This window comes from Xanthocytophaga agilis (assembly GCF_030068605.1).
Taxonomy (GTDB): domain Bacteria; phylum Bacteroidota; class Bacteroidia; order Cytophagales; family 172606-1; genus Xanthocytophaga; species Xanthocytophaga agilis.
The window spans coordinates 519,043-576,713 of record NZ_JASJOU010000004.1 but is presented as its reverse complement, the minus strand read 5'-3'; the positions used below and the strand labels follow the sequence as shown (position 1 = coordinate 576,713).

The following is a 57,671-nucleotide window of genomic DNA, read 5'->3' as shown; positions in this document are numbered from 1 at the left end:
CCCGGTAAAGTAGATGCGCTGTAAACAGTATGTCCTGTCTGAGCATACCATTGATTGTTGTAATTCATTTGGAGATGAATGTTGGTATAGGAAAACCCGAAAATGAAAGATACGGACACCTGACTTTAGTACACTGGCTTTCCATATTGCTAAAATCTGTTTGCTTCTTACTAAGGAGCAAATCTTTCGCTTTATTAATACGCAAAAAGTTGAAATACGATACACGCCACCCTGTGAGACTTAAAGTCAACAGGCTAAACATATTTCCTGGTGAAGATCATTCAACTATCACAAAAGGTTGGCAGTAAGAAAAAATTCGGGGAATTTTATCCCTCTAATCTTACACAGAGAGAAACTATCTTTTTTTCAATTGTACTTCAGAAATAGTAACTTTATACAATTTAGTAAATTACACTACTCTTTGTTAATTAAAAAAATATGAGTCATTTTACTACAAAAGATGCCATAGACTATATACAACAAAGTATCATAAACCGTTTCTTCGAAGGAAAATCAGAAAGCTTTACCCATCAGGATTTACGTGCTATCAACACAATCAATGCCGTCAGTAAAGAGTTGCCTGTTATCTTAGTTTTGATAAAAGAGTATGCATTACAGAGCATTACCACTATTAATCCAAAAGTACTAGAGGAGATTTACACCTCCATCCAACAAAGAAGGCAAGCTGAGTCCAAAATTTTAAGTCCTCAGGACAACGTACTGATAAAGAGATACTATATTGAAATTATTAAAGCATATAGCACCCATAGTATTAACTTGCCCGATCTACTATCTGCATTATAAAATACTCATCTTTTGCTGTACTAACCTCTACACACAGATAGTATATCTGGATTTAGTTTACACCATTTTCGAAAATGGTGTGCCCTATTTTATCTACATAAATCCGCTTTGTAGCTAGCAATTCGTAGAACCTTATCTTGTCCCATAGCATTTTCTATTTTGAGTGTTTCAGGGAAAATCTATTTTTTTCCGCTCCTCCCCACTTTTTCCTCCTCCTGAAAAAAACACATTTTCTCTATTCTTTTAGAAGTATTACTCTCCTCCCTGTCCTTCTGAAAGAATATGTTGACAAATAGAGTAATCTCTGTTCTGAGCAAAAAATATATTCAGCATCCATAGGCCGTCTGCCTTGCCACGCCTGTCCCGACAACGGCCTGCCACGCTAAGGCGTGGGCGGGAAGTAGGACAGAGAGTTCCATCTTCCCCTGATTGTATATTATCCCTAAGCTGAACGCTTATCCTGTCCCATATCTTTTATGGAGATGCAGACAAATTTTGGTACAAAGAGAGTTGATATGCCTTCAATCGTGGATGGTGTGTAGGTGTGTTGGGATAAAAATTCTGCGGGCCTAGCGTTGGCTCTGAGCGGCGAAGCTTTGGATTTTTTCGTCCTTTTTTGCGGCTGGCACACATCCTGGCCCAACAAATTCTCATTTGTTGTCCTCTTTTGGACAAGCAAAAAGTAGGAGGTTAGTGGCAGAATAAAGAACAGGAAGCTGAAACAACATAGTTGACAAGCAGCCCCTATTCTTTAACTTCTACAAAAGAGACGGGACACGATAAGGTGGACGCTTGCGCCAGTGACTTCTTATCTACAAACCGCATTTCCGGAAAAGTCCATAACTCTCTCCCTATAATCAGATTAGTTGTTGACAAAAGCATAGGTATAGCTTTTTAGTATTCCTCCTGTGTTGATTCTATTTTATGCAATATGACTCTTTACCAATGAATAATTATTCTCCGCTTTCTATAAATGGCCCTATCCTCATTATAGAGGATGACGCTGATGATCGGTATATTTTCGATCAGGTGTTTAAGGAACTAGAGATTGCATCCAGGGTAAAATATTTCATTAATGCTGTCAATGCTATGACTTTTCTGAAAGAAGATCCCACTCAACCCTTTATTATAATCTGCGACATCAATTTACCAATAATGAATGGACTGGAGTTTAAAAAGGAAATTGACCAGGATGAACATTTGAGGGCAAAGAGTATACCCTTTGTATTTTTCTCTACCTCTATTGAGAAGAAAACTGTGGAGGAGGCTTATAGAAAGCTAACAATTCAGGGATATTTTCAAAAAAGCAGTGATTACGAAGAACTGAAGCGACGACTCTACTCTATCTTGGATTACTGGCAACATTGCCAGCACCCTAATCAATAATAAAGAGCAGTGTGATCACTTATTGAGCTTACTATATACTTTGATTTTTAAAGAGGTAGTATCAAGTTTTTTAGAAGTAGAGGCAAACCGACTGTTACTACGCCTGAATGAGGCAATAGTCTATTATGTATGTACCCTAAAACTCTTTAAGTACCTCTAACCATCTGAGCAATGATACTATGTGTTTGTATGTATTTAATTACCTATGTAAATGAACCTATCTGAAAGCCTGAAAAACGGACCAATTATTATCATTGAAGATGATCAGGACGATCATTTCTTAATGGAAAATGTATTTACAGAATTACAAACGCGAAATCAACGGCTCTACTTTACAAAAGGCATAGATGCGCTTCAGTATCTGCAAACAACAGATCAAATCCCTTTTCTGATTATTTGTGATCTCATGCTACCTCAGCAGAGTGGAATTGACCTTAAAAAGCAAATTGATCAGGACCCTATACTCAGGCAACGCAGCATTCCGTTTGTATTTATGTCTACTTCTTTTAGAAAGGAACTGGTTTCCAAAGCTTATCTCGAATTAACGATTCAGGGTGTTTTCCAGAAACCCAACGATTATGATCAACTAAAGAGAACGCTGGATCTGTTAATCGGGTACTGGTCAGTTTGTGAGCATCCTGAGCCTATGCATAACTAGAGCTATAAACTCAAAAAGATAAGTAGACACTGATTATGAGTTATCCCAAATTTGAAGGAAGGTTGTCATAAGAAGTAATAAAAATTGCCACAAAGAGAGCAAAGATGACTTTACTCGCGAGTGGAAGTGTAGGTGCGCAGGAAGTCTTTTCCCACAAGTTGGCTCTTGGCCATGTGGGGGAAGGATTGGAAAAAGTACCAAGCCGTAAATAGAGTGATGAAAGAGACAATGAATAAACTCAGAAAAGAGATTTCTCAAAAAGTAACCCAGGCCCATACTGTCAAAAATACAGGCTTGGGTTTTACTCACATCCAATATTCGGGATAACTCCATACAATGATTTTAGAGTTACTTTCTTTTAGTATAACTTTCAGTAAAAGTAAACGACTAAAGGCTTTCTTGTGACTGTGTTACAGGTAAAGAAATGATAAATGTTGCCCCCTGATCTTTTTGGGATATAGCAAAAATGCTTCCCTGATGCCGTTCTACAATTTTCTTACAAAGTGCCAGGCCTAATCCCGTTCCCTCATACTCATCCTTGGAGTTGAGCCGGGTGAAGGTATTGAATATCTTTTCTGCATTGTCATCCGTGAAGCCGATTCCGTTATCCGCAACCTGAATCCTGACAAAATCGCCATTCGTTGTTTCAAAAGAAGAAGTAATGCTGATTACAGGCTTTTGATCTTTTTTGGAAAACTTAAGTGAGTTGTTGATCAGATTATAAAACAGCTGGTAAATTAATACCGGTGCACCCTGAATAACAGGAAGTAAATCCCAGGTAATAACTGCGTCCTTTTGTTGAATTAACAGTTCAAGATCTGTTACAATATTTATCAGTGTTTGATTGAGGTCAATAGCTTCAATAGGCTGTTCGTTTGCATTAAGCTTGGAATAAGCCAATACCCCGTCTACCATCGAAACCATCCGGTTTGTTGCTGTCTGTATTTTTTCCAGAAATGCTTTTCCCTGTTCAGGTATAGTATGGCTGTATTCGTCTTGTAGCCGGCCAGTGAAAGTCTTGATCTTTCGGACAGGTTCTTTTAAATCATGGCTGGCCACATGAGCAAATTGTTGCAGATCCTCATTTGATTTATGAAGAGACAAGTTGAGCTGCTGTAGTTCCAGCGTACGTTTTTTCACTTCTGCCTCCAGAATAGATGCCTGTTCACGCGCGATGTGAATATCTGTGGTAGTACCAAACCACTTGATAACTTCCCCTTCCTGATTCCTTTGGGGTATACCTCTGCTTAAATGCCACCGATAGGTTCCGTCTTTGAGCTGAATCCGATGTTCACACTGAAAGTTCTCACCTGTCCGGCTTGCTGCATTCCATAATGATTCAGTTCGGCTCAGATCCTCTGTATGCACCATTCCTTTCCAGGTCCAGTTGCCATCAGGTAGTTTTTCAGCACCTTTAAATTCAGACAGACGGTTATTAAAATAAAGTACCTCCAGATTGGGACCGGCTACCCATGCCAGTTGGGGTATGGCATTAGCCATTTCATTAAGTGCTTGTTCACTCTCCTTAATTTTCCGATGAGCTCTGACCTGCTCTGTTACCTCAGTAGCCACCACCATAATGCCAATGGTGTTGTCATCAATGTCCTTTAACGGTGAATAGATAAAGTTGACATACATTGTTTCCTGCTTTCCATGACGTAAAAGCAATAACTCCTGTTCATACCCTGTATAAGTCATTCCTGTATCCATTACCTGTTGTAAAAGCTGATCAAAACCCTGTTCTTTTACTTCCGGTAACGCATCCCACAAAGGCTTCCCAACAAAGGATTCTCTTTCTTTTCCAATCAGCTGCAAATAATTGTTATTCACGATATCGACAATCCGGTCTGGCCCCAGCAGGACTGCAATGCTAACTGGTGCCTGCATAATCAGGCTGCGAAAACGATTTTCGCTTATTTCTATTTTCTTTCGGCTCTGAACCGTTTCCGTCACATCAAGTGCAAAGTTTAAAATCCCCTGGATCTGCCCTTTGATATCATACCAGGGTTGATAAATAATATTCAGGTATTTCTCGACTAGCTTTCCGTTTTCATCCAGAAAGTCTACATGGCGCTCGTTGAGTATAATTGACTTTCCATTTTGGTAAACCTCATCAAGCATCTCGAAAATTCCCTGTCCTTGTAATTCCGGCAATGCCTGCCGGATGGTCATACCTGTAAAATCCTTATTACCAAAGATTTCCTTGTTTTTGGGATGGAAAAATTCATACCGGTGCTCAGGACCTTTCAATACATTAATCAAGGCGGGAGCCTGCAAGAAAAGCTGATAAAACTGCTGCTCTGTTTCACGACGAACCTGATTAATACGTATCTGATTGCTAACCCGGCCAATGAGTTCTTTAGCAGAAAAAGGCTTTACCAGATAATCATCCACCCCTGCATCCAAACCTTCTACTTTCGCTTCTTCACCGGCTCGGGCAGAAAGAAAAATAACCGGTATATTTTTAATCTCCGGATGATTCCGTATTTGCCTCAACAGCTCAAAACCATCCATTTTTGGCATCATAATATCAGATAACACCAGTTCAGGTTTAAAACGCAGAATCTTTTGAAGAGCGTCCTCGCCATTGATAGCAGTAAGGACTGTAAACCTATCTGATAACAGACGTTCCACATATTCCCGCATGTCAGCATTGTCATCAGCCAGCAGGATTTGGCTTTTATAGCTCTGAGAAGAAGAAACAGCAGAACCAGTGATGGCAGCAAGATATTTCGGATCATCCGCTTTCTGATTTTCCGTACTTTGTTCTTCAGATGGTAAAGTCTCTTCAGTGGGTAACCATTTCCATGCCTCCTGCACAAAAGCTTCTGAATGTATGGTACCCGTATGCCATGCGCTATCCGGAATAATTCCCCCTTCCAGCAATGGATCTATTGCTACTATCTTGTCTGCAGGAAGATGATCTTTTCCAACGGGAATGGTAATCGTAAAGACAGAGCCAGAGCCTACTTTACTTTGTACTGTGATCGAACCATGATGTAGTTTAACCAGTTCTTTCACCATTGCCAGACCGATACCTGTCCCTTCCTGGCTTCTTCCTTCGTGATTTTCGATTCGGTGAAAGCGGTTGAAAATTTTATCCAGTTGATCGGGTGCTATACCTATCCCTGTATCTGCTACACTAACCTGAATCTGATTACCTATCTGTCCGATATGCAGGCTAATGGTTCCTTCCTGGCTGTACTTAAATGCGTTGGATAACAGGTTAAGGATAATTTTTTCCCACATATCTATATCTACATACACATCACTGACAATCGGATCCTGGATGACGGTAAGCTGCATGCCTGCCTTTTCGATAGCAGAACGAAACACACTGGCCAGATCTTCTGTTAGAGTACCAATGTTTACCCTGCTAAATCTACCCTCCACTCTTCCGGCTTCAATTCTGGAAAACTCGAGCAACGTATTGACCAGTTTCTGCATCCGCAATATGTTCCGGTAGGCAACCTCCATGCGTGCTTTATTTTGGGGTAAGGTAGCCGGATCATTCAATGTGTCTTCAATAGGCCCTAGCAGCAATGTGAGTGGCGTTCTGAACTCATGGCTGATATTGGAGAAAAAGGTTGTTTTAGCCCGGTCAATTTCTGCCAGTGCTTCTGCCTTTTGTCTTTCTTCTTCCAATGAAAAGATCGTATGCAGCACCGCAGTAAATGTACTGACAATAGCTTCTACAAAGGACTGATAGTCATCATCAAAACGATGGCGAGCACTTAATCCGCACACTAAAAAGCCATTAATGATTCCACTGTTAGCTCGCAAAGGAACAATGTAGCCTTCTGTTGTTTTTTCTGGCCAGTAGCCTTTGGGTACTTCTGAAAAATAGGCATCTATCGTATCAATGTAAAGAGGTTGGCCTGATTGCACAATTTGCTCAAAAGGCCAGGGCTTTTGTTGAAAAGTCAGTTCTTTATCCATCAGTGTGGTAAATTGGAGCACGGCATTCCCTGCAGAAAAGTCATTGCCTGCGGATGACATGCTGTCTGCAGAAAGTGTATACACAGAAGCAAAAGGAATATCTATAGAGGCTTCTTTTAGAAAGGCCATTCCTTTTTTAAAAACGTCTTCGGATGTTTTACAGGCTGCAATGTGTAGGGAGAGCCTCTTCAGAAATGTATTCCGTCTTTCACTGATAAGTCGGTAAGTAGTTTCACTGACAGCATTAAAAACACCCTCTATCTTTCCTGTCTCTCCATAGATGGGTGTAAAGGTAAAATCAAAATAGCACTCTTCTGTATACCCATGGCGCTGCATAGGAAGCAGTGCATCCTTGGAGCCTCCCGGCTCACCCTGAAAAGCTTTTTTAAATTGTGGCTCTATGTCTTGCCAGATTTCAGGCCACACTTCGATAGCCGGCCTGCCCAATGCCCAGGGATGTTTGATACCAGGAATAGGACTCCAGGCATCGTTGTAAAGCAAAGTAAGTTCTTTCCCCCAATAAATGGCAATCGGGAAGTTGGAGTTTAAACAGATACTTAAGGCAGATCGCAAACTTTGCGGCCATGTCTGTACCAAACCCAACGGGGTTTTTGACCAGTCGTATTCCCGAATAAGCTGTCCGCTTTGTCCACCACCAGACAAAAACCCAGGGACGCCAGAGGGGGCTATGTGAATTAGTGGCTCCATCCATATATGAAAAAAGAAGATGCTACAATAAGACTTAGTCGATACGAATTACAACCTGTATGCTGGAAATAGCATATTAGTAAAAGTATGCCTAAATTCAGATATCTGATACCCATCCCAATACTGTATCTGTTCAAAGTCTCAGGCAGCACATCCTTGTATTGTATAAATACCTAGTGCGGTAGAAATGAATGATATGAAACAGATCAACAGTTTAAAAGTATCTGCGGTAATACCAACCTCAGTATAAATGCATTATAGGGTTATTACAGGAATCAGAAAGAAAAAGAACATCAGAGCTTGCCTTCACTCCGCTAGTACAGATGTGGTTAATACTTATTTTTAAAAAAGCGTATTTATACCTGCGCCTGATGGAAATTGCTTCTGATGACAACTGCCATTAGGTAGCCTCGGAAAATCGGATCATAGTCTCTCTTAGCGTTCCCTACGTGTGCATCTCTCCGTACTGAATATACCTCTTCCAGCATATCATCCTAGCAATGAATTGGATGTATTTGTAGATGCTTAATTATCACTATCAGGTTCAGTATGTATATGATGTGGCTTATCTGGGCAGAAGATATATTTTACACCTCCTCTGTCCAGATAAGCCAGGGTTATATTATATACACTCTATGTGTGTGATGCTATCTATGTGTGTGATGCTATTTCTTTTACCTGTGGGGTAATATCTTCTCCATCCAATAGTTTTCTGGCTTTCTCACAGATATTATCTACTGTAAAGCCAAAAACTTTCATCAGGTCAGAGGCAGGGGCAGATTCCCCAAAACGATTGATCCCGATAATACCTCCTTCATCGGTAACGTATTTGTGCCATCCTAACGGAGAACCTGCTTCAATAGCTATACGCTTACGCACTTCAGGTAATAGCACACTGTTGCGATAAGTAGCCTCTTGTTTATCAAACAACTCCCAAGAAGGCATGCTTACTACCCGAACCCGGATGCCTTCACTGGTTAGCTTCTGTTGGGCTTCCAGAGCCAGTGATACTTCTGAGCCTGTTGCAATCAGAATCAGTTCAGGTGTTCCCTCTGCATCACTGAGTACATAGGCTCCCTTTTCCAGATTTTTTGCCGGAGCATATTTATTTTGATCCAATACAGGCAATTTCTGGCGTGAGAGAATCAAAAGTACCGGGTCCTGAGTATGTTCAATAGCTACTCTCCAGGCTTGTGCTGTTTCATTAGCATCTGCCGGACGCAGAACGATAATACCAGGAATTGAACGCAGTGAAATGAGCTGTTCTACGGGTTGGTGGGTTGTGCCATCCTCCCCTAAACCGATGCTGTCATGGGTAAAAATGAATATTGGGCGAAAACGCATAATAGAAGCCATCCGAATGGGTGGTCGCATATATTCTGAAAAAATCAGAAACGTAGCTCCAAAGGGAATAATACCACCTGTATGAGCTATGCCATTGATGATGGCTCCCATGCTATGTTCCCGTACGCCAAAATGCAAATTACGCCCATGATAGCTACCAGCCTGAAAACTATCTGATCCTTTGATAAACGTATCAGTAGAAGGAGACAAATCAGCTGCTCCACCCATGAGAGTTGGAAATATAGAACTCAAAGCATTGATAACTTTTCCTGAAGCAGAACGGGTTGCCATGGAAGATTCTTTGGCAGGGTCAAAAACAGGTATTGACTCTTGCCATCCCTGTGGATAGTGAAACTGACGTAGATTCAAATATTCATCAGCCAGTTCAGGAAACTGCTTACGGTACTGATCAAATAGTTCCTTCCATGTCTGGTGATGCTTTCTGCTCTGTGAAGCAGCTTGGTTGTAATACGTATATACCTGTTCAGGTACATAAAATTGTTTGTCAGGATCCCATCCCAGATTTTGTTTGGCCAGACGGATTTCCTCTTCACCCAGTGGGGAGCCATGTGCGCCCGCTGTATCGACTTTGTTAGGGCTACCATACGCAATATGGGTACGAATTTTGATAATAGACGGGCGATTCTTTTCCTGAATGGCTGCATCAATAGCTATCTGCAAGGCTTTCAGGTCATTGCCATCTTCTAGTACCTGTACATGCCAGCCAAACCCTTCAAATCGTTTGACAATATCCTCACTGAAAGCCAGATTGGTATCACCTTCAATGGAAATGTGATTATCGTCATACAGATAAATCAGATTACCCAGTTGCAGATGGCCAGCTAGTGAACCCGCTTCAGAGGAAATACCTTCCATCAGATCTCCATCGGAGCAAATAGCAAAAATGCGGTAATTGAACAGATCAAAACCAGGCTTGTTGTACCGGGAAGCCAGGAATTTCTGGGCGATAGCAAATCCTACGCCATTGGCAAACCCTTGACCTAGCGGACCGGTAGTGATTTCAATTCCTGGTGTAATGTCCACTTCCGGATGACCGGGAGTTTTGCTACCCAATTGACGAAACTGCTTCAGGTCATCCAGTGACAGATCATAGCCGGTTAAATGCAGGATACTGTATTGCAGCATAGAAGCATGTCCTGCAGAGAGAATGAATCGATCCCGGTTAGGCCAGTCAGGGTCCTGCGAATCGTAATGCATTATACGACTCCAGAGTACATGCGCCATAGGCGCTGCCCCCATGGGTGTTCCCGGGTGTCCCGAGTTTGCTTTCTGCACAGCATCCACTGATAAAAAGCGAATGGTGTTGATACACAAGGTATCCATGTCAGAAGTTTGTTCAGCTATCATACTGGTTTAAGGCGTTTGTGTTGTTTAGTAGACTGTAAAAGAGATTGATGTGCGGGTAGAAGTTGAACTTGCCAGTATAAACAAGCTGGCTAGTATGAATGCAAAGGCCTCCCGAAAACAGGAGGCTTTTACTGTTTTATGCTATTTATCAATTCTATCATATGAACTCTTATGATATAGGGTTTTACCAAAAAAGCATGCCTCATCAATAGGCGTCTCAGATATTTTTTATGAATTCCAGTATTATTACTTATTATTTACACTAAAAATGTTTATTGCGTGTTGCCCTAAATAATAGATTCATGTAGCTCTTTATTAGTAGATGTTTTCACTACTAGTAGAAACCACATAGAATTTATCAGGATACTTTTAATAAATTTGAATGATGAGTCTGAAAGTATAGGATTGGTGAAACAAAACTGTATTTTTATTGTCAAAATGGAGAAAAACACCTCTTTTAGATTCCTGACAGTCCTTATTCTTAATTCTATTCAATACCAAAAGTGCATCCAACATCTCTTAAAATCCTATTCTTTTTTCTGCTCTTTCAAGCAGGATCAGCAGTCTTACTGGCACAAAATTATCGTGATTCTCTGGATCTGGAATTGACAAAATTAAGTGCAGAAGCTAAACTGCCAGGCTTGAGCGTGGTGATCGTAAATCAGGATAAAATTGTATACAAAAAATCTCTTGGTTGGGCAAACAGGGAAAACAAGAAACCCTTTACGATAAATACGATTGAGAATATCGGTTCGGTTAGTAAAACCTTCATTGCTGTTGCCCTGATGAAAGCCATTGAAAAAGGATACTTTACCCTGGAGACTGACATCAATACCATACTTCCTTTTAAGGTAGAGAATCCTTCTTTTCCCAATCAGGCTATTCTGATTAAACATTTAGTTACGCATACCTCTGGTATTATAGATAATGATAGCATCTATCATCGTTCCTATCTATTTAGGCATACTGTCACCATTGACCCTACCCTACAGACTTTCATGCAACAGTATGGGTACGTAGGCGGTATACAAGATACAACCTTACAGGGTTTTCTGCAAAATTATCTTACTCCGAAAGGGACATTGTATACACAGAAGAACTTTTATCCTTCCTCACCAGGTACCCGGTCCAGTTACAGTAATATCGGCTCCGCATTACTGGCTTATCTGATTGAAGTCAAAGCCGGAATGTCCTTTGCCGACTTTACTCAGACCAACATTTTAAAACCTTTGCGTATGCATCACTCCAGCTGGTTTCTGGAAAAGCCTATACAGAACCAGCATGCCACCCCTTATTTTACTACTGAAATTGCCATTCCCTTTTACTCATTAATTACCTATCCGGATGGAGGCTTACGTACCTCAGCACAGGACTTGAGTAACTATGTACAGGAAATGATGCGGGGTCTGGCAGGACGCTCTACTTTGCTTGATAAAGACTCATACAATTTGATGTTCACTCCAGCCTTCTCAGCAGATCATTTGCCTGAAAACTTCAGTTTAAAAAACCGTAACAAGGGAGTATTGTGGAATGTGTATAACGATGGATTTATAGGACACGATGGGGACGATCCGGGAGTAAGTACCAATATCCTGTTTACGAAACAAATGGGCATTATTCTGATGAGCAATATCTACCTGGAAGACCGGAGCAAATTTCTAACTGTTTTGAAAAAATATGGTACAAAACTTATACAGAATAAGTAGTGCCATTTTTTCAAAAAGTTTGCACCTACAATGATTGTCTGGATGCTTTAGCTATCGAAGCTGTTTAAACAAATTAGTAAATGCTGCAAAGGCATCTTTTGTGCTGCGCCTTCGCCTATTTTTCGGTCCATAGCCGCTGGCTATGCCACCTCAAAATACGCTCGTCTCGCTTCAAAATCTTGCCTTTTCGCTGCTTTAAAATTTGTTTAAACAGCTTCATCATTTGATTTAAGTAGCTGATCTGAAATCGTGCTAAATCAGGGCATATACTTTTGATTTTTTTGCTGATGTTGTCCAAAGCCTTAGCAAAACATTTATCTGAACTGTTACACATCTTGACTTCTAAAAAAAAGATAGCTTCGGCGTATACGGGTTAAAGAGGCTATTAGCCAGACTGCACGCTTACTTTTACTAAACCACATGATTACCAACCCCTTATCTTTTGCTACTAATAACAGAGATAGGGTTGTACCAGGAAGATTTAGTGGGTACACTCTTAAAAACACTATTTTTTAACACCACAAATCTATGTATAAAATCATTTTATCTGCTTGCCTGGTTTTATCTGCACTTACTCTTGCGAAAAGTCAGAGTAATTCAGTGCAGACTCCTGTGATCTATCTGATTTATCTCAAAAACGGAGGTCCATTTGACAAAGAATGCGGACTATCAATGAACAAGCCTGTCAAACAGGAAGACGCCGATGAAATTCTCAGAAGGCTGAACGAGTTTCAGAAATTGTGGGATACGGAAGGACCTGTATATCTGAAAACAGCACTCAATGAAATCCGACTTCCTTTCCCTTATAAGGAAATGCAGGCAACACTTACAGCCTGCGATTTTACAGCAATGAGCTCTCCGCTGATTATTCCTATGAAAAACTTTTTGTCTTCTGCTGAGAAACCCAGACCGCTATGGGCTTTTCCTGAAATACTTTTTCATGAGATCATGCATACCTACACCCGATCTGTATATGAGGTATCTGCTATGCGCCAGAAGTATGCATCTGAACCTGCTGTGGTACTCAATCACCTTCATGTAATGGCACTGGAAAAAATGGTCTTACTTAAAATGAATAAAACAGAGATATACTCATGGCTGGACAACCGATATCGGAATGGTATACCTGAATACAAGCGTGCCTGGGAAATTGTAAATGATATAGAAGGATATGAAGTTTTTATCAAGGAATTAAAAACACAACAATCCAGGAAATAATATTCCGATACAGTTGGTAGCTGTATTACAAAAGATTTGTAGTGCTATTTGCTAGTACTAACTGACCAGTGGGTTTGCTACATCTGAGGATATGTCTGCTATTTATCAAATTTAAGAGGAGATTGTATTTTTCTGGAACACCCCATTTTCCGAATCAGTAGAAAGATATTCAGTTGTTAAGACAGACTTAATACTACCCTATCAGAAATGACAGGCTTGGGAGCTTTTCGTTTCAGCTTGTCGCCTAAAGGCATCTGAAAATATCTTTGCGCAAAGGCTTGAGTTTCTCCCCGATTCTCTCAAAATTGTCCACACTATTGTGTAAACAGCAAATCCTAATACAGTGAAGTAGTTTAAACAAAGTCTGCCATTGCAGCTTTATAAATTACACTATAACAAGTTCAGAATTAAAAACTTTATAATGAACCACAACGACATAGAAATCTATTTTGATTTGTCTGCGTCCAATAACCTGACAAAGCTGATCGAAGTACCGATTGGAGAACTAAACCTGCCTACAGGAAGAATCATAGCAGGAGATCCTTTTTTTCTTGCGGAAGGTAAACCTTTTGTTAAAGCCGTTCCCCCTGGCAAATACCCGGTTGTGCTATATATTCGGGAGGTAGAACCTGAGCATTATCGTATTGCATTTGCCAAGATTAAGTTTAACACGGAAACAGCTACTCAATGGCTACTGGCAGTCTCTGAAGATATGGATATCGATGAACTCCAGAAGTTGGAGGAAGATGATTTTTTCGGGTTCGCAGTGGATGCCGGACTAGCTTGTTTTCTGGATGAACAAACCAATGTGTTGTATCAGCAGAAAATAAATGAGCTTCATACAAACACAGAGAAAAGTTACTATGACAATATCCTGGCAGATGAATTCGAATCGTATTCTTCTCAAAACCAGTATTCTTCCCTGGATGGGGACTGGAATAATCACTTTCCAGATCCACAATCTGATTTAAATGTGATGATGTTTGCCTCTGGCTGGGGAGATGGTTTATACCCTGCTTACTGGGGCCTGAACCACCACAAAGAGATTGTAGAACTTACCATTGACTTTATGGTGGAGAGTATAGCACAATAGACCAATACATATCCAGTAGAAACTTGTTACATAAAATCTGATTGGGTTTACTCAAACCCAAAAGTGACTACTTCGGGTAGAGGTACTATTGTCTTCACCTCTACCCTATTTATAGTAGCCCTTTTAGTTAATTGATCTTCTGTGCCTTTTTCTCACCATTCTGAAATAGAATCATTCCTGTAATTACACCTTGTTCATTTAGCGTAAATGTCAGGGTGGCATCCAGATTTTTGGCGAAAAATTTGTCTGGTGCATACGGAAGAATTTCCTGTTTCATCTGACCCCGTCCGGTTGCTTTTCCATATAATGTATTTCCTTCCAGAGTAATAGTAATAACAAATTCAGGTACAAACTGATAGGCACCTGTGTATCTTTTCAATGCCTCAACTGAAAGTAGAATGGCACTATACTTTTGAACATTTTTTTTAGTACGTTTCCAGAAGACAGGGGTACCTATACTCTGTAGAATGAATGAGCAGGAATCTGTAGTGATATCTTTAGCAAACTCCAGCGTAGCCAGTTGATTGGACAAATAAAATCTATCTTTGGCATAAGGTACTAACTCGGCTTTCCCTCCTCCTTTGGAGTACACTACCAGTCGGGTATCTTCATAGGCAATAATCCGTTCTCCCTCTGTCTCCGATTTATAAACGCCTTCATATGATGCCAGATCGATAGATGAAAGGGATATTTTCTCCCATTGATAAGGTTTATCAATAGCTACAGCTGCTATCTTTGAAACAGTATTGTCTAAGTCATATGTACCTTCGCAATTGGAAAAGATGGCCACAAATACTTTCTCTTTCGGAAGGTATAGTGAAGAAGTAGTAAATCCGTTAATAAGTCCATCATGCCGGATGCTTTTACTACCCTGGATATTTCCAATGTGCCATCCATACCCATACCCAGTCAATCTGCCATTGCTTAGTCGATAGGGAGTGTGGGCTTTCTCCAAACTTTTCTGACCAATAACCTTGTAATTCATCACTGCGGTATACCAGGTATAGAGGTCTTGCACATTACTTAAAAGGGAACCTGCAGCATAGGGTTGTGTCATACTTAAATAGTCCGCATTGGTAAAGTTTTCATCTATTTTCTGATAACCAGCTACCCGATCAGGAATCAGTCTGCCAGAGTTGTCTGCAAAAGTATGTTGCATACCCAAAGGCTTGAAAAAGCTGTCATTCAGATATTGTTCATACGTTTTGCCGGAAGCCAGCTCAATGATATAACCCAGTAAAATATAATTGGAATTGCTGTATCGGAATGCCTGCCCCGGAACAAAGTCTATTGGTTCGTTTTTGAAAAAGTTCACCAGTTCGGCAGGAGTTATATTCTTTTTACGAAAGTCAGTATTCCAGGCCGGCATACTGGTTAGATTTTTTATGCCGGAAGTGTGTGTAAGCAAATGTTCGATAGTAATAGTATAACCATGTGTGGGATAATCTTTGATAAACCGGGTGATACTGTCCTGCAAAGATAACCTGCCTTCTTCGGAGAGCTTTAGAATGGCACAGGCAGTGAACTGTTTGGTAATAGAGCCAATCCGAAACAGATAATCAGGTTTCATTTCAGCATTCAGTTCGAGGTTGGCTTTACCAAATGCTTTCTGATACAGAATCCTGCCTTCTTTTGCGACCAATACAGTGCCACCCGGACTCTGAACAGAAAACAAGTTGGTTAGTAAAATATCGAATTCTTTGGAATAGCTATTTTTTCCGGATTGAGAAAAAACATTTGGAACTGAAACGAACAGGATACAAAGATAGAAGGCTGTTAGTTTGAGTGTAGTCATAGTTGTAAGTAGTAAAGAGTAAAAATCAGTTTTTTTTCTGTATAGACTTCAGCACAAAGTAGGAGACTATCAGGCTGATACCCAAGGAAAAGAAAATGACAAAAGGGAAGATAAACCCTCTCATCGCCTCAATTTCCAGAGACCATAAATATCCTCCAAGCGCGATACCCAATGAAATGCCTGTACTTACAATACCAAGCATGAGTATAAAAGGAAAAAAATTGGGAGTATCTTTAAAGTAGTCCGGAGGCAAACCCTTTTCTATAACACTCATCCGTTCTTTGTTACGGGCAGTAATATAATAGTAAGCTATACCAAAAATTGCCAGAATAAGTGGTAAAGCAATTAATACAATGGCTGATGTTACTTGCATATAAATAGATATGTTTTGTTATTTTTCACATAAGACTATACGTATCACCGAATGGTCACATTAGTAGGATGTATTTTATTAAAAAAGAAAATGTGTGACCAATCGGATAGATCAATAGTCTAATACATTGATGACACAATCAGGCGATACTATACAGGAACACCAGATACTGGAAAAAGCAATCCGTGGGGACAGGCAGGCACTGACCTATCTGGTAAAAACGTATACTAATATGGCCTATACCATTGCATTGAAGATTGTTCACAACAAAGAAGATGCAGAAGAAGTGATGCAGGATGCCTTTGTGAAAGCGTTTGCCTCCCTTAACAAGTTTAATAAGACATCAAAGTTTTCTACCTGGCTTTACCGCATTGTGTATAATACTGCATTAACCAAACGAAAGTCTCAGCCTATAAATCACATTGGGATTGAGTCAACTCTATTGCAGAATTCATTAAAAACAGAAGTGCATGTTGAATGGAATGATCTTCAGAACCAGGACCGAAAAAAATATGTTCAACAGGCACTAAGCCACCTGATGCTTGAAGACTATCTGGTTGTGACATTGTATTACATGGGCGACAAAAGTATTGCCGAAATCAGCGAGATCATGGACAAGAAAACGTCGGCAATCAAGATGCAGTTGCTAAGAGCCAGAAAGCAACTGGAACAGGAATTGAAAAGAGTGTTAGATGAGGAAATAAAAGATCTGTTATGAAAGAAACCAGACTTAGAGAAGACCCACTGCGGACAATTCTGAAACAAGAGGGTATGGAAGTTCCATCTGATTCTTTTTCAGATCAGCTCACCTCTCTGATTATTGACACCTATCAACAGGAACAAATTGCAATAGTCAGTACGAAAGAACCTGCAATGACAGGTTGGCCAGGACAAATTATTGCAGCAATGTTAGCTGGAATTGTTCTATGGTCTTTCTCTATGTTAGATACGGTCCAGATAAAGGCTGTTGTGATAAGCTCTCTGCTGGCATTAATACTCGGTATAGGTATTTTGATCCAAATGGCCAAAAAGATACTCCTGTCAAAGATATAGCAGGAGTAATTGTATGATATGTGCTGGTATCAGGTGAAGGAATAGCATGCAATACTGTTCAGAGATAACCTTGACTACTACACTTTATAGCTCTCACATTGATTATAAACCTTTTGAGATATGAGAACAACCTATCCTTTTTATTCTGATATACTGGTGATTCGTATTATATGGTGATACGGATCACTATCTTTTTTAAACCGATCAATCTGATCTTCTGTTATCAATAACAGTTGTTTCTCTGACTCGACTAAAAATGGGACACCATCTCGTATATAATCGTATTCAAATTCTTTCTGGTACACTAAATCACCCTTTTTATTTAACTCAAACAGAGATCCACTTCCTTCACTAGTGGCAAGTGGATGTACTACTCCTGTGAACAAATAATTACCGTTCGAGGATTCTACAATATCACCCGTTCCCAGATATGCATGTCGAAAAAATACTTTTTGCCATTTTATATTCCCAGTTTGGTCAAGAACAACTACCTTAAAAGAATATATATCTTGTCCGTAAGGTGAAACAATCTGTCTGCCATAACAAACCAAATCACCTTTACGAGTCAGCAAAGTTGGTCCTGGATAAAGATCAGTATATGTTTTGGTCCAGAGAGCATCTCCTTGCTGGTTCAGTTTTAACAGCCAAAGTAAATTGTAAGGGTATTTAGATGTAGGATGATATTTCCAGGTTGTTAGAAAGTAGGTTCCATCTGCTGAAGGGATAAGAGAAACAGGATTGCTACATTTTTCTGCCGGAATAAACTTCTCCGTAAGCATCTTACCATCCAGAGTAAAACGCATAATGGTGAGACCATTCATTTTGTATTTCCTATTCAATTGATTACCTATCACAAGCAATTCTTTGTTAGGAGTCAATGTTAGAACTGTGGAAATATCCGCACGTTTGGGTTTATCAATTCTTCGTGACCATATAAGCTTCCAATGTTTGTCATATCTATTTAGAAAATCTCTCGTGTATTTTCCGCCATTTAGCAAAGCCGTAGTAATCACATAGTAGCTATCTTCACTTTCAACATAGTTTCCCAAATGGTATTCAAAAGAAACAGGTATACTGCTGATTGTATCTCCCTGTGGGTTGACTTTCAGAAAGTAATACCTGACATTTCTTTTAGCTTCTTCCTTTGTATTGACTTTCTGAGGATCTACTTTTATATAAAAGAGGAAGTTGTTGTCATTTGTCTTTTTATAACTTATTATGTCATTATCATAGCCAAAAGAAACGGTCCTCTCACGTATTTTTTGATACTTCTGCTTCCCTTTCTGGCTATCCTTGCTTTGTGTTTCTTTTTCCTGTTTGGCACACGCACTCACTAATACGAATATAATTACACTGACCGATAGACTTTTCATAGGTAGCTGAACAAATAACACACTAATTATGAGGCAACGTTACTGAATCTAATGAAATTAAGCATTTGTATGTACCTGTCAGAACTTGAATTCTTTGGTAATTTCACTAATGTTCTCTGAACCAATATAACAACCTTGACAAGTATACACTCTGCCTTTTTTATGAGTCACAAATTGTATTTGTTGTAATTCCTTTTGGGTTAGTGAGATACCCTGCTTTTTGAGTTGATAGAGTCCATCTATGGCATATACCTGTTTTTCAGTATTTGGTGAATGCAGCCATTGTAACAAACTATCTTTGTCCTTATTTTGTACAAATACTTCTATCTGTTTTCGTCCTTCAGGAGGTATTCCGGACCTGTAACAATGCTTCCCATAAGTGAGGTCATGTGTAAAAAGATCATTTTCATCAAGAACTGTTTGAAATAAGGTTTTAAACTCGTTTTTAAAAAGCTTGTATAAGCTATCATCCTTAAATGAATCGATGGTTTCAAAATACGGAACCCAATTATTCTCTACTTTGTGGTTCTTCTCGACACTCAGATTATAAAAACATATTGTTTCCTTAGCAAGAATAAAGGCAACGCGGAAGGTATAGATAGTTTGTGTATTAAGATCATTTTTATTGGACACCCACTCCTCCATATGATATACACCTTCCTGATAACCAGGTGTTACATCCCGTATATACTCCCAGCCAGCCTTTCGGTTTTTAGTATTGTGGTTTATTCTGTCAGTGTATTGTCGCAATACAGTAAGATTCTTCTTCTTAAGAACTGCCATTAATTCATTCTGCACCTGACCAAACAAGTGATGGGTTAGGAGAAGACTAAAAATAACAAAAAATATATGTCTGTTCATAGTAATATAGCCAGTTAATACTTTTCAGGAAGTGCTGTCTCTCTTTAAATCATTCTTTTCTATCAAACCCGTTCCTAAATAGATTGCCCCTGAAACCAATGCACCAATACATAGGATATATGTTCCAGTTCCAATCAGAATGTAACTCAGCACAGTCAAAATGAATCCACCAATCAATAAAACACTACCAATCATAATATTTTGTTCTGCTTTCTGACGTCTTTGTTTTCGTTTCTCTTTTTGTAGAAACAGGTAATCATGATAAAATCTGTCGGCCAGCCTATCCAGTTCTGTTTCTATCGCATTTTTCTCTCTTAACATAGTAATGACTTTCAGCTTTTGTCTTACCTGACGTATATAGTTCGAGGGCTCTGCGCTGGCAATACTTTTCTCTATACATGGAATGTTGTTTTAATGCAGCTAAATTTGCGTCTAGATACTAAATTGCTATCAGATAAAAAAGATTTTATGCACCGCTATTTGTACAAAACCGGAAATACAGAATTTGATCTATGGGACATCGGAGATGAGTCTGAGCAGATTTATGACCTTAAATTTTTAACCAAATTATCTGGTTATATACCTGCTCATACAAGCGAAGACTTTCTGGAATACCAGTTACAAAATAGTTCTAATCCTGTTAGATTCTTGTATCGTCTTATTAGCAATGTTCTACCTGGTGATAACTTTAATGAGACAAATACATGTGTTGGAACAGAGTATATGAAACACGAAAATTGTCAGTATGCATCGGAATGGGCAGAAGATAAAGTCAACACCACAAACATAAAGTTTCATTATGCGTTTGGCTACAAAGAATACAGCATCATTGATAATGGAGCAGAAGACCAATTTGTCTATGACGTGGAGTTTTTAAAGAAGCTCTCTTCTTATCACCCTCCATCCAAATGTATAGATTTTCTGGAATACCAGTTGGGATTTTCAGATAATCCCTATGCATTTCTTAAACGTCTTATAGAGTATGTGCTCACAGATCCTGTGTTTGTAAAGATTGCTTGTGGGGATACCTATATTTCCCGAGAACATAAACAACGTGCCAACCTATGGGCAGTAGAGAAACTGGAGTCAACACCTGTACAATCTTCTGTTATCAATGGATACAGTGTAGGTGATATGGAATATGATATTGAGGAAATAAACGGAAAATACACCAGTTATGATGAATCTTTTTTAGTAAAGCTAGGGTCCCATCACCCTCCTCATGCAGCTGAACCATTTCTTACCTACCAGCTTTCACAAACAGCAAACCATTTTAACTTTCTACGAAATCTTACAGACTACGTCTTGACCTCTGGTGACTTTGCTTCTCTTTCAGAATATGCCCATCTCACTCATGATCACACAGTATTTGCATTGGAATGGGCGAAAAGCAAAAAAGCGTGTTGTGAACCAATGCAATCTGCTTTTGAGAAAGCACTAGCCAATAATATGCATGAATCAAAAGCGAGGAAGATTCTGGAATATGCTCATGAAAAAGGAAATATCTTTGCGATAGAGGTAAAATCAAAAGGCTTGTTCGTAGCTCTTACTAACCTTACGGCTCAATCCGAAATGTTTCAGGATGCTCTAAGTAAGTCTATTTTTCTGGAATCGCTGAAAGGCCTCATTCCCGAGTATGTGAATTCGAAAGTAGAACAAAAAGCAATAGATCAGGTCTTGACAGAGGCTATAGCAACTATTAAGTCTTCAGATGAGCGATTGCACAAAGATAAATTGCACAAAGATAAAGATCTCCCAACTATACAATGGACTGGTAGCCACACTGAATTTATAGAATTGGTCTATGCACTTATTGAAAGTGGAAAAATCAGCTATAAAACAAAGGAAGATGCATTACATACGTTTCAGCAGTTTTTTAGACTATCGGTTCTTAACCGCAGTCAAGCCTTGCAGGCTATCAAAACCGGATATTCCAATGATAACCCAACTTCTTTGTTAGATAAACTTCAAACCACACTTAAAAACTATCTGACTAGAGAAGAAATATGATTTGGGTTCTGATCTGAAAGATATATGTGCACTGAAGAAGTAACCGGAAGTATGGTCACTGGCACAAGTGAACAAAATACCAGTCACAAGAAAACTTGACCGGAACTCCGGTCAAAGGAAAAAATGAACAGAGTTCGAATATTTCTTCAATGTGACTGGAATACCGGTCAAACTAAAAAACGACCGGAACTCCAGTCAAAATCAAAAGTAAACAGAGTTCCAGTCATTTTGTAAACTGATTCGAACTATGGTCAATTGCCTTGCTCAACAGTTGCCTGATCACCTAGGCTTCGATAATGAAAGTGACCATACTTCCAGTCAACCTTGGTAATTGAACGGAAGTCCGGTCCTAATGAAGAGATAATGTACACATAGGTTGATATATAGAAAAGTGACTTTATTCATCAAAACCTCACTCTGGCTTATCAATAAGGAAAGATTGTACTAACTTTAATTTTTGGTATTCTAATACAGAAACCAAAGAAAGATATAGTAGATAACCAGAAGCATGAGCAAAAAGGAAATCAGACAACAGTTTCGAAATTCAGTTTTTAAGCGGGATAACTTTACCTGTCAGGTTTGTCATACCCAACAACCAGAGGAATTGCTGGATGCACATCATATTACTGACAGAAATGAAATGCCCAATGGTGGCTATGTTGCAGAAAATGGTATAACGGTCTGCAAAGGTTCTTGTCATATGAAAGTTGAAAAGTTTCATATCTCAGAGGGTAAGGAATGGGAGCCCAATCTTCACCCGGATGATCTATACAAACGAATCGGTTCAAACAAAGAACTGGCTATCCAAAAAAGCGAAGCATTGTAAGGTTTCTGGATATGAAAACACGAAACTCCTAAAACTTGTCTAAAATAGACGGAAAAACTTCTCTAGTGATTAAATCAGATGAAGGTTATGTCCTAAAACCATAAACAAATGGATCAGAAAATACAATACTTATATAACTACCTATAAACCCTATAATTTATGACCCTTCCTAAAATAGGTAAACTGCATTACATAAACGTTAGTTAGCAATGAATATATAAGAAGATCGTGGCCAGAATGTAAGGACTAGTCATTTTACATATACTGCTACGTACAGTGGTTTTGCTGTCTACTAAAAGAATACGTATACATCCGAACCTGAACTCATATGCAAACTCTATTGACTAAAACAAGCTGATTAAATAGGGTATAGCACAAACAGATAGCAACCAAACCTATGCAGGAACAAAAAGACATTATCAATTATTATGACAAGATAGCGACAAATTATGCAGCTAAATCCCAGGATGAATTCGCGCTTAATCTGTTTGAACGAGTTTTAGTAAGAGAATTTGCATTAGAAATCCTCCACAAAGGCAAAGTGATCGATATAGGGTGTGGCCCCGGACAGATTACTGACTTTTTATCCAAGCATGAACTCACTCATCTGGTGGGTATAGACAGTTCTTCTCAAATGGTACGTATTGCTAAAGAGCAATATCCCCTGCTGCAATTTGAGGTGGCTGACCTCTTACATCTACCCTATCCGGATCATTCTTTTGGGGCTGCCCTTGCTTTTTACTCCATGATCCATTTTGATGAGAAGCAATTGAGAACCGCATTTCAGGAAATTAAAAGAATCTTGTCTGCCAATGGACAATTCCTATTGGCTTTTTATACAGGTGATTCAATCAAACATTTGGACCAGTATCTAGATACCCCGGTCAGCATTGATTTCTATTTTTATGAAATCGGGCATATCATGGAATTACTGATGTCACTTGGATTTGAAATCATAGATGTAATGGAACAACCAAATCCTTCGGCTCTGGAAAAGGGGAGTAAACGAGCCTACATCTGGTCACAATATACCCCTTAACTCCTTTTACTCTGCAACGGTCTGACTCGGATAAAATGCTTCGGAAGAATCCAACAAACCTATACTGGAAGTAATGCTGGATTACAGCTATTCAGATGAAAAATCATTTGGAAAACTATTTATAGGATTCGTTGATCTATTGCCAGTGGATTAGAAGGCTAAACACAACATTGACGATAACCATGTATAAACACACCTCGTTAAAAATAGTATCAGGAAGATGAAACATATGAATATCAAATTGAAAAGGTAACAAAGAGAGCAATTTTAACAGTAAGAGCTGAGGTACATAAAAAAATAAAATACTATTATTACTTATAGTCAATGAAGGTCGTTAATTCTAACAGCGATAATCGTGTCATATCTGAGACAGAGAACATTTCAGAGAACGACTTGTCGTTTCAAGCGTATAGTAAACTAAAACACACCAGCAATGAGAGTTTTTGAAAAATAGTGCCCATGAAATCAGGTATAATGCACTCATCTTGCCAGACACCATGTAAATGTGTTAGAGAACATTTAAAAGATAGATACCGCTACCGGAAAAGTAAAATTACTGAATGGGGCATTTTTTGGAAAGACAACTCCTTTCTCAAAGTCGGGATATAATAAACAAATACTCCCTGATGACCTGCATTCCATTAGTGCTTACATTTCCTACTATTCATCAATGAATAATACATGGACCTATACGCTATTTCTTACTTCAGTGCTAACTACAGATTTTATTTCTGTTGATTACAACGATCTCTCTTACAGGTGGTGTACAATTTATCAGGCATTAATCTGGTAGAGCTTAAAAAGTGCTGATGAGAAAAAAGTAGCATCGATATCTATTCCTCCATTTCATTCCTGGAAAGTTACCTCTGGCGTATATTTTTGGAATCTTGGTATACACACCTGTGTAACAACACAAAACACGCTTTGCATATTTTGTGTTGAAAGAGCATCCGTCAGCGGGTTAGCAGCCACTTGGTGAAGGCAGATGTTTACTTTACCACCTCACTCACCAGAATGACAGGACTGATATTGGTATAATTTGCAAAATCCGCACGAATAGCATCTCTATTCGGCCCAATAGCTGCCTGATAGTCGCTTAGGCTTTTTACATAAAAGGTGCCAATAGCCATGTAAGGCAGTGGCTGATTAGGAATACCACTGGCAATCCCTTTTTCAATAGTGTATTTAATCAGATTTGATCCTAAAAACCCAGCTACCATCGGCATGTGCTTGGTTTCATAATACTCCATATTAAAGGTTTTACCTTCAGCATACGGGTACATGATGGATATTTTAATGAGACCTTTTTCAACAACAGCCATGTTTTGCTTTTTTTGGCTAAAGGCAGTAAAATAAGTAGTTAAAAGGAGAAGCGATACAATTAGTTTTACTTTCATAAGTTGTTTATTTAAGTGGTAAAATGGTAGATATGAGTATTGTTACGTAAATATTAAAATATTGCCTTTATTCACAAAACGTTATTATTCGATGAAAACAATCGAAAAAACCGATTTAGAACTATGGAATTAAGACAGCTCAACTATTTTTTAAAAGCCAAAGAGTTATTAAACTTTACGGAAGCTGCAAAAGCTTTGAATATCAGTCAAAGCACCTTGTCACAGCAAATCAAGCAACTCGAGGATGAACTAAATGTTCCTTTATTTGACCGTATCGGAAAAAGAATTAAACTCACCGAAGCTGGTAATCTGTTTAGTGAATATGCGTTGCAGAGTATAAATAAAGCAAATGAAGGGTTATTGCTTTTACAGGATTTAAAAAATCTGAATACAGGAAAAATCACTATTGGTGTAATTTACTCCATGCGAATTCTATTTGCCAAAACATTAATACAGTTTGCCAGTGAGTATCCAAATATCAAAATCCAGGTGGTATTTGGCACCACAAAAGATCTTCTTGAAAAACTCAACTCACATCATTTTGACTTTGTTCTGACATTCCATGAAAAATCCGACGAAGCTCATTTGAAATATCAGACACTTTTGAAGTCAACTATGGTGCTGGTGACTGCTAAAAAATCATCATTGGCTCACAAAACCACTATATCTCTTAATGAAGTGGCCGAGCTTCCATTGGCTTTGCCTTTCAGTGGTTACAGTACTATACAATTTTTTGAGGAATCGTTCAGTCAAAAAAATCTGGCCCCGAATATTTGCATGGAAATAAATGATATACCTACTCTGTTTGAAATAGTAAAAACAGGTAACTGGCATACCATATTGAGTGATACCAGTGTAAATGATCCTGATGTAGTGGGTATCCCTATTGATGGAAAAAATATGAGACGAACTATCATGATCGTTTCTCTCAGAGATGCCTATGAAAAGAAAGCTGTGAAAAAATTGTATGAGATGCTGACTAAAACTTAACATCTTTATGTCATCGCTCATTGCCTCTGTGGTCGTTTTTACTAGAACTGCGATAGATAGTCCTATCAAATAAGTAGTTATGGTTTTCGAATAAACTATTGATATATGGGTAAGCACGTTTCTGTACAAGATTTAAAACAAATTGATTGGTCTACACTTAGTCATGCTTATGACGACTCTGCCGAAGATGTTGCCTACAATCTGGAAATTCTGCTGACTCTCTCATCTGGGGAAGAAGTGTTCGAGCAGGCTCTTTCGGAGCTTTACAACTCCCTCTCCCATCAGGGCACTATCTACGACTCCACCGCTGCGGCAATTCCTTTTCTGATAGCAGCTCTGGATCACTGTCCTTCGTCTTGCAAACCAACTCTGGTCAGACTGCTGGGAAGTATTTCAGAAGGTATGGTTTATCGGGCTCAGCATGAGGATGTCTACACACGCTTTGATGCACAACTGGCGTGGGTGAATGATGGCATTGAAGCATTGTGGAAAGGATTTGATTCGCTGACATTTCTACTGACAGATCCTATAAAGGAAGTCAGGATTCAGGCTCCGTATCTAGTTACCAATCTGCTGAGCAAGTCGGAAGACTTCAGACCAGTTGCGTACCGGAACAAAAGTCTGGATATGGCATTCGCCCTCAGGATCAGTCAGGAATTGTTGCCGACAGAACCTGATTCTTTTGTCCGGTGTAGTTTTGTGTATTCATTAGGCCACACAGCCTTCAATTACCCGGATAGTCTGGAAATTTTACGACAGCTATTGCAACAGACCGGCGATGCAAGGGTCCGAATTTGCACAGCGCTCAATCTGGCCATGCATCAACAGTATGAAGATGCATTGGAGCCACTCACTACTACCTTGCAAAATTGTGCTATAACAGATAGACTTTTCTTCAACGAACTTCCCTGGTTTTCAGGCTGGTTACGTTTCCAGCTTGTCTATTCACTGAGCAGTTTTCCGTTTGGGTATCTGGATCAGATTTTACCAGCATTCCTCCAATCAATTAAAGCGGCCAGCGCCAACACTACTGAAATAGAAATCAGTCCTATTCTAAGGTATGTATTTCAAGGTCGAAAAGTAGATCTATCCAAGGGATTGGCCGAACTTAGCGTACCAGAAAGAACGATTTTACGGGCTATCTATGCCAATTCTGCCATCTTAGGCACTCCTATCGGCAATGTTGGCCTAACTTTGCGAAACAGCATTGGCCTGGAAGATAAAAAAGATGTATGGAAACAATTGCTTGGGCTATAAGGCTTGGGGGCGGACACATAAGCTTTACTCAATTAAAATATCCTGTACTGATAAAATAGTAAGAAATTGAAGGAGCCTATCCTACCTTTACCTGAGGTTTTTCAACCTGTAGTTGTGGTACTTAGATCACTTCTACATCCTGTACATCCATGATTTAAGAAGACTCTTTATCTTTAAAAGTTTTATAAAGGAACAAGCCCTCTTATCCAAGTATTCGAGATTCAATTAAAATGCTTCTGCTATACTCACATAAAACCCATTCGATTTTCGTCCGGAAGCTACATCCAGGCGAATACTAAAGTTCTGCTTTCGAAGCATTCTCACCCGAATCCCTCCCCCAACAGCACCTTTCGTATCTGCAAAATCCATCTCACCAAGAGTTGAAGCAACCTTTCCTACTCCTCCGAAAACAGCTACTCCTAACCGGGGCCAGATAAAGTAACGCAGCTCTCCCTGAATAACCCAGGCATGGTTATCACGAAACCGGCCAGTATAATATCCTCTCAGTGTGCGGTTACCTCCTAATTGCGCCATTTGTTTAAATGGCGTTTCGCCCTCATTGATGGTAACAAGTACCTGTGTTGCTAATGTGAACTTTTTAGTGAGGGAATAATATTTACGCAGATCAAGTTTATAGGAGTGAAAGTGGGAATTTCCACCCAGAAGAGAGTGATAATACAGATTGGAAAACTCCAGATAGCCACCTCTCGAAGCTGACAATACATTATCACGACTATCATAAAGCAGCATCAGTCCCAAACCTGATGAAGTACTTCCGTTAAATCCGGTTACATTGCCTTCATTGTATTGAGAATTAGCATCAAAGTGAACATCAAATACTTTATAGAATTGATATTGCAATCCGGCAAACCATCTTTTATGAATCTTTCGAAGTATCCTGTTATGAAATTGAAGTGTTTTATAAGCAATAAATTCCCTGTTATGTATCTGGTCGATGCGGTTGTTTCCTACACCGAAAAAATAATCCGGAAACTTTGAATACACAAAACCACCATTAATGATATAGTTTTCATTGTGTGTAAAAATGGTATAGGTTGGATCAATAAGAAGTTGCTTACGTTCGGTATATACAATTGAAAAATCAACAGCAGAAACCCGCGCCGACGCATTGACTCTAAATAAAAACAAATTCAGTATACCAAAAGCCGTTTTGGTTTCAGGGGTATAATACAAAGTAGGCAAGGGCAGAACCTTCAGTTTAAATACGTTCGTATCTTTGCCTGCTTCGGTAAGGGTATCTTTAGCAGTCTGAGCATACGTACCAATGGAAGTAAAGGAGATAAGTGTACTAAAAATATACCCAATAGCAGTCCAGAGATAGCAGATATGTGCTATTTTATTCATTGTTTCAACGGGTTCAGAAAGCTTTTTTACATACTGTAAGTATAGTAGCAGTAGTGCTACTGCTTTAAAAATGAAAATGTACAGAGGCCTTAACTCCGAATGGATGGACATGTGGATGGTTAAGGTATGTAAGTCGGTGAAAGGCTTGAATACGAAGTACCCGGAAGATATTATCAATGCCATATCCCACTTCTACATAGGGAACAGAAGGCCTGAGCCTGCCAAATTCAAGTATCCGGTTTTCATCCGGATCCGTTGCCGGAACTACATTTTTATTTTCAGACCGCTGTCCACCGTATAAAATATTGGCAGAGGCAACCAAACGCCATCTGAGTTTTTGTATACCTGGAATGCGGTTAAATAACCAGCCTTCGAAATTATGATCCCACATCAGCGAAGCATACTGATCACTGACAAACTCAAAGAATCCCATCATATTATAGGAAAACCGGTTATAGAGCAGATTGCGGACACCCCCTCCTCCCAGATGTGTAAACAAAAGAGGATAAGGCAAACGTGAAGGGGTATATCCTACTGAAAGCCGATAGTTAGAACGGCCAAACTGGCCTACCCTTAATGTCTGAAAAGCAGAAGCAGAGAATTTATCATAGCTAAAATCCCCACCTAAAAACCCTTTCAGACCTTTTGTATACCGGAAAGTAAGCACAGGCGTACGTTTGGTCCCTAAAGTAATGCGTTCATTTCCATCCATCACATAGGTCTCATTTTTAGCCACACGTAGTTCAAGTTCTATGCGATTGTCTTGAAATTCATGCCTCAGATGTGTATCGCCATTGACAGGATAGTAGCCAAAATTGTAATAAGGTAAGCCTACAGGGTTAAAGTGACTTCCTACAAATGCAGCAGAAAGTATGATTCCTTTTATGGGTTCAGATTTGACAAATACCTTATTCTCCGTCTGGTAAAAACTACCACGCGAACCGAAACGAGTGAAAGCATAAAACAGTTTGTTATTTCCGATTATTTCCTGTGTAATACCCACCCGCTCAATATCAAAGGAATGACTCATGCCGATGACTGTCCACCGCCGACGTGATAGGATATGGTTGATTTCTCCAGCATACTTAAGTTTATGATCAGAAAATCCATACCCTATATATCCACGTAAAATCCACCGTTTACTAAAATCAGTATTGGTACGGAAGCCGACACGGGTTCGAACTCCTTCCACGGGATTATACGCAATCATACTCAGATAGGGCCCAATATCGAGTATGCCCACCTTTTTCCAGCCATTGACAGCCAGATCCACTATCTGTACATAGGTACGTACTACGGGTATATCTCGTACTGAATCAATCATCGCCAATGCCTGCTGATCTTCTGCACTAAGCGAATCATGACGGGCTTCATCCCAGTATTGTGGCGTATGGTCAGCAAAATCCTCGGCCATCTCTACAGGCAAATCATAAAAGCTTAAGGGTTTAGGTTGATTCACAACCATGTTTCGGTTGGATACATATAACTTAGCCAGCATTCCGGCTGAGTTTTTAGAAACCTCAGCAATGTCGAAGGTGGTCCGAATTTTAGCAGGCAGCCAGGCACCTTCGGCGGTAGGCTGCATTTCCTGCTGAATTTTAATTTTTTCAATATAATTCAGGTTGGCTTGTTTGCCAATGGTAGCATCAATGGGGTATAAGGCATTGGTTTTCTTATCAATCCACATCTTACCAGTAAAAGCCAGATCCTGTGCTACCTTAGGTTCAAATTCAATCTCATAGCAAAATACGCTATCCATCCACAGACTATCAGCTAGAAAATACTTATACACACCTTTCCAGTTTTCGCCAATGGGAGAAGCAAAATCCTTCTGGACAATATTGACATAGCTTTCATAAAAGTTATAGTTCTGAAATGAATTGCCAATCAACTGAGAAACAAAGCTTCCATCCTTTACCCCTACTCCTGATACTTTGGTTTTACGGATATATTCCTTTTTCCGTTGAGGAGAATTTATATAGTACACATCCGATATGGATTCAGATAAAAACATAGGTAGTACCGGCTGCCCGTCCTCCCCAGCCAGTTTATCAAATTCATCAATTACCTTGGTAATCTTTTTAACCACTTTCCGCTTTTTAAACTTTTCAGATAGGTTATCTACATCCACTTCTATTTTACTGTAACTTTCATATTGGTAAGCAGCCAGTCGTTTAGGATCATTCCGAAACCGATTTTCCCTAACCCGTCTTAGTATTGCAAAAGCAGGGTTTTCACCTGCACTTACCACCACCTCGATAAGTTGTGTAACAGAAGGAACCAGTTGTATATTGATTGTCTGGGTTGTCTGAGTTGGATCAATAGACTTTGTCTTAATAGTATATCCTACGGATGTGATAATGAGAGAATCTGTTAACTTTTTGGCTTTAATAGTATAAAATCCTTCAAAGGAAGTACTCACGCCAATAGTAGTCCCTTTAAGTGCTATGCTGGCAAATGGAATGGGGTCACCTGTCTGGGCATCGGTGATCTTTCCAGTAATAGTATATTGTGCCTGCAGCGGATTACAAAGAGTAGAAAATGATACAATGACAAAACAAAATAACAAACCTGACAGCTGTTGTCTCAACCAGCAGAAAATCAATTGCATAAATGTATAATTAAAATTAAACGGGTTTTCATAGTTAGTTGTACTAATCAATTTATAGTTGCAAGGAAATCTGTGGACGCAGCTTCTCCTATGGAAGAAAAACTCCTATCCATTTTTAACTCATCAACATATATCCACCCAAAAGCACTGACTTCTAAGCTCTCCGATACACGTTGAGTTACATTTGATTTTTATTGAGCAAGTGGTGCAAAATAAGAGCAATTGAACTGCTTAGGATTATAATATTGACTGAACTAGCGAAAACTATTCCTGAAAAGACAAATTAGTATCACTAACTGGAAGTAGTCATAGCTGAACCAGGATAGCTGAACAATCAATCGCAATGATATTTTTTGGTTGGGGCTTGATAAGAGAATTAAGCATTCACATTTTTCGTATTTTCTTCAATTGGAAGAGTTGCCGTTTATTGAATTATTTGAGCAACCTTCACTGAGTAAGTATTCAAGAAATTGTTGTTTGTTTTTTGTTTTTAAAGTAAACAATGAGTTGAGCAATTTGATAATCAACGATTGATCTGTTGAGTTTTCGACTGGCATGATCGAATCTTCTCTGATTTGAGATGAATTACTCTCCCGAAGTTTACTTTCTTATTCAACTGTCGATTTCGCTGATTCGGTTTAGTACCTAAGCAGCTCCCCAATAACTCCATATATTTTGTTAAGTAACTCATAAAACTGACCCTAAGTATGAAATAACTCAGACGGTTTATCATTACTGTACTAGTGTTGATTAGTGTAGTGATCTTGATTACCCAAACACTTTTCAAAAAACACAAGCCACTACCGATAAAATCACAGCTAAACAACAACAAATATCTTTAATAGTTTTTTGAGAAAAAAATGTATGTAAGTATATTACTAAAAGGTTATTTTCTTGAAAAAGCCACATACATTTCATCATCTTACCCAATACAAAAGAACCACTTAAAAGCATTTCTTTGCTGTCCACCTAAACGTTAGTAATAGAGGTATAATCTACCCTTGATTGTGTTCTAAAGCTGACATTATTAAAGCTCTTTATAAACATATCAATTCTGATACGGCTTCGCATATCTATTCTGAATAACTAATACGAATGGGAAGCGAGTTACCACCAACATTGAGTTAGTACTTACTTATTGTGTATAGTTTTATGACCGACAGTTTATCACCACAATCATGTAACGCATGATATCTTATCTCGGTTTGAAAAGCTAGTAGCGGTCTATTTTGGATCTGATCAACCACAAACCATTGAGATACCCTCAGTCACATACTGAGCAGAAGAACTCCATTTGTTGGCTAACTACTTTGGAGATTTGATTAAGAAACAGACAGGAGAAGATGCTGAAATGCTTTTGTTTGTACTATTCCAGAATGAAATGAGTAATTGGTACATAGCAAAATCTTATACATTTTTCACCAGATTGGCCTGAATTTCCATCCAGCAACTCCTTAGAATGAAATAACTAAAAATATACTTGAATTTATGAAAACTGTTGACTAACTATAGATTACGTCTTAGAACACAACGTATTTTATACCCAGCTTTAATAGTATACATTATCTCATCTTCCAGCTAAAATATAAGAAGGTCTGTCATAAACTCAAACTCAATCAGCGTTACTCACAAGTTATTACATTAACGCATATTTATGAGAAACTTCCTCTTTGTTCCTGATAAGGAAAAAGACTTCCAGAGCTATATGGTATATGTACTAGCCATTATCTGGACACTGGTAACAGGGATGATAGTTTGTATAGGTTTTTTCTATTTTCCTGATTTATCACCACGTTGGCTAACACTACTTTCTACTTCATTAGCTGTAGCAGCTTTTAACCTTATTATAAACCATTTAGGCTATACACGCCTGGCGAGTTGGTCACTTAGCCTTATGCTATGGTTATATGTCACCATTCCTTGTTATTCAGCAGGAGGAATTATGGCACCCGGTATTATATCGCAAATGAGTGTCATTCTTACTGCCGGATTCTTGCTTGGCTGGCGGGGTGGACTAGCAATTGGCTTGCTCACAATCGGAACAGACTTTTTGCTAGCCTATCTGGAAGTAATAGGCTTATTGCCCGTTGCCACTGTCAAGCATACCCCGATAAGTCGTTGGATTAGCAATATCATTCCTTTTGGAACTATTCTCGCTCTACAATATTATTCTACCAATCATCTGCGTACCAGCTTACTTGCCTTACAACTGGAAATAAAAAAACGTGAAAAGGCAGAAGTACTTAAAGATGAAATACTGTATGATCTGAAAGAACGTGTAAAAGAACTGAAAACACTCTATGAGGTAAGTCGCATCTTGCAGGATGAAGATGCAACAACTGAAAAGCTATTTCGCCAGATAGTTCAAATACTGCCATTGGGCTGGCAATATCCAACAAAGACAGCAGCTCGTGTATGTGTGGATACAATATCCTATACTACAGATAACTATATCCCCTGCGAATTCTATCAAATGGCGGAGATGACAACAGCAAAAGGCACAAAAATCAGTATTGAAATTGTATATCTGCAATCTATGCCTGAAAGAGATGAGGGCCCATTTCTGGAAGAAGAACGCAGTTTGATCAATATGCTGGTCGAAATGCTTAAAGTTGACCTGGAACGCAGAGAACGTAGTGCGGAATTGAAGGCTTATAAGTATGCATTGGATACTGCCGCTATCGTAAGTATATCAGGGGTGGATGCTGAACTCACGTTTGTAAACGAAAACTTTTGTAAAGCCACCCAATATGCTCCGGAAGAATTGATGGGTAAACATCATAGTTTTATCTGGTCAGATAATTACCCAACTGACTATTTTACAGAAATGCAAAAGGCTATGCAGGATGGCAAACCCTATAGGGGAGAATTTTGCAATAAGACAAAAGATAATACTTTGTATTGGGTCGATACGACCATTATCCCATTTTTAGATGAAAACGGAAAGATCTATCAATATCTGTCTATTAACTATGATATAACCGAAAGAAGAGAAGCAGAAGAAAAGATTAAACAAAGCGAACAGTTAATCCGAAAAATCACCAGCCAGGTTCCAGGGAATACTTATATGTTTGAGATAGAAGAAAGCGGACAGTTCAAAGTGCTTTTTATGAATCGTGGGACTGATATATTCAATCATACGTTCGATTTTGAAGATGTCTCAAAGCAGCCTGAAAAGTTAATAGAAGCACTATATGTGGATGATAAAGCAAAATTTAGTCAAGCGCTGAAAGAGGCTTATCGAACACAAACTATTATTAGCATCCAGTATAGAATGGTTGTAGGAGAACATACACGATGGCGCTGGCTACAAGCAATTCCGGAAAAAAATAAGGATGGAAAAATCATATGGTATGGCGCAACTGCAGATATCACTCCTCTGGTTGATTATATTGCATCCATTGAGCAGTTTATCTTTGATCTTAGCCATGTAATTCGCAGGCCTATTGCATCGATAATGGGTTTGACCAGACTAATTATAGATAATGAACTTGGCGAAACGGAGCTTAAAGAAATCTCTCAAAAACTCCATGTTATCTCTGAAGAGATGGACAAATTTATTCGTGAGCTGAATTGCGATTATCTTCAAAAAAGGCAAAATACCACACTCAACATTGACATTTCTTCATTTATTGATAAAAGAAGTTCTTTATTCAATTGATCTAGTTGTAGCTATTGCAGTTCTATTTCAGGAAATCAATGAGACTACAGTAGTGCATATCCGCATCGAGTTGAGCAATCCCATCTATAAAAGCAAAAGTCAGACTTGATCACCTGACTTTACAACTATATAGAAGGAGTTCAATCGCTCCCCTGGAAACATAGCCTGTATGCTGTTTTTAGCTTCCTACAGAAATAGAATCATCGTCCGATAACTTCATTCTGCAATGGGTGTATTTCTATCTGATTGCTGGCTTTCAGAAGAATAACCCTTCCTATAGTAAGGAACATAAACTTCTCCTCAATAATATAATGTATTAGGGAAAATCAGGCAGATACCATGAGAATGTCTGATAGGTAAAGCTTTCGTCCCAATCGCCATAATCACTCGATAATGAGTTGTACTTACTCACTAATCCTGAGACACTGGTTTGGTAAACAGCCAGAAAGGGATCTGTAGTTTCCCGTACAATACCGTCGGCACAAAATTGCTTTTCAGAGTAGCTGTTATACTGACATTAGCTCCATCCATACTCAAATAAGTAAGTTCCTTAAAAGGCTCCTCACTTATAGTAAATCTGATTTTGTATTTTCTACAAACTAAACCTGTATACCCATTTCCCCCTATAGATATAAAGAAATACCCCCTCAACAAGAATGGTATAGTTATAAATTTGCCTGAAATATTTATAAAACAAACGAATTATGTTCCATAAAGGATGTCATATTTCGCTATTCACTTTTTACCATTCACCTTAAAATAAAAAGATATGTTTACAAAATCTCTTATTTTTTGCAGTCGCCTGTTTATGTACAGCCTGTCTTTCTGTTGTCTGCTCCTAGTGGCAAGTTGCTCTCCAGTATCAGATAAAGATACTATTCCTCAACCCTTATCAAATAAATCAACCAGAACAGTAGCTGCAGGCATCTCAGGTCTTAACTGGGCAGATGGACGCGATAACTTTGTGGATGGATGGGTTATCCCTTCCGGATTGACTTCGGGTGATAGTTATAGTGTAGTGGCAGCCAAAACAGAAGCTATTCTCAATGGATTTTCTGCAAACGTATCAGGAGTAAACACCATACGTATTCCCATCAATCCCCCTTCCGTTATCAACAGTTCGGTTTGGTGGGGACGGTATAAAGGTGTGATCGATAAAGCGACAAGTAAAGGATGGAAAGTCATCATCGCATGCTGGGAAGGAGCTTCCTCAAAAGATGGAAAAATCGATAATACAACTGATTTCTGGAGTATGTGGAATACAATAACCAATGATTATAAAGCAAACGGAAATGTATTTTTTGAGCCTTTTAACGAACCCCATGGCTATACGTTGAGCCAGTTAACAGCCATTTATGCAGATTTTCTTTCCAGATATCCGACAGTTCCCAAAGGAAGAATCATTTTGGACGGTCAGGGCTATTCAGAAGATGTAAAAGGTGTAGGAGCAGATACCCGTTTCAATGGGTGTTTGCTTGGGTTACACAACTATGCTTTCTGGAGCACCCGTTCGGCCAGTGGCTGGCAAACAGACTGGCGTAACCGGATAGGTAGCTACGGATCACGTACAGTAATTACTGAGTTTGGAGCTACCATGAACTCAGGAAAAGACTATCAAAACGGCAATCAATCTGACAATGAGATTGCCTACATTGTTGCTACAAGTGATGTTTGTAGAAATGATGGTATTGCCAGTGTGTATTGGCCAGGCTTAAGAGATGGGGATTCGTATAGCCTTCTAACTCGTGGAGGTAGTGGAACTAACATAACCATAAGCACAGTAAGTCCTTCCGGTGTATTCCGATTGCGCTATGGCTGGGGATTATAAGCTTTCTAAAAGATACGTATACATATATGAGCCATCCTCATTTAGCCCGTCCGTAAGGTCGGGCATTTTTATTGGCGTGGCAAAGCAACAGCTAGAAAAAGCTATAAGCCTTCTACAAAGAAGTTTATAAGGCTTTTTATCTCAGATAAGAGTCCAATTAGAAAACTCCTTTGGAGCATTTTATCAGGTGTCTAAGTCCATACTACCAACACAAGAAAGTCTAACACCCATTGCAAATGGAGAAAGAAAAGGAAAGAGTAAACCCCAGGAAATGCTTAGGAAGTATTTTATTACAACAGTATTTGCAAGAGTACTATTAGACACATCCTGCAATCAGGCCAACAAAACAGCAGACAGCGTCTAACCTGCCGATTATGCTGGCAGTAAGCAAAGATCATCTCAAGATCTTATTGGCAAAGCGGTGGTAAAAAGGAGTTTTGCTAGATTCATCTTTAGGTTTATAATCTCCTGTAATGATAGGAATGTACATCACTCTACGCCGGCTCTTCTCTCCGAAATGAGGTGAAATGTGCACTCTGTGCCAGATTCTGCCATCATGTACCGTCAGATCCCCTGCATCTACATTCAAGCCTGCTTCCTTAGGATCAGGATTGTGATCAATAAAGTACTTTTTGGAAAACAACAGCTTTAACATCCCCTGCTTATGGGTTCCAGGCAAGACCCGCAAGCCTCCGTTTTCAAACGAACAATCATCCAGGTGAATGCCCACATTCAGCATCGGCATGATACGCTGACCCATAAACAGATCTCTGGGACTATCGGTATGCCATCCCATCTGTGAAAAATTGCTATTGGGTGTACGAACATAATGATTGACCACCAACCCATCTTTTTCATTTTCCCCTATGCGTCCTTCATACGGATAGAGCAATTCGATCAGAGATTGCAGGCGTGAATCCTGTAAGAACTCTCTGAGTACATCACTGTACAAAGAGGTGAATGCCAGGCGTTGGATCATACGGTTTCCATTCTGATCCTGCCCAAATTTTAAGGGGATACCGTTTATCTTCTCAATCTTCTGATCGAGCCACTTTTTCTCAATGGCATGAATCTCTCTCAGAAACAAATTGACTGTGTCTCTGCTGATAAAGTTTTTAAACTGAATGATACCATTTTTATGAAAGAAACTCTTCTGACTTTCGGTCAGTGAGTTTTCGAGTACAAATACCGGGCTATCAAGAAGGCATGCTGTAGTTTTCACAAGCTAAAAATTAGAGGTAAGTATATAGAGGTTCCTTATTCAACAGGAACGGTTTCATTGATGTAGCAGATTTGCAGTTGTAAGCAGTATGAATATCTTTTTTACTATCCGTATGCTGGCCATTTAATTTTTCCTGAAATACGATTTTTGTGCTAATAGCCATCAATAATGATAGGCTGTTGTCAGTATGTATATAAGGAGGTTGGTACATGTTTATTTGTACCTTTGTTTGTCCTTAATGATAGAAAAAAGACCCATCAGGAACAGACCCAATCCAACGGTAGCACCTATTCCGCGAAGCATGTCAAACTGATTATAAATCATCTGAATGGGAATAAACTGGTGACTGATTGAATAAGCGAGAAGCATAAGACCTCCCACAATCATAACCGCACATGCCATTCGATACTGCATTGATAAACCCGGTTTGTTTAGTACCTTTTTCATTTTCTATTGACGTTTTTATTCCGATAAGTTGTTTTATCTGATCTTTAGTAACTTTCTAAGAACTCAAACACATCAGTCGTTGAGTTCCCTACATGCACAATCAACTAATCACACAAGAGAAGAATGGAACAGGTAGATTCTACCAACGGGTAAGCATATGTTTGCGCATTGCACGCAATGGTAAATCCTACATCATAGGGCTTCATAATTTTTAAGATCTTGCTTTAGAGTGTGTATCCAAAAGACAGCCAGGCATACCTGGATAATGGAGTTAGATCTACTGTCCTACGTTCATGAAAATAGCCCCTTAGAGGTAATGGAACAGAGTATACTCCGTAGAGAAGATTATCCACGATCGAAAGAAAAGAATTTCCAGGATATTTCTCTTCTGAAAACAAGTAATGGCCATAGCGATTGAAGGATCTTGCTCAATAAGTATAGTCTGATACGATTCAACCGTTCTGATTGCAGAGAGTTGATTGCTGATCATTTGGCTACTAAATCTCTATACTTATGGGAGCCTTTGGTACAAAGAAAGTACAGAAAGCTTAAAACGAGCTTAAAAAAATCTTAAAAAAGGATTAAAATTTCCAAAAAGGATTGCAGAATAGTTGGCAAATCAACCAGGCTTTTCTGAATATATCTCGTGTATCTTTAGCCTGTTGCCCAGCCTTACCCAAAACAATTCTGATAAAGTACCACAAGCCCATTAGCACTAAATCTTTGTTTTTCACCAGTCATCATTCAGAATTGGATTAACTACCAAAGGGTTCGAAGCAATCGTAGTTACGCTGACGAATGATCTTTCCATCCATAAACTCAAAAAACTGAGCAAAATAGGCCTTCATCTCTCCCCCTACTGGAATGCTGCCTAATGGAATAGTGAGAACACCAGTCCATACAACTTCAATAATTACAGTGTTGCCATATGCATAGGAGTGCAACACTTCATATTTTTCTTTCTGCAATACCTTCAATCCCCTGTCAGAAGCAGCCTTCAGTTCCTTCAGATCTCGCTTGGTCAGGTTTTTGGTTAGGGTGTTGGGATATTCAATCTGACTAGCATCCGGATGATAAAACAGTTCGATTTCATCGGATGACGTACGGTTTTCCAATACGGTTAAAAAGGCTGATACAATAGCTTGAAGATCTGTTTGCATAAAGATAGTTCGTTTCGGACCTGTTTTTTACAGATAAGGGGTTGAGACAAAGTTTTCAGAGAAGTTGTGTTGATATAGTGAATTAACCAGCCAACTTGTATGGGGATAATTTCTATGGTAGCAAGTAGCTCAGCAGATTACTTTACTCTGTTAAGAAACTATGTACTCAGACTTACAAAAAATTTACGAATGTCCCGTACTAATTCCTCTGGCACTTCCCATTCCGGAAAGTGGCCTCCTGATTCCATAATTGTCCATTGCTGGACATTATAGAAACGTTCTGCCCACCTGCGTGGAGCTGGCACCGTGATCCCATCACGTAATGGCATCGCGATAGCAGTAGGCACTTCTACACGTCCGGACATTCCCGGATCGCGGCCTGCTTCATGATAAAGGCGGATAGCGCCTGCCCCTCCCAAAGCAAACCAGTGCAAACTCAGATTATCTACAAGTTTCTCCCGACCAAAATGTGTGTTCGGATCTGATCCACAGTCCCCCCATCGCTGGAACTTTTCAATAATCCAGCTGGCCAGACCTGCAGGGGAATCAGCCAGTGCAGGCAGTAGTGTCTCGGGACGAAGAGCCTGCAAACGGGCATATGCCGTTTCCCGTTGTGCCCAGACTTCCACTTGTTTCTGATAAGCTTTTTCTTCTTCATCCAGATCAACAGGCAACGGGTTCAGAAAAGGTGTAATACCACTACGATGTATCCCTATCAGGCGTTCGGGGTATTTCAAACCTATCTGCTGCTGTACTAATGCCCCCTGATCAGAGCCTCGAACAGCAAAACGTTTATATCCCAATATCTCGACCATTAAGTAAACCACAAGATCTGCAATCCTGGCAAAGCTCATCCCGTGTTCTGTCGGTAATTCTGAAAAAGCATACCCTGGCATACTAACAGCAATCACATCAAAATGGATTGCAGCATCACCAGCCTGATTGGTTAATAAAGGAATAAAATCCAGCACCTGTATAAAACTGCTCGGCCACCCCTGCATCAACAGAAGAGGGATCGCATTAGGGCGGTTTGCTTCTGCATGGATAAAGTGAATTTTGACACCCTCTATATCTGCAAGGAAATGAGCAAACGTGTTCATCCATTCTTCCCGTTGTCGCCAGTTATACTCTTTAGCCCAGTAATGGAGCAATTCCCGAAGATAGGCAGGATCTGTTCCCTCCTGCCAGCCGGTCCCATTGACCAGATTGGGCAGACGGGTATGGGTGAGCCGCTGATGCAGATCCTGAATTTCTGAATCCGGAATCTGAATCCGAAAGGGTGTAAGAGTTGATTTCATCGATAGTAGTGTACTGCTTTCTATTAGCTATTGATAGAAGAGGGAGAAGGCTCAACCAATGTATTTAGTAGACTTAGTGCATTTTTTACAACTTCTTTGTCTGTACTGGAAAAACGTTCTGCGATTAAACCGGCTAACCATTCCTCTCGTTCCTTTCGGGATTGTTGTACTTTCAGCTTACCTTTCATAGTAAGAGAGACCAATGTTTTTCTGCCGTCACTAGCAGAAGGTTTCCGGGCTATATAGTCCAGGCTCTCAAGCTGGTTAAAAACCTGAGATATATATTGTGAGGAGATGTTGAGCAGGGTACATAACTCAGAAGGTAAGAGTTCCTCCTGCTGTGTGAGTTGATACATGATATTCTGGGCAGCAACAGAAAGTTGTTCTTCATTACTGATATGTTTCTGCATCTGCCTGTACAAAACTACTATTAACTCACGCAAATCATGCGCAAGATGCTTGTCTGTCTTTGTCATTTTACCAAAGTGTTTTTTGCAAAGTTAACTTTGATAAATTCAGATACAAGTTCTGCTTGTACTTTTTATTTTACCCTATTAATCAACCATCTAAAATAGTTACAGTGCAAAATTCAGTTATTTATCAGGTGCGGGCTTTGTTTAAACGATACCAAAATATTACGAATACCAACAGGTATTTGCTAACAAAGCCTGTTGGTATTCGCTGCTTCTTTCTAAAGACGCAACCAAAGCCGATTGCAAGCTCCATTTTTGCAAGCTCCATTTTTGCAAGCTCCATTTTTATCGGTACAGGAACTGATCTGTCTTTCTAACTTCTTCAACCAGAATTTCTACAACCAGAACCTTTTCAGGTAATCTGGTTCTGAGTCAGTCCACACAGACACTATGCACAAACAGTAGAGAGCTTTCTTTTTTAAAATCTTCAACTAGTTAAACTTTTTTCAGCCAATTGCTTTCGACCTTTGTTACAGGGAAAACATGGAAGCTGATACCACATACCCAAGAATATTCTAGCAAAGTGTATTCTATCAAACAAGTGTACTAATTCTGATGGAATAATCCGAAACTTTCGGACAACCAGTTCTTTTGTTTTGCCCCTTATTTCTATAATCCTTAATCTTAAACACGATGAAACTACCCGATTTTGAACAGGTAAACGGCCCTGTGCTTATGCTGAACATGTTAAAATTTAGAGACAAAGCCCATTACATTGAAACATATATTCCGGCTTTCAATGAAGTGGTCTCTCAACTTGGTATTGAAGGTATTAAAGTAACACTGATGAGCGAAGTTATTAGTAACATCATTGCTTCAGAACATGACGATTGGGATGCGATTCTCCTGGTAGAGTACCCAACCGCCAAAGCATTTAAAACAATTGCTGAAAGTGAAGCCTACCACACAATAGCAGGGCCACAACGGGAGGCCGCACTGACAGATTTAAAACTGTTTATGACGCAGAAAACTGCTTTGTAATACCTGAAATTACCTGCTAATACCTAATTTGCGCCATGCACGAACTAATCCTGGCCAACTTTGCTATGCATATTGAGCTTTCTGAACAGGAAGAGGAAAAAACGCTTGCCCTGATGCAGCAGAAAAAGGTAGCCAAACGCACCTTTCTGCTGCGGTCAGGCGAGATCAACCGTAACATTTATTTTGTTAAACAAGGCTGTCTGCGCATATTTTACACAGACAAAGAGGGAGAGGAACATACCATTTGTTTCTATCCTGAAAATTGGTGGGCCTGTGATATTGTCAGCTTTTTTAAAGAAAAGCCTGCACTCAACTCAATCCAGGTATTGGAAGATAGTCATGTATATTGCTTATCACTGCCCTGCCTGGAACAGCTGTTTGAAACAGTTCCAAAATTCGAACGCTTTTTTCGCATTCTTACACAAAACGGATTTGATTTATATCAGCAACGCATTACGTCTAATCTATCCAGAACAGCGGAAGAACGATACCTGGAATTTCGTGCTCATTATCCTGGTCTGGAGCAACGCATTGCCCAAAAACATATTGCCAGCTACCTGGGTATCACTGCCGCTTTTTTAAGTATGATGCGAAAGGCTAAAAAACTATAAGTCACCAACAACAGTTTCAAGTACATATCAGCACATTAGTATACAGAAAAAGGTATGACTTTTTTAAAATATACTCCTTTGATTCTTTTTTAAGTTAGCTAGCCCAGGTTCAACCCCCATGCCTCTACTTTATTATATCATACTCCTTCATTATTATAAAGCAGCAAGACAATAACTACCTGTATGCCTTCCTTCACCTTGTTTGTAAGAAGATTCTAACAGGCTATAGTTAAGCACTCTATTCATTAGTACATTTATTTTACTCTTATAAAGAATAAAACAATAACTTCGACCTTTATCCTTTATAAGGTCAAACTCATACTTTTATCCCTTCTAAGCGTGTTTGTCACTATGTTTATCCAAACAGATCTAGAGTCATGATTGGGAATACTGGGAGCTTGACTCAGATCAGGACAAAGGGGTTGGGGATATTCCTGAAGGCTGAAGATGTATTAATCATTAACTCACTTATTTGCAAAAAGCAGGTACTGCAACAGGAGATAGTTCAATTTATACACCTGATTATGATATATATTACATTAGATTTTGTCTTTTCAATGAATACATATATCTTTATGACACATCTAAACAACTAATTTAATGCCACAAGGTACAGTAAAATTCTTTAATGAAACGAAAGGATTCGGCTTCATTAAATCAGATAGTTCGAATGAAGATATCTTTGTTCATGTTTCAGGTTTGATTGATGAGATCAAAGAGAACGATAAGGTTACTTTTGAAGTAGAGAAGGGAAAGAAGGGTCTTAACGCAGTTAACGTTCAACTGGTTTAACATATCTGAGAAAATCTATACTATTCCAGAAAACAGAAGTCTCTTTTACAGAGGCTTTTGTTTTTTATAGACATTGATTCCAGCCAAGACTGTTAAGGTATGATTTCATAAGAAAATCAGCTAGCGCATACTAGTTTTATTACTAATAAATAGTATCTACGCGATCAGAAACATAACTGGAAAGTAGAATTGAGCAAATAGAACCAGAAATAACATGGGTCCCAAGTGGACTTCATTTTACTATATAAAGACCTGATTTACAGATACATTCCAAAAGCGAGTAACTGATCGAGTAACCTATGTAAAGATAACTAAAATCAGGCATTTTTAAAGGATAACTATCATTTGCGATTTTAAGTAAATTAATCGTTTTATACCCCCATTTTTAGGCCCACCTCAGTTTTTCTTGTACAATAGAAAGTTGAACATAGGCGATCTCTAGAGGTATTGATGTAGCTTAGGTGATTTATTCTGGTAGATTAAATATTATTCGAGAAAGCTATCTACAGAAACAGGTTTGGACATAAATGTTCAAACCTGTTTAGCTTACATACATTCTGAAAACTGTCAACTTTAAATATGTATTATATTCAATTCAAGGCTTGCCACCCATTCAAATACTCTTGGCAAAATTATGTAACCGTTTTAGTTCAAAGGATATTTTCTGTATCCATCTTTTTTGTTCCACCATGTCAGTTCCATGACTGGTTTCTCTATCATAAGCAATCTCATCTTTTGAATATTTCTCTAATAATACTTGAATATTATTTGCATAAATATTAAAGTCCTCTGTAGATTTCTTATGTAAAGAATCAATTGTTTGCCTTATCTTTCGGGCATACAACTCTGCGATGTCAAAATGTCCTTGTTCATGTCTTAATAAGCTTTCTGAAACTGTATCTAAAGTCCAGGACTGTTTCTTAAGAAAATAACATCCTACTATAAAATCAGGAAAGCCAACTGATCTTTTTCCTCCTTTCACATAAATACTGGAAGCACAAGCTGCTTTTTCAAATAGAGCCTGAGGGTTAGGTGGTTCCTTAAAGTCAACCCATCGGAGCTTTTCAGTAGGATTCCATAAAATAGAGTCTACTTCTGCTTCCTTTTGCATCTGTGCAAACAAATTAGTACAAAGGATATAAAAGATAATAGTTAAATACACTTTTCTCATACTTCTGAAGTTATTTCGGATTTCGTATCTCAAAACTAACAGTAGGTTTAGTACCTCGTAAGACATTTCCTGGACCATAAATTAATTGTGTCTTGCTAATTCCTTTTTGTTTTATAAGAAAGTTATACACAGCCCTTGCTCTTGCTGTTAATACTTGCTTCGCAGTTGAAGGATTTCCATTTAGTGTAGCCGATCGCTCCATTGCTATCTTGCCATGACCATACAGATCAGGATTTGGATCCTGGTTTCCGTCAGAGAGTGCTATCCCATTTCCTGCAATAAGCACCTTAACATTAGGGTGATTTATTAATAGATTTACTAAATCATCTAATTTTTTTGAAACTACCTCATCCGGATCAGCAAATTGGCCAGTATTAGGTTTGAAATTGATTCTTTCATCAAATGAGTATTTTGTTCCAGGCTCAATCTCTGCATCTTTATATATAACCTTTGAAGGTTCATTTGGAGTATTATCATCATCATCACCTTCTCCATCATTAGAAGTAGGAAGTGAAATAATATTAACCGCTAGAATTATCTGTTTAGTCTCTGGAAGTTTTGTCTTTATCTTCTTTACTTCTTTTATCTTTTTCCTAAATGGGAAGTCTTTGCTATTTCCTGTTGCAGTAATATAGGTCTGATTATCTTTCCCTTTTCCTGCATCACGCTTAGCTCTCCTTTGTTCTCGTTTCCACTTTCTTTCTCTTCTTCTTTCTGCTCTTTTTGATTTGCCATTATCTTCAGCTTCTTCTCCTGCTAAACCTGTTGGATCAGAATAAGTTATGGGATTATTATAAGAATAGACGTATGGACTAAGCATCGTAAAGAAGTTACTTAAAAGATCTATTTGATGAAACCTTCCAAGTTGAGGATCATAACTCCTGAAGAAGGTCTCAACCCAATTTAGATTGAATTCATCTTGTTTTTCCTGACCTAAAAACTGAAACTTATGATTGGGATTCCCTTGTGTTTCAATGCCAGCCAGATTCAATCCCCACGGATTCCCGCTGAAAAAGCCGGATAAACTTCATGATTCTCCTGAACAATCAGATCTCTTCGTACTTGCTCTCAAAGTTATCAAAATACACCTGACCATCACTTGCACAACTATTTAACTGTAGGTATATAAAACCAAACCCTTACTTTAACAAGTAAGGGTTTAGTTAGAAAATAATTTAAGGTTTTAATATAGAGGTGAAGTATTGGATTTATATTGTATCAATGCTGTCATTTCAAATCATCAATCGATTTGATCTATTCAAGTTCTCCTCTTTTACCGAAGTTTGAGATGATCATATTAACTAAAATCATATTATCTATTGCTGACAATTGTGCTCCTCACCTTGAAAGAAATTCCACCAAAAGATATTATGAATATAATTCCCCTTTTTAATAGTATAGCATTTTTTCTTTGTTTTAACAATAACGTTACCTTCTTTAAGCTCACTTACTGTTTTAACTTCTCCATTTGCTAATGTAATATAAGTTTGGTAAGTATTGGTAGGTTTATATCCTTTGAGGATGCCTTCTACTGTAGGAGAAGGACTAAGTTTTAAATTAAACTTTGAATAATTTGCCTCTGTAACTTTTTTGAGTGTAAAGATCTTTACACTCAAAAGTTGAAAATCTTTGCTATTAGGATTACCTTCATATACCAAGGTCAAAGTTCTGTTTGGAAAGATATATTCATACGAATACATTTCGTCTTCCTCATCCAGCTTCGTGACCCTTACCCAATAATCCTTTACTCTTTTGTAAGTACAAACAGTTTTCTTATCCTTTGTATAGCAAAGAGTTAATATGCGTTGATCTGATCCAACATTCTTTATCTGATAGTAGGGATACTGATTTTTCTCACTTTCCAGTAACGGTATTGTTCCTCTGAGAGTAAAATAATCAATGTCTTTATAAAATAATTGGCTTTCCACTTGAGAATACAAAGGAAAAGCCAACAGGATTGAGAATAGAAAATTTATCATAATTCTAGCTGGCCTGCTCATAAGTCCTTACCACATTGGTTACTACCTAGATTACCCATACGGCATGATATTAGAGGTGAATTAATTAATCATTTCTAATATCAAGGAAAACTACTATCAATCAGTAATGACCAATGTGGTTTTAAGTATTGCAACTTTATTGTTTTATCTTCAAATACTATTTTTTCTTTACACATATTGAAAGCATATGATATTATGGGATAATAGCTTGATTTATCAAGAGTTAAATATACTTCATCAAATTCATTCGTTTGGTTACAGAAGTTTTTTTCAAGGCTAATTTGTCTAAGCCCAAGCTCTTCCATTTTTTCTGTAACAAAATCATCACACATTCCTTTTGGAGATTTTCTATCCTTTTTATTACAATTATCAAAATAAATCCTGTTTCTATTATTCCGATATTTGTCCATATAATTGGATTTTAGATATACATATAATTCATCTATTTTTTTCTCATTTCTGAGAAAATCATTTTTATAATCGTTCTCTGATTTAGTGCAAGCAGAAAATACAATGCTTATAAGTATAATAAAACATAAAGTCTTTATCTGATTAGTTTCCAGTTTCATAATGGATGTAATGATATTTTTTTAAGCGTGCCTTTTTTAAGCGTTAAAGTTTTAAAATGCAGAGTAATGTTCATTTTGATTGAAATCTATTAATTTAACTATACTATGCTGAACTATAGTCACTACTGCTAAAAAACTTTGACTATTCACTTCTTTAGAGTATGCTTTTTGCTTTCCCTTGATTATTGCACTTTGTTCCTATGGTTCATCATCCCTACCGTGTATTAACGAGCCGGCTTCTGCAAGATTTTGTGGACCAAAAAGCACTCCCCAGTATCTTAGAACCATTCCCCATAGATAATTACCCACTGCATTCGGGTTATAGGTAGTACCATTAATTTCAATTAGATCTCCTCTATTAAAGTTCTCAAATAACCTATAAAGAGTATTTTTATAATCTAATGGTCTCCCAACTGATTCATTGAAAGTCTCTATTTCTGCAGAACCTCCTCCATCTGCTAATCTATATACAGCATGGCCAAGAATATATGCTAAATCATCAAGAGATAATGTCTGAATTCCAGTGAAAGCACCTATTCGATCGTCTCCATCATCTCTTCCTCTTAATGTTCTAAGACTATGAGCGGTATACTTTCGACCATTAACATAGAAAGGAATGTTCCTTTGATTATCATCAGGTACAAATCTATTTACTTCTTCTTTTTCTAAAAAAGCTTGCTGATTATTTTTAATACTAAATCAGTAAGTATTTTTGGGATCATTTTGTTGTCTTTTCCGCTCCTCCTGTTCTTTTTTCTCTTGATCAAAGGCATCATTCATGCTATTCCACGAATCAGTACTACGCACCCACATTCCATCTGGATCAATAAACATGATTGGATTATTAAACACGTAGTTATAGGGCGACCATCTGCGTCCCCGTTCTGCCATCGGATCAATCGCACTCCATCTACCCAGCTGTGGGTTATACATCCTTGCCCCATAATCTATCCAATCCAGTCCAAACTCTTCCTGCTTTTCCTTCCCATTGTACTGAAACTTATCATTTGGATTTCCCTGCGTCTCGATACCAGCCAAATTCAATCCCCATGGATCATAATGATTCTCCTGTACTATCAAAGGCGGCTCTTGATTCACTTGCAGATCATCAAAATAAGTCGCTACTCTGGCAGAAGAATTGACAACGCTTACTTCGACTGTCTGCTCTTCTTTAGGTTGATAGACCAGCTCTAACTGCTCCCAGTTACCTATAGCTGATATTGCTTTAGATAAAATCTTCTTCTATTAGACAAAGCCCCTGCCTATGATGGCAAGGGCCTATAATTAGTTATATAGAATACATGTTACGTTGGGCTGTTTATATTTTTTATCTTTACTTTTGTACCAGCAATGGTTATTCCATCAGAGAATGCAAAAAGAATTCCTTTCTCTATACAACTTACAGCATGTTCAAGAAGTGACTTTGATTCATAAAAATCTACATCTACTCCAGTATAATACTTTTCGATTCCCTCAGGATGAACTACTGTTGTGAATTGTGATTGCTCGATTCCCCATTCTATTACTTCTTTTGGTGGAATAGGTATATGTATAAAGATTTCCTTTCGCTTATCTTGAATATAAGGCTTCGTGCTTTTAAAAACTTTTATATTATCACTTTTTGTGTAATTACACCATATCTCTAATTCCCAATCCATTAGTTTTTCATCCTTAATCATTTGAGAGATATTTTCCAGATATTGTTTAAAATGTTCTCTAACCTTGATTGTATCTAAATTGTGAGATAGATTAATAATTGTTGTAGTGTTTGTAAGTTTAATTTTCATATTAATCAGGATGATATCGTTTATCTTTCTCTTTATTTAATGGTAGTGGGTTTCCATTTTTTCTTCCTTCTTTTACGAGCTTTGCTTCTCTTTCTACTGCTTTTCCAGAAGTAGTCCAGCCAAGATCCTCAATTATTGAACCTACTGCATCTTTATATCCTTCTTTCTTTGCCTTTCTTACACTAGTATGCATTCTTCTATTTGTATTAGAAGTTACCATAATATCTTCTGCTTTTGCTTTTCCAATCTTTAATGGTGGTCCTCCTTCAAATTCATCTACTCTAAAGATTACAAAGTTACCTTCAGCATCTTTAGCATTTTTGTGTAGAGCTTTTTTTGTTGATTGTACAATCCCATTGGCTATTGTTGACTTAGCTCCTGTCTTTGCCAGCATCAAACCTCCGCTGGTTACAGAACCACTCGTACCTCCAGAAGTCAAAAGAGCTGCAGTATTGCCAACGTCAAGCAAATCAGAGCCCATATTGGCCAAACTTTGCCCTATACTATTTTCTTGCCTGTTCTGGAAGCGAATTGTCCCAGTATCATCTCTATATGCTCGTACAGAACCTTTAGAAAAATTTCCTTCTGATATATTTGCAATAGTTCCAATTGCATCACCTATCCCTACTAAAGCTGTAACTGCTAGATCTTTTACGGTACTCTCAATGAATCCTGCAACACTTAATTCAGGACAATCTCCATCAGGACAACGTCCATCGGGATCGGTTCGTAATACTGGATTATCATACACATAATGATAAGTTGACCAGGATTCCTGTGTTTCAGTCATCGGATCTGGTACATGCCACCTGCCTAGTTGCGCATCATACATTCTGGCTCCATAATCGCTCCAGTTCAAGCCAAACTCTTCCTGCTTTTCTTTTCCGTTGTACTGAAACTCATGATTGGGATTACCCTGCGTTTCAATACCCACCAGATTCATTCCCGAGGGTTATAATTTAGTTTTCTTATTTTCAGGGAGCTTACTGATAATTTATTAGTGATGTTTGAGATAAGTCAAACTTTAACACAAAATATAAATTTGAGATTTACTTATGTAATGGTGTTATATTTCGTCTTTTTACTTCAAGTATTTGCCAATTAAAGGGTGAATTCGTTAACGGGTAGCTCTTTCTCTTTTGAATATAGGATAATCCATTTTTTTGAAATACCTCAAACCACTTGAAATACAAGATATCAATCTCTTTCAGTTTCTTTTCTTGTAAGCCTGACTTAGACTTTAGTATTTCAAAATCAACTATTTCGATTGTATCTTCTCCTAAAACCCGACGGCCAGAAGTTTTATAAAAAGCCATTAAGTCATAGATTCCATATTTATCATCACTATCTGGAGAGATAAGTATCCCAAGAAATCCCGGATGCCATTCTGACTTAATTAGTCTATCTTCTTGACTGGTGGCGATCAGCCATATCCAGAAATATGCCTTTAACTTTAGTGAAGTATATGGATTTGTAGCAGGGGGATAACTCATAGCATCATTATAACTTAGATTAATGTCCCCGACTTCATACCACCCATCTGTGGTAAAATCATATTCGTTTCTGACAAACCCCATTAGTCGTTGAAGTGCTTCCTGTTTTCCAAGTTTAAGCAATACTTCAATAGAGTCAGTTTGTAAAACAGACTTAACGACAATTCTATCTTGGGCATTTAAAACTATACTAATAAAAATTAATGCGAGTACCAATGATATTTTTCTCATTTAATCTCCTGTTACTTTTTGTCTAATCTTCTCAAATTCTGCATTATTAACAACTTTAAAACCAGAAGCTTTTTTTCCGTTTCTTTCAACATTATAATTGCCGTCACTACCACTTACTACTGTATGTGGGCTTCTCTTACGTATGACAGAGTATTTGTCCTTTTGATAATTCGTTTTTGTGCCCGGCTTTGTAGGTCCAGGATTTTTCTCAGTTCCTCCTTTAGAATTGACTGTATTACCATCTGTATATATTTCAAAGTGATCGAAAGTACCTTTACGCTCTGGATTGTTGCCTGTATACTCATATGTACCTACATCACCCTCTTGAGGACTTTCTCCATTGGTTAAAGGCGTATAATTATCATCGCCAAGCTGCGTAGTCGGTTCCACAAAATCCCCTGCCTGCCCATTGGTAGGGTTATTAGATCCATCTGCTACTGCCAGCAGGCGATTGCTCTGATTGGCTCCTGTTTCATAGCTATAGGTCAGATTGTCAACCAAGCCAAATCCTGTTGCCTTGCCGGATGTATTAAAGGCAATTGCACCATACCGCTCCAGATGGGTGATGTTCCCGTTTTTATCATACTCCATATTTTGCAGGGAATACAATTCATTCGTGGTTGCGGTACTGGTATAGTCAGCTCCCTTCAAGCGGTTGAGGGCATCATAACTATACACATACTGACGGGATACTTTGTCAAAGCTGCTCATCCATTTCTGAGAAGCAATGTTACCATTGTACTGCCTTTTAGTGGATGCCACTTCTACGCTGCATCTGCGTATACTCGTTGCCTATTCGCTTAGCCTGCTGGCAAAGCTGCTTTACGAGTGGTTACTTCACTCATTGAGCCGTCTACCACCGACAAACGCGGTTCGATCTCTCCCAACTCGGATTCATACAGAATCACGGCGGTAGTACCAAACTGAGCCTTCCGTTGCTGTAAGGTGAACAACCGATAATCAGCACGTACCTTCCGGTTTTCCATTTCGGTTTTGGTTGCACTTTCAGGAAGGGCTGCGATAATCGAAATCAGCGATTCTACCTCTGCTTCGGCTGCTGCCAGATCAGCATCAATAGTAGACGCTCTGTCAGCTGCATTATCTTTACTACGCGTCAGGGAGATCTGACGGAATTCCAGATTGCCTTTGATGTCTGACAGCTCATCAAGGACTCTGTCACAATCGGCTCGTGAGGTTAATAGGGCTCACTTAGTGCCATAGTTTTAAAAAGGGTTAGTTGAAAAAAATGGTTAAAAAATAGATGAAAAAGTATCCGGATGCAGAAAAATAGACAGGATAAAAAGTTTCGGTTGCGTTGTCTTTTTCTGACCGGATGAGTGATACAAAGATCGGGATTTGGACAATATGAAACTGACCATAGTTCGGATGATCCGATCTATGGTCAGAGCAAAGATGGTAGATTACCTACTTTCAGGGATTGCATGGATTGGGAAAATGACGAAACTTGTGGCTGACTCATATTTTTGATAAACTAGCCATATCTTTATACACTCACTCATCCACCATGCCTTTTCAATCGGTCACCCCTGCACATCCCCTACTACGGATACTCTTTAACATAGTTAGTAAAGGCATACTCATTTTTATTCTATGGATGACTCTAATTTGGAATTCCTCCTATGTACATCTCCCGATATAAATGACGGCCTACAATTTAATGACAGTAGGACTGGACTATGACAAATACTATGGCTTCTTTGAGAGTTGTGATCACTATTCACATAAAAGTGATAGTCATAGATGGCTAGTATATATGTATCCATTCGACCAAGTACAGGTAGTAGGCCGGATGGATACTGTTAAACAGCTATTGCTATGCTGCCGCTATAAATAATATTGCCCTGAACTGCCCTCTTAGAGGCTGTCTTAAAATAGTTTTATAATCTTTTTAACATTAGATCGATAGCCGCAATGTAAATGAAATTTTCGCTGCTTTGGGTTGTCTTTTCATAGTCCTTATTGAGTCGTCTGTGAAAAGATAACCAGGCAAAAGTTCTTTCTACTACCCAGCGTCTAGGCAAAACTACAAAGCCCGATTGATTTTCATTTCGCTTAACCACCTGCCAGTGCCAATTCCAAACGTGTTTAACCCATTGGACCAGTTCATTTCCCTGATAACCTCCGTCAACCCAAACCAGTTTGATTCTTCGACACAGATTGGAAAGCCGTTTTGATGATTTGATCTTTTCAAGCAGTAGTTGAGCCCCTGCCTTTTCACTTGTATGTGCTCCTACCACAATGACAGCCAGTAATAAACCGACTGTATCCACGAGAATAAACCGTTTTCTGCCTTTTACCTTTTTGCCTGCATCATAACCTCTCTCCTCTCCGCCTATCTGGGTAGTTTTTACCGAACAGCTATCTAAACAGGCAGCAGAAGGTCTTTCTTTCCGCTTTTTCACCTTTTTTCTCACTTTCTTGACCAAGGCCACCTGGATCTTTTGCCAGATGCCTTCCCGGCTCCAACGCCAGAAATAGCCATATACGGTTTTGAAACAAGGATACTCTTTGGGCAACATAGCCCACAACATAGCCCAACTGCAGCCACTACGTAACACATATAAGATTCCATTGATGATCAAGCGAAGATCGCTGGTTGGACGACCCACTTTACCTGTTTGACCCACTTTACCTGTTTGTTTTTTAGGTAGTAAAGGTTCAAGATTTTTCCAGGCTTTTTCACTTAAATCACTACAATATACCTTCTGTCCACTTACTTTCTGTTTGACTATTTGAGTGGATGCTTTCGATAAATCTGCCGACTTTGTGTCTGTGTTTTTTGATTGTGTTTTTTTGGTCGATTTCTTTTTTTGTTTTTTCTTTGATGAAGGCATTGGCTAGTTGTTTTTTTGGAGTTTGGTCACGACAAAAATTCAACTTTTTTCAATGCCTTTTTTTGTTTCTACCTATTTTAAGACAGCTTCTAAGAAAGTATTGTAAAAAAATAGCCTTTAGTTTCATAGCAACAACTACCAGCCTTTAGTATACGTTTCATCCAGCCTTGCACAAAAATCCTGATAGGTGGTCCAATGCAGTTTGACATTTGTCACAAACAGATGCCCGGCACATCTGAAAGACAATAAGGAGAGGAATGGGCATAGCATCAGAAACTCGTTCCATAGCGGTAAATTTCTATCCGTTCAACCTGCCAGCCTGAATTTATTGATATTTGTCACAGTAGTTTTTAGATAAATGTCCTCTTTCTCATAAACGAAATACGCCAATTTTGTGCTATAACAGATAACGAAAAATGAAGTTAAAAAACAAAGTTGCCGTCGTTACAGGAGGTAATAGCGGCATAGGGTTTGGCATAGCCGAAGCTTTAAAGAATGAAGGTGCCATTGGAGCGATTACTGGAAGGAACCAGGTTACGCTTGACAACGCGGTAAAAGAACTGGGTGAAGGTTTTATCGGCATCAAAGGTGATGTTACCAACCTGGACGACCTTGAAAATGTGTATAAGGTAACTGCAGGAAAGTTTGGTAAGATTGATACGTTGGTAGTCAATGCAGGCGGTATCGTTGACGGCCAGCCGATGATGAGCATCAGCGATGTAACTGAACAGAATTATGACCTGTACATGAATTTGAACCTGAAAAGCACCTACTTTTCAGTAAAAAAAGCATTGCCATACCTGAATGACGGCGCGTCGATTATTCTGATCGGCTCAACCGCGGCACACCGCGCAGCACCCGGCATGACTATTTATGCCGCTGCCAAAGCGGCTGTTATCTCTCTGGCCAAAGGTCTGTCGCTTGACCTGTTATCAAGAAGGATCAGGGTGAACACGCTCTCACCCGGTTCGATCGAGACACCAGTATTCGGTAAGATCGTTCCTGAAGAAAATCTGGCTGGTCTTAAACAGATGTGGGTAAATATTATACCTGTAGGAAGAATGGGATCACCGGCGGATATGGGTAAAGCGGCAGCTTTCCTAGCCTCGGATGATTCGGAATTCATCGTTGGCACGGAACTGATCTCCGACGGCGGTATGACAAACATCAGCCTAATGAAATGATAAAACTACGGGTGGCAGTCAATGCCACCCGTTCTTAGTTAAAGCATTATGGGAAACAAAAAATGGTGAACGTTGAGTCCGGCCCTTTATGGAACGCGGTTTTCGCTTTATCGCTTGCAGTATCCGCTCTGATCATATCGGAGTTCTTACCGGTAAGCCTTTTGACACCCATTGCACGGGAACTGGATATTGCCGAAGGGATGGCTGGACAAACCATATCTATCACTGCCTTGGTGGCCATGGCAGCCAGTTTGATAACCCCGACTGTTTCTGGCCGGTTTAACCGGCGAAATGTATTGCTCATGCTCGGATTTCTGCAGGTGATCGCCAACTTGATGGTAGGCTGTGCACACAGCTATGCAATGCTGTTAAGCGGCCGAGTCATCCTTGGCATCGGGTTGGGCGGATTCTGGAGTTTGTGTGTGGCTACTGTGATGTGCCTGGTACCGCCAGGCTCATTGCCAAAGGCATTATCCGTTGTTTTCGGAGCAGTGTCCGTTGCCACTGTTATAGCTGCACCGCTCAGCAGTTTGCTTGAGAACATCATTGGCTGGCGCAATGTCTTTTTTGCGGCCGCTAGCCTGGGTGCCACGGCGCTGCTGTAGCAGGCCTTCACAATCCCCTCAATGAAACGATCAAAACTCGCGGCACCAGGTACGATTGTTTCGATTTTGAAACGTCCGGGAATGTAGACTGGGTTTCTGGCTGTCATACTTGTTTTTGCTGGCTACGGCATCTTTTTTACCTATTTGCGTCCGTTCCTCGAAACGTTCACCGGGATCAGCAGCCACCAGTTATTCTTTGTCCTGCTGGGCTTTAGTCTTGCCAACCTTGTAGGAACCACCTTAGGGCACTTTCCTTTGGAAAAAGATATCTACAAAAGTCTTACCTGGTCTTCATTTCTCATGGGGAGTATTGTTGGCCTGGTTGTAGTTTTTGGGCATCATCATATTATTGCTGTTTCCTTCCTGATCACCCTGTGGGGATTTGTTTTCGGTATTGTTCAGATCAGGTGGAACATGTAGATTACACGGGTGCTTTCGGATGAAGCCGAAAGCGGAGGCGGGGGCTCTGGTGGCCACTATCCAAATTGGGATCATGAGCGGAGCTGCGGCAGGTGGTTATTTCTATGACAGTTTTGGCGGGCAGGTCAATTATATAGTTGGAAGTTTTGTTACGATCGCGGCATCGGCTACGGGATAATGGCATTCCGGCAACAAAAAAAGCAAGCTGTTCCGGTAGTCTGAATCAGATTGGCAGCATCATTTCAGCAACATACCAGAAACCTGATTTGATAGTGAAGCGACTTTTGAATAGATTTGTTAAAAAGCCATTCGAATGTTTGCGACGCTTATAGATTATCTTCATGAAAAAGGAAAGTTGACGCCGGAAGAAATGGAATTGGTTGCCAATGCCTCGGTCCAAAAAAAGGTCCGGAAAAACCAATATCTGCTGGAAGAAGGCGAGGTAAGTGATTTTGTCGGATTCGTCGTTAAAGGCAGTTTCCGTTTATTCCGTATCGGAGATGACAAACAGGAACATGTAATGAGGTTCGCCATCGAGAACTGGTGGATATCCGATTTTACGAGTTTTATGTCCGGGCAGCCCTCAAATTGTTATATCGAAGCCCTGGAGCACAGTGAACTGATTCGTTTCTCTAAAGAAAAATGGGATAATCTGCTTGCTGCTGCACCCAACTTCAAGCAGATTATAGAAGCGCTGACTGCAAAAAATTTTGAAGCCCATCAGAACAGGATCTTCAGTACCATCAGCGAGCCGGCCGAAGTACGTTATGAAAAATTCGTGCGGGAGTACCCCACCCTGTACAACCGAATTCCTTTGTATATGATCGCGTCTTTTCTGGGCCTTACCCGTGAAACCCTGAGCCGGGTAAGGAAGCAGTCCAGCAAAAGAAGCCCGGAAGTTTCAAAGGTATCACCAAGGAAAGGAGGCTTATCCTAACGGAAGCAATTCAAATTCCTTTCACACGCGAAAAGGCATATTGAAAGTTATCAAAGCGAACAGGCGGCACTGTAAAGTGCCGCCTGTTCGCTTAAAAGATCCTGTTCAGGATACTAGTAAAGGATATGAGACCGATAATACTTTAGAAGGCCCTTGTTATTTTGCTTTTTCAGAGACTTCGAAAGAGTCCTCTAGCAGGTGGTAACGGGTAATCAGGCCATTCTTAACAACGATATCGATACTAAACTCTGACTTGATCACTTTGTTGTTTTTCTTCATCCGGGATTCAAGGTAACCTAGAATTACGACCCTATCACCTTTGGCTAAAATATCTGTGAAGATCAGTTTTTCAGGAGCGATATTTTCTTTAAGCAGGCGGAAGCTTTCCCTGATCGCAGCACGACCGGTCCTATGGCCGATCCAGGGAACGTTTTTACTATCACCGGGTATGAAATAATCAGCATTGAGATCAAACCTTGTAGCAAGTTCATCTGGTGTTGCACCTTTTTTGAAACGGTCAAAAAATTCGTTCACAACCTTTAATGCAGTGGAATCCCGTTCTGCTTTCTGTATAAAACCAGCCTTTGCGGGTGTATCGGCTGTTACAGCGGCTTTTACGTTTGTAGTATAGGTAGCCATAGCTAAAATGGCTACTGCTGAGATCAAATTTATTTTTTTCATATTATGATTTTTTGATTTTGTCAAAGGTAGACAGACTGTTTTCAGGCAGAGAGGACATTTGCTAAAATGTCAACGTGATAATTATCAATAA

51 protein-coding genes are annotated in these 57,671 nt (G+C 39.1%); 23 read left to right on the top strand and 28 right to left on the bottom strand.

Features of this window, described 5'->3' with window-relative positions; translation table 11 throughout:
• Positions 1 to 438 precede the first annotated feature (438 nt).
• Positions 439 to 804 carry a hypothetical protein gene (locus tag QNI22_RS15650; protein ID WP_314511976.1) on the top strand — a complete coding sequence of 122 codons (366 nt, stop codon included), beginning with the start codon at positions 439 to 441 and terminating at the stop codon, positions 802 to 804.
• A gap of 744 nt (positions 805 to 1,548) precedes the next feature.
• On the opposite strand, the gene QNI22_RS15645 is transcribed toward QNI22_RS15650, so the two are convergent.
• On the bottom strand, positions 1,549 to 1,686 hold the full coding sequence (locus tag QNI22_RS15645) for a hypothetical protein (RefSeq protein WP_314511973.1): 138 nt from the start codon (positions 1,684 to 1,686) through the stop codon (positions 1,549 to 1,551).
• 63 nt (positions 1,687 to 1,749) lie between these two features.
• On the opposite strand from QNI22_RS15645, the gene QNI22_RS15640 reads away from it, so the two are divergent.
• Both QNI22_RS15640 and QNI22_RS15635 read left to right on the top strand, forming a co-directional pair.
• A complete protein-coding gene (locus tag QNI22_RS15640; protein ID WP_314511971.1) occupies positions 1,750 to 2,190 on the top strand; it encodes a response regulator in 441 nt (146 codons plus the stop codon).
• A gap of 211 nt (positions 2,191 to 2,401) precedes the next feature.
• Entirely contained in the window at positions 2,402 to 2,848 is a 447-nt protein-coding gene (locus QNI22_RS15635) for a response regulator (RefSeq protein WP_314511969.1), read from the top strand.
• Between the two features lie 387 nt (positions 2,849 to 3,235).
• On the opposite strand, the gene QNI22_RS15630 is transcribed toward QNI22_RS15635, so the two are convergent.
• Both QNI22_RS15630 and tkt read right to left on the bottom strand, forming a co-directional pair.
• Positions 3,236 to 7,495 (bottom strand): ATP-binding protein, encoded by a 4,260-nt coding sequence (locus tag QNI22_RS15630; RefSeq protein WP_314511967.1) that lies wholly within the window; start codon positions 7,493 to 7,495, stop codon positions 3,236 to 3,238.
• Positions 7,496 to 8,146: 651 nt separating this feature from the next.
• A complete protein-coding gene (gene tkt, locus QNI22_RS15625; RefSeq protein WP_314511965.1) occupies positions 8,147 to 10,207 on the bottom strand; it encodes a transketolase in 2,061 nt (686 codons plus the stop codon).
• Positions 10,208 to 10,710: 503 nt separating this feature from the next.
• Here tkt and QNI22_RS15620 point away from each other — a divergent pair.
• The 3 genes from QNI22_RS15620 to QNI22_RS15610 all read left to right on the top strand — a co-directional run bounded on the left by QNI22_RS15620 (position 10,711) and on the right by QNI22_RS15610 (position 14,224).
• Positions 10,711 to 11,913, top strand: a complete 1,203-nt coding sequence (locus QNI22_RS15620; RefSeq protein ID WP_314511963.1) for a serine hydrolase domain-containing protein — start codon at positions 10,711 to 10,713, stop codon at positions 11,911 to 11,913.
• Positions 11,914 to 12,441: 528 nt separating this feature from the next.
• On the top strand, positions 12,442 to 13,131 hold the full coding sequence (locus QNI22_RS15615; RefSeq protein WP_314511961.1) for a hypothetical protein: 690 nt from the start codon (positions 12,442 to 12,444) through the stop codon (positions 13,129 to 13,131).
• A 421-nt stretch (positions 13,132 to 13,552) separates the two neighbouring features.
• Complete coding sequence (locus tag QNI22_RS15610) at positions 13,553 to 14,224, top strand: DUF4241 domain-containing protein (protein ID WP_314000739.1); 672 nt, start codon at positions 13,553 to 13,555, stop codon at positions 14,222 to 14,224.
• Positions 14,225 to 14,351: 127 nt separating this feature from the next.
• Here the strand turns inward: QNI22_RS15610 and QNI22_RS15605 are convergent, their stop codons facing one another.
• Both QNI22_RS15605 and QNI22_RS15600 read right to left on the bottom strand, forming a co-directional pair.
• Entirely contained in the window at positions 14,352 to 16,019 is a 1,668-nt protein-coding gene (locus QNI22_RS15605; RefSeq protein WP_314511959.1) for a serine hydrolase, read from the bottom strand.
• A 25-nt stretch (positions 16,020 to 16,044) separates the two neighbouring features.
• Positions 16,045 to 16,392: a DUF6249 domain-containing protein gene (locus tag QNI22_RS15600; protein ID WP_314511958.1), complete on the bottom strand. Its 348-nt coding sequence runs from the start codon at positions 16,390 to 16,392 to the stop codon at positions 16,045 to 16,047.
• 130 nt (positions 16,393 to 16,522) lie between these two features.
• On the opposite strand from QNI22_RS15600, the gene QNI22_RS15595 reads away from it, so the two are divergent.
• Together QNI22_RS15595 and QNI22_RS15590 are read left to right on the top strand one after the other, a co-directional pair.
• Positions 16,523 to 17,110, top strand: a complete 588-nt coding sequence (locus tag QNI22_RS15595; RefSeq protein ID WP_314512000.1) for an RNA polymerase sigma factor — start codon at positions 16,523 to 16,525, stop codon at positions 17,108 to 17,110.
• Positions 17,107 to 17,445, top strand: coding sequence for a hypothetical protein (locus QNI22_RS15590; RefSeq protein ID WP_314511956.1), 339 nt, complete (start codon positions 17,107 to 17,109; stop codon positions 17,443 to 17,445). The genes QNI22_RS15595 and QNI22_RS15590 overlap by 4 nt, the downstream gene beginning before the upstream one ends.
• A 140-nt stretch (positions 17,446 to 17,585) precedes the next feature.
• Here QNI22_RS15590 and QNI22_RS15585 read toward each other — a convergent pair whose 3' ends face one another.
• The 3 genes from QNI22_RS15585 to QNI22_RS15575 all read right to left on the bottom strand — a co-directional run bounded on the left by QNI22_RS15585 (position 17,586) and on the right by QNI22_RS15575 (position 20,000).
• Complete coding sequence (locus QNI22_RS15585) at positions 17,586 to 18,818, bottom strand: hypothetical protein (protein ID WP_314511954.1); 1,233 nt, start codon at positions 18,816 to 18,818, stop codon at positions 17,586 to 17,588.
• A 78-nt stretch (positions 18,819 to 18,896) separates the two neighbouring features.
• Entirely contained in the window at positions 18,897 to 19,679 is a 783-nt protein-coding gene (locus QNI22_RS15580) for a hypothetical protein (protein ID WP_314511952.1), read from the bottom strand.
• 24 nt (positions 19,680 to 19,703) lie between these two features.
• On the bottom strand, positions 19,704 to 20,000 hold the full coding sequence (locus tag QNI22_RS15575) for a hypothetical protein (protein ID WP_314511951.1): 297 nt from the start codon (positions 19,998 to 20,000) through the stop codon (positions 19,704 to 19,706).
• Positions 20,001 to 20,147: 147 nt separating this feature from the next.
• Here QNI22_RS15575 and QNI22_RS15570 point away from each other — a divergent pair, with 147 nt between their 5' ends.
• From QNI22_RS15570 to QNI22_RS40290, 4 genes are all read left to right on the top strand, one after another.
• Positions 20,148 to 21,689, top strand: coding sequence for an RteC domain-containing protein (locus tag QNI22_RS15570; protein WP_314511950.1), 1,542 nt, complete (start codon positions 20,148 to 20,150; stop codon positions 21,687 to 21,689).
• A 508-nt stretch (positions 21,690 to 22,197) separates the two neighbouring features.
• On the top strand, positions 22,198 to 22,515 hold the full coding sequence (locus QNI22_RS15565; RefSeq protein ID WP_314511948.1) for an HNH endonuclease: 318 nt from the start codon (positions 22,198 to 22,200) through the stop codon (positions 22,513 to 22,515).
• Between the two features lie 397 nt (positions 22,516 to 22,912).
• Positions 22,913 to 23,554, top strand: coding sequence for a class I SAM-dependent methyltransferase (locus QNI22_RS15560; RefSeq protein ID WP_314511946.1), 642 nt, complete (start codon positions 22,913 to 22,915; stop codon positions 23,552 to 23,554).
• A 526-nt stretch (positions 23,555 to 24,080) separates the two neighbouring features.
• A complete protein-coding gene (locus QNI22_RS40290) occupies positions 24,081 to 24,347 on the top strand; it encodes a DUF6268 family outer membrane beta-barrel protein (protein ID WP_419836232.1) in 267 nt (88 codons plus the stop codon).
• 196 nt (positions 24,348 to 24,543) lie between these two features.
• On the opposite strand, the gene QNI22_RS15555 is transcribed toward QNI22_RS40290, so the two are convergent.
• Positions 24,544 to 24,951, bottom strand: a complete 408-nt coding sequence (locus tag QNI22_RS15555; protein WP_314511944.1) for an EthD family reductase — start codon at positions 24,949 to 24,951, stop codon at positions 24,544 to 24,546.
• A 123-nt stretch (positions 24,952 to 25,074) separates the two neighbouring features.
• On the opposite strand from QNI22_RS15555, the gene QNI22_RS15550 reads away from it, so the two are divergent.
• Both QNI22_RS15550 and QNI22_RS15545 read left to right on the top strand, forming a co-directional pair.
• On the top strand, positions 25,075 to 25,941 hold the full coding sequence (locus tag QNI22_RS15550) for a LysR family transcriptional regulator (RefSeq protein WP_314511941.1): 867 nt from the start codon (positions 25,075 to 25,077) through the stop codon (positions 25,939 to 25,941).
• Between the two features lie 105 nt (positions 25,942 to 26,046).
• A complete protein-coding gene (locus tag QNI22_RS15545) occupies positions 26,047 to 27,198 on the top strand; it encodes a hypothetical protein (protein ID WP_314511939.1) in 1,152 nt (383 codons plus the stop codon).
• 225 nt (positions 27,199 to 27,423) lie between these two features.
• Here the strand turns inward: QNI22_RS15545 and QNI22_RS15540 are convergent, their stop codons facing one another.
• Both QNI22_RS15540 and QNI22_RS15535 read right to left on the bottom strand, forming a co-directional pair.
• On the bottom strand, positions 27,424 to 28,563 hold the full coding sequence (locus QNI22_RS15540) for a BamA/TamA family outer membrane protein (RefSeq protein WP_314511938.1): 1,140 nt from the start codon (positions 28,561 to 28,563) through the stop codon (positions 27,424 to 27,426).
• A gap of 64 nt (positions 28,564 to 28,627) precedes the next feature.
• Entirely contained in the window at positions 28,628 to 31,174 is a 2,547-nt protein-coding gene (locus QNI22_RS15535; protein ID WP_314511935.1) for a DUF5686 and carboxypeptidase-like regulatory domain-containing protein, read from the bottom strand.
• A 1,654-nt stretch (positions 31,175 to 32,828) separates the two neighbouring features.
• Between QNI22_RS15535 and QNI22_RS15530 the strand changes: the two genes are divergently transcribed.
• A complete protein-coding gene (locus tag QNI22_RS15530) occupies positions 32,829 to 34,835 on the top strand; it encodes a PAS domain-containing protein (RefSeq protein WP_314511934.1) in 2,007 nt (668 codons plus the stop codon).
• A 769-nt stretch (positions 34,836 to 35,604) separates the two neighbouring features.
• Positions 35,605 to 36,663, top strand: a complete 1,059-nt coding sequence (locus QNI22_RS15525) for a cellulase family glycosylhydrolase (protein ID WP_314511932.1) — start codon at positions 35,605 to 35,607, stop codon at positions 36,661 to 36,663.
• Positions 36,664 to 37,057: 394 nt separating this feature from the next.
• On the opposite strand, the gene QNI22_RS15520 is transcribed toward QNI22_RS15525, so the two are convergent.
• The 5 genes from QNI22_RS15520 to QNI22_RS15500 all read right to left on the bottom strand — a co-directional run bounded on the left by QNI22_RS15520 (position 37,058) and on the right by QNI22_RS15500 (position 41,266).
• Positions 37,058 to 37,885 (bottom strand): phytanoyl-CoA dioxygenase family protein, encoded by an 828-nt coding sequence (locus tag QNI22_RS15520; RefSeq protein WP_314511930.1) that lies wholly within the window; start codon positions 37,883 to 37,885, stop codon positions 37,058 to 37,060.
• 213 nt (positions 37,886 to 38,098) lie between these two features.
• On the bottom strand, positions 38,099 to 38,332 hold the full coding sequence (locus QNI22_RS15515; RefSeq protein ID WP_314511928.1) for a hypothetical protein: 234 nt from the start codon (positions 38,330 to 38,332) through the stop codon (positions 38,099 to 38,101).
• 755 nt (positions 38,333 to 39,087) lie between these two features.
• Positions 39,088 to 39,492 (bottom strand): nuclear transport factor 2 family protein, encoded by a 405-nt coding sequence (locus tag QNI22_RS15510; protein ID WP_314511927.1) that lies wholly within the window; start codon positions 39,490 to 39,492, stop codon positions 39,088 to 39,090.
• A gap of 158 nt (positions 39,493 to 39,650) precedes the next feature.
• Entirely contained in the window at positions 39,651 to 40,790 is a 1,140-nt protein-coding gene (locus tag QNI22_RS15505; RefSeq protein WP_314511925.1) for an epoxide hydrolase family protein, read from the bottom strand.
• A gap of 23 nt (positions 40,791 to 40,813) precedes the next feature.
• Complete coding sequence (locus QNI22_RS15500) at positions 40,814 to 41,266, bottom strand: MarR family winged helix-turn-helix transcriptional regulator (protein ID WP_314511922.1); 453 nt, start codon at positions 41,264 to 41,266, stop codon at positions 40,814 to 40,816.
• A 630-nt stretch (positions 41,267 to 41,896) separates the two neighbouring features.
• On the opposite strand from QNI22_RS15500, the gene QNI22_RS15495 reads away from it, so the two are divergent.
• The 3 genes from QNI22_RS15495 to QNI22_RS15485 all read left to right on the top strand — a co-directional run bounded on the left by QNI22_RS15495 (position 41,897) and on the right by QNI22_RS15485 (position 43,647).
• The gene (locus QNI22_RS15495) at positions 41,897 to 42,244 is read left to right on the top strand and encodes a hypothetical protein (RefSeq protein ID WP_314511920.1); all 348 of its coding nucleotides are present in this window, start codon (positions 41,897 to 41,899) and stop codon (positions 42,242 to 42,244) included.
• Positions 42,245 to 42,279: 35 nt separating this feature from the next.
• Positions 42,280 to 42,855 carry a Crp/Fnr family transcriptional regulator gene (locus QNI22_RS15490; protein ID WP_314511918.1) on the top strand — a complete coding sequence of 192 codons (576 nt, stop codon included), beginning with the start codon at positions 42,280 to 42,282 and terminating at the stop codon, positions 42,853 to 42,855.
• A 600-nt stretch (positions 42,856 to 43,455) separates the two neighbouring features.
• Positions 43,456 to 43,647: a cold-shock protein gene (locus tag QNI22_RS15485; protein ID WP_313977861.1), complete on the top strand. Its 192-nt coding sequence runs from the start codon at positions 43,456 to 43,458 to the stop codon at positions 43,645 to 43,647.
• 613 nt (positions 43,648 to 44,260) lie between these two features.
• On the opposite strand, the gene QNI22_RS15480 is transcribed toward QNI22_RS15485, so the two are convergent.
• The 11 genes from QNI22_RS15480 to QNI22_RS15430 all read right to left on the bottom strand — a co-directional run bounded on the left by QNI22_RS15480 (position 44,261) and on the right by QNI22_RS15430 (position 53,753).
• The gene (locus QNI22_RS15480) at positions 44,261 to 44,818 is read right to left on the bottom strand and encodes a DUF922 domain-containing protein (RefSeq protein ID WP_314511915.1); all 558 of its coding nucleotides are present in this window, start codon (positions 44,816 to 44,818) and stop codon (positions 44,261 to 44,263) included.
• Positions 44,819 to 44,828: 10 nt separating this feature from the next.
• A complete protein-coding gene (locus QNI22_RS15475) occupies positions 44,829 to 45,809 on the bottom strand; it encodes an RHS repeat domain-containing protein (protein ID WP_314511914.1) in 981 nt (326 codons plus the stop codon).
• 325 nt (positions 45,810 to 46,134) lie between these two features.
• Complete coding sequence (locus tag QNI22_RS15470; RefSeq protein WP_314511912.1) at positions 46,135 to 46,797, bottom strand: hypothetical protein; 663 nt, start codon at positions 46,795 to 46,797, stop codon at positions 46,135 to 46,137.
• Between the two features lie 101 nt (positions 46,798 to 46,898).
• Complete coding sequence (locus tag QNI22_RS15465; RefSeq protein ID WP_314511909.1) at positions 46,899 to 47,387, bottom strand: hypothetical protein; 489 nt, start codon at positions 47,385 to 47,387, stop codon at positions 46,899 to 46,901.
• Between the two features lie 699 nt (positions 47,388 to 48,086).
• Positions 48,087 to 48,467: an RHS repeat domain-containing protein gene (locus QNI22_RS15460; protein ID WP_314511907.1), complete on the bottom strand. Its 381-nt coding sequence runs from the start codon at positions 48,465 to 48,467 to the stop codon at positions 48,087 to 48,089.
• 224 nt (positions 48,468 to 48,691) lie between these two features.
• Positions 48,692 to 49,174 (bottom strand): Imm9 family immunity protein, encoded by a 483-nt coding sequence (gene imm9, locus QNI22_RS15455; protein WP_314511904.1) that lies wholly within the window; start codon positions 49,172 to 49,174, stop codon positions 48,692 to 48,694.
• 1 nt (position 49,175) lies between these two features.
• On the bottom strand, positions 49,176 to 50,117 hold the full coding sequence (locus QNI22_RS15450) for an RHS repeat domain-containing protein (protein WP_314511902.1): 942 nt from the start codon (positions 50,115 to 50,117) through the stop codon (positions 49,176 to 49,178).
• 106 nt (positions 50,118 to 50,223) lie between these two features.
• Complete coding sequence (locus tag QNI22_RS15445; RefSeq protein ID WP_314511900.1) at positions 50,224 to 50,898, bottom strand: hypothetical protein; 675 nt, start codon at positions 50,896 to 50,898, stop codon at positions 50,224 to 50,226.
• Positions 50,899 to 51,660, bottom strand: coding sequence for a hypothetical protein (locus QNI22_RS15440; protein WP_314511898.1), 762 nt, complete (start codon positions 51,658 to 51,660; stop codon positions 50,899 to 50,901). It lies immediately after the preceding gene.
• A 38-nt stretch (positions 51,661 to 51,698) separates the two neighbouring features.
• On the bottom strand, positions 51,699 to 51,884 hold the full coding sequence (locus QNI22_RS15435) for a hypothetical protein (RefSeq protein ID WP_314511896.1): 186 nt from the start codon (positions 51,882 to 51,884) through the stop codon (positions 51,699 to 51,701).
• 912 nt (positions 51,885 to 52,796) lie between these two features.
• Positions 52,797 to 53,753, bottom strand: a complete 957-nt coding sequence (locus QNI22_RS15430; protein ID WP_314511894.1) for an IS5 family transposase — start codon at positions 53,751 to 53,753, stop codon at positions 52,797 to 52,799.
• A gap of 416 nt (positions 53,754 to 54,169) precedes the next feature.
• On the opposite strand from QNI22_RS15430, the gene QNI22_RS15425 reads away from it, so the two are divergent.
• The 4 genes from QNI22_RS15425 to QNI22_RS15410 all read left to right on the top strand — a co-directional run bounded on the left by QNI22_RS15425 (position 54,170) and on the right by QNI22_RS15410 (position 56,899).
• The gene (locus tag QNI22_RS15425) at positions 54,170 to 54,937 is read left to right on the top strand and encodes an SDR family oxidoreductase (RefSeq protein ID WP_314511893.1); all 768 of its coding nucleotides are present in this window, start codon (positions 54,170 to 54,172) and stop codon (positions 54,935 to 54,937) included.
• A 62-nt stretch (positions 54,938 to 54,999) separates the two neighbouring features.
• Positions 55,000 to 55,542: an MFS transporter gene (locus QNI22_RS15420; RefSeq protein WP_314511892.1), complete on the top strand. Its 543-nt coding sequence runs from the start codon at positions 55,000 to 55,002 to the stop codon at positions 55,540 to 55,542.
• Positions 55,543 to 55,686: 144 nt separating this feature from the next.
• Positions 55,687 to 55,962, top strand: a complete 276-nt coding sequence (locus QNI22_RS15415) for an MFS transporter (protein ID WP_314511891.1) — start codon at positions 55,687 to 55,689, stop codon at positions 55,960 to 55,962.
• A 313-nt stretch (positions 55,963 to 56,275) separates the two neighbouring features.
• A complete protein-coding gene (locus QNI22_RS15410; protein WP_314511889.1) occupies positions 56,276 to 56,899 on the top strand; it encodes a Crp/Fnr family transcriptional regulator in 624 nt (207 codons plus the stop codon).
• A gap of 156 nt (positions 56,900 to 57,055) precedes the next feature.
• Here QNI22_RS15410 and QNI22_RS15405 read toward each other — a convergent pair whose 3' ends face one another.
• Positions 57,056 to 57,580 (bottom strand): nuclear transport factor 2 family protein, encoded by a 525-nt coding sequence (locus QNI22_RS15405; RefSeq protein ID WP_314511888.1) that lies wholly within the window; start codon positions 57,578 to 57,580, stop codon positions 57,056 to 57,058.
• Positions 57,581 to 57,671 lie beyond the last annotated feature (91 nt).

Bases quoted from the DNA above. Each gene is read 5' to 3' on its own strand.
- QNI22_RS15650 (WP_314511976.1), top strand. From the start codon at position 439: ATGAGTCATTTTACTACAAAAGATGCCATAGACTATATACAACAAAGT.
- QNI22_RS15645 (WP_314511973.1), bottom strand. From the start codon at position 1,686: ATGCTTTTGTCAACAACTAATCTGATTATAGGGAGAGAGTTATGGACT.
- QNI22_RS15640 (WP_314511971.1), top strand. From the start codon at position 1,750: ATGAATAATTATTCTCCGCTTTCTATAAATGGCCCTATCCTCATTATA.
- QNI22_RS15635 (WP_314511969.1), top strand. From the start codon at position 2,402: ATGAACCTATCTGAAAGCCTGAAAAACGGACCAATTATTATCATTGAA.
- QNI22_RS15630 (WP_314511967.1), bottom strand. From the start codon at position 7,495: ATGGAGCCACTAATTCACATAGCCCCCTCTGGCGTCCCTGGGTTTTTG.
- tkt (WP_314511965.1), bottom strand. From the start codon at position 10,207: ATGATAGCTGAACAAACTTCTGACATGGATACCTTGTGTATCAACACC.
- QNI22_RS15615 (WP_314511961.1), top strand. From the start codon at position 12,442: ATGTATAAAATCATTTTATCTGCTTGCCTGGTTTTATCTGCACTTACT.
- QNI22_RS15610 (WP_314000739.1), top strand. From the start codon at position 13,553: ATGAACCACAACGACATAGAAATCTATTTTGATTTGTCTGCGTCCAAT.
- QNI22_RS15605 (WP_314511959.1), bottom strand. From the start codon at position 16,019: ATGACTACACTCAAACTAACAGCCTTCTATCTTTGTATCCTGTTCGTT.
- QNI22_RS15600 (WP_314511958.1), bottom strand. From the start codon at position 16,392: ATGCAAGTAACATCAGCCATTGTATTAATTGCTTTACCACTTATTCTG.
- QNI22_RS15595 (WP_314512000.1), top strand. From the start codon at position 16,523: ATGACACAATCAGGCGATACTATACAGGAACACCAGATACTGGAAAAA.
- QNI22_RS15590 (WP_314511956.1), top strand. From the start codon at position 17,107: ATGAAAGAAACCAGACTTAGAGAAGACCCACTGCGGACAATTCTGAAA.
- QNI22_RS15585 (WP_314511954.1), bottom strand. From the start codon at position 18,818: ATGAAAAGTCTATCGGTCAGTGTAATTATATTCGTATTAGTGAGTGCG.
- QNI22_RS15580 (WP_314511952.1), bottom strand. From the start codon at position 19,679: ATGAACAGACATATATTTTTTGTTATTTTTAGTCTTCTCCTAACCCAT.
- QNI22_RS15575 (WP_314511951.1), bottom strand. From the start codon at position 20,000: ATGTTAAGAGAGAAAAATGCGATAGAAACAGAACTGGATAGGCTGGCC.
- QNI22_RS15570 (WP_314511950.1), top strand. From the start codon at position 20,148: ATGCACCGCTATTTGTACAAAACCGGAAATACAGAATTTGATCTATGG.
- QNI22_RS15565 (WP_314511948.1), top strand. From the start codon at position 22,198: ATGAGCAAAAAGGAAATCAGACAACAGTTTCGAAATTCAGTTTTTAAG.
- QNI22_RS15560 (WP_314511946.1), top strand. From the start codon at position 22,913: ATGCAGGAACAAAAAGACATTATCAATTATTATGACAAGATAGCGACA.
- QNI22_RS15555 (WP_314511944.1), bottom strand. From the start codon at position 24,951: ATGAAAGTAAAACTAATTGTATCGCTTCTCCTTTTAACTACTTATTTT.
- QNI22_RS15550 (WP_314511941.1), top strand. From the start codon at position 25,075: ATGGAATTAAGACAGCTCAACTATTTTTTAAAAGCCAAAGAGTTATTA.
- QNI22_RS15545 (WP_314511939.1), top strand. From the start codon at position 26,047: ATGGGTAAGCACGTTTCTGTACAAGATTTAAAACAAATTGATTGGTCT.
- QNI22_RS15540 (WP_314511938.1), bottom strand. From the start codon at position 28,563: ATGAATAAAATAGCACATATCTGCTATCTCTGGACTGCTATTGGGTAT.
- QNI22_RS15535 (WP_314511935.1), bottom strand. From the start codon at position 31,174: ATGCAATTGATTTTCTGCTGGTTGAGACAACAGCTGTCAGGTTTGTTA.
- QNI22_RS15530 (WP_314511934.1), top strand. From the start codon at position 32,829: ATGAGAAACTTCCTCTTTGTTCCTGATAAGGAAAAAGACTTCCAGAGC.
- QNI22_RS15525 (WP_314511932.1), top strand. From the start codon at position 35,605: ATGTTTACAAAATCTCTTATTTTTTGCAGTCGCCTGTTTATGTACAGC.
- QNI22_RS15515 (WP_314511928.1), bottom strand. From the start codon at position 38,332: ATGAAAAAGGTACTAAACAAACCGGGTTTATCAATGCAGTATCGAATG.
- QNI22_RS15510 (WP_314511927.1), bottom strand. From the start codon at position 39,492: ATGCAAACAGATCTTCAAGCTATTGTATCAGCCTTTTTAACCGTATTG.
- QNI22_RS15505 (WP_314511925.1), bottom strand. From the start codon at position 40,790: ATGAAATCAACTCTTACACCCTTTCGGATTCAGATTCCGGATTCAGAA.
- QNI22_RS15500 (WP_314511922.1), bottom strand. From the start codon at position 41,266: ATGACAAAGACAGACAAGCATCTTGCGCATGATTTGCGTGAGTTAATA.
- QNI22_RS15495 (WP_314511920.1), top strand. From the start codon at position 41,897: ATGAAACTACCCGATTTTGAACAGGTAAACGGCCCTGTGCTTATGCTG.
- QNI22_RS15490 (WP_314511918.1), top strand. From the start codon at position 42,280: ATGCACGAACTAATCCTGGCCAACTTTGCTATGCATATTGAGCTTTCT.
- QNI22_RS15485 (WP_313977861.1), top strand. From the start codon at position 43,456: ATGCCACAAGGTACAGTAAAATTCTTTAATGAAACGAAAGGATTCGGC.
- QNI22_RS15480 (WP_314511915.1), bottom strand. From the start codon at position 44,818: ATGAGAAAAGTGTATTTAACTATTATCTTTTATATCCTTTGTACTAAT.
- QNI22_RS15470 (WP_314511912.1), bottom strand. From the start codon at position 46,797: ATGATAAATTTTCTATTCTCAATCCTGTTGGCTTTTCCTTTGTATTCT.
- QNI22_RS15465 (WP_314511909.1), bottom strand. From the start codon at position 47,387: ATGAAACTGGAAACTAATCAGATAAAGACTTTATGTTTTATTATACTT.
- imm9 (WP_314511904.1), bottom strand. From the start codon at position 49,174: ATGAAAATTAAACTTACAAACACTACAACAATTATTAATCTATCTCAC.
- QNI22_RS15450 (WP_314511902.1), bottom strand. From the start codon at position 50,117: ATGAATCTGGTGGGTATTGAAACGCAGGGTAATCCCAATCATGAGTTT.
- QNI22_RS15445 (WP_314511900.1), bottom strand. From the start codon at position 50,898: ATGAGAAAAATATCATTGGTACTCGCATTAATTTTTATTAGTATAGTT.
- QNI22_RS15435 (WP_314511896.1), bottom strand. From the start codon at position 51,884: ATGGAAAACCGGAAGGTACGTGCTGATTATCGGTTGTTCACCTTACAG.
- QNI22_RS15430 (WP_314511894.1), bottom strand. From the start codon at position 53,753: ATGCCTTCATCAAAGAAAAAACAAAAAAAGAAATCGACCAAAAAAACA.
- QNI22_RS15425 (WP_314511893.1), top strand. From the start codon at position 54,170: ATGAAGTTAAAAAACAAAGTTGCCGTCGTTACAGGAGGTAATAGCGGC.
- QNI22_RS15420 (WP_314511892.1), top strand. From the start codon at position 55,000: ATGGTGAACGTTGAGTCCGGCCCTTTATGGAACGCGGTTTTCGCTTTA.
- QNI22_RS15410 (WP_314511889.1), top strand. From the start codon at position 56,276: ATGTTTGCGACGCTTATAGATTATCTTCATGAAAAAGGAAAGTTGACG.
- QNI22_RS15405 (WP_314511888.1), bottom strand. From the start codon at position 57,580: ATGAAAAAAATAAATTTGATCTCAGCAGTAGCCATTTTAGCTATGGCT.